The organism is Paenibacillus sp. FSL R5-0912, assembly GCF_000758605.1.
Taxonomy (GTDB): Bacteria; Bacillota; Bacilli; order Paenibacillales; family Paenibacillaceae; genus Paenibacillus_AQ.
In genome coordinates, this window is the sequence record NZ_CP009282.1 from 3,286,691 (window position 1) to 3,343,437 (window position 56,747).

Annotated in this window: 64 protein-coding genes, 1 tRNA gene, 1 pseudogene and 1 other annotated feature (2 of these 67 running past the window's edge); of the genes and pseudogenes, 31 read left to right on the forward strand and 35 right to left on the reverse strand. The window is 45.0% G+C overall.

The window, feature by feature from the left end; all coding sequences use genetic code 11:
- Positions 1-234: the 3' portion of a GNAT family N-acetyltransferase gene (locus R50912_RS13710; RefSeq protein WP_231637852.1), read on the forward strand. Its footprint begins 282 nt before the window's first position; only the last 234 of its 516 coding nucleotides appear in the window; its start codon lies beyond the left edge, outside the window; the stop codon is at positions 232-234.
- Between the two features lie 365 nt (positions 235-599).
- On the opposite strand, the gene R50912_RS13715 is transcribed toward R50912_RS13710, so the two are convergent.
- From R50912_RS13715 to R50912_RS13730, 4 genes are all read right to left on the reverse strand, one after another.
- Positions 600-1,028 (reverse strand): threonine/serine exporter family protein, encoded by a 429-nt coding sequence (locus R50912_RS13715; protein ID WP_042235551.1) that lies wholly within the window; start codon positions 1,026-1,028, stop codon positions 600-602.
- Between the two features lie 26 nt (positions 1,029-1,054).
- Complete coding sequence (locus R50912_RS13720; protein ID WP_042235553.1) at positions 1,055-1,822, reverse strand: threonine/serine exporter family protein; 768 nt, start codon at positions 1,820-1,822, stop codon at positions 1,055-1,057.
- A gap of 144 nt (positions 1,823-1,966) precedes the next feature.
- Positions 1,967-2,548 (reverse strand): YitT family protein, encoded by a 582-nt coding sequence (locus tag R50912_RS13725; protein ID WP_042235555.1) that lies wholly within the window; start codon positions 2,546-2,548, stop codon positions 1,967-1,969.
- 108 nt (positions 2,549-2,656) lie between these two features.
- Positions 2,657-3,175: a DUF3231 family protein gene (locus tag R50912_RS13730; protein WP_042235558.1), complete on the reverse strand. Its 519-nt coding sequence runs from the start codon at positions 3,173-3,175 to the stop codon at positions 2,657-2,659.
- 110 nt (positions 3,176-3,285) lie between these two features.
- On the opposite strand from R50912_RS13730, the gene R50912_RS13735 reads away from it, so the two are divergent.
- Positions 3,286-3,504: a hypothetical protein gene (locus tag R50912_RS13735; protein WP_042235561.1), complete on the forward strand. Its 219-nt coding sequence runs from the start codon at positions 3,286-3,288 to the stop codon at positions 3,502-3,504.
- 39 nt (positions 3,505-3,543) lie between these two features.
- On the opposite strand, the gene R50912_RS13740 is transcribed toward R50912_RS13735, so the two are convergent.
- Positions 3,544-4,416 carry a helix-turn-helix transcriptional regulator gene (locus R50912_RS13740; protein WP_042235563.1) on the reverse strand — a complete coding sequence of 291 codons (873 nt, stop codon included), beginning with the start codon at positions 4,414-4,416 and terminating at the stop codon, positions 3,544-3,546.
- A gap of 147 nt (positions 4,417-4,563) precedes the next feature.
- Here R50912_RS13740 and R50912_RS13745 point away from each other — a divergent pair, with 147 nt between their 5' ends.
- Positions 4,564-6,546, forward strand: a complete 1,983-nt coding sequence (locus R50912_RS13745) for a beta-L-arabinofuranosidase domain-containing protein (protein WP_081956490.1) — start codon at positions 4,564-4,566, stop codon at positions 6,544-6,546.
- A 171-nt stretch (positions 6,547-6,717) separates the two neighbouring features.
- On the opposite strand, the gene R50912_RS13750 is transcribed toward R50912_RS13745, so the two are convergent.
- Both R50912_RS13750 and R50912_RS13755 read right to left on the reverse strand, forming a co-directional pair.
- A complete protein-coding gene (locus tag R50912_RS13750) occupies positions 6,718-9,153 on the reverse strand; it encodes a glycoside hydrolase family 94 protein (protein ID WP_042235569.1) in 2,436 nt (811 codons plus the stop codon).
- A gap of 92 nt (positions 9,154-9,245) precedes the next feature.
- Entirely contained in the window at positions 9,246-10,301 is a 1,056-nt protein-coding gene (locus R50912_RS13755; protein ID WP_042235573.1) for a LacI family DNA-binding transcriptional regulator, read from the reverse strand.
- A 585-nt stretch (positions 10,302-10,886) separates the two neighbouring features.
- Here R50912_RS13755 and R50912_RS13760 point away from each other — a divergent pair.
- The 4 genes from R50912_RS13760 (at position 10,887) to R50912_RS13775 (ending at position 12,943) form a co-directional block, all read left to right on the forward strand.
- Positions 10,887-11,342: a VOC family protein gene (locus R50912_RS13760; RefSeq protein ID WP_042235576.1), complete on the forward strand. Its 456-nt coding sequence runs from the start codon at positions 10,887-10,889 to the stop codon at positions 11,340-11,342.
- A gap of 197 nt (positions 11,343-11,539) precedes the next feature.
- Positions 11,540-11,806 (forward strand): hypothetical protein, encoded by a 267-nt coding sequence (locus R50912_RS13765; RefSeq protein ID WP_042235578.1) that lies wholly within the window; start codon positions 11,540-11,542, stop codon positions 11,804-11,806.
- A gap of 82 nt (positions 11,807-11,888) precedes the next feature.
- Positions 11,889-12,104 (forward strand): hypothetical protein, encoded by a 216-nt coding sequence (locus R50912_RS13770; RefSeq protein ID WP_042235579.1) that lies wholly within the window; start codon positions 11,889-11,891, stop codon positions 12,102-12,104.
- Between the two features lie 167 nt (positions 12,105-12,271).
- Positions 12,272-12,943, forward strand: coding sequence for a stalk domain-containing protein (locus tag R50912_RS13775; RefSeq protein WP_042136296.1), 672 nt, complete (start codon positions 12,272-12,274; stop codon positions 12,941-12,943).
- 36 nt (positions 12,944-12,979) lie between these two features.
- Here R50912_RS13775 and R50912_RS13780 read toward each other — a convergent pair whose 3' ends face one another.
- Together R50912_RS13780 and R50912_RS13785 are read right to left on the reverse strand one after the other, a co-directional pair.
- The gene (locus tag R50912_RS13780) at positions 12,980-13,585 is read right to left on the reverse strand and encodes a thermonuclease family protein (RefSeq protein WP_052416310.1); all 606 of its coding nucleotides are present in this window, start codon (positions 13,583-13,585) and stop codon (positions 12,980-12,982) included.
- 39 nt (positions 13,586-13,624) lie between these two features.
- Complete coding sequence (locus tag R50912_RS13785; protein WP_042235580.1) at positions 13,625-13,804, reverse strand: glycine zipper domain-containing protein; 180 nt, start codon at positions 13,802-13,804, stop codon at positions 13,625-13,627.
- Positions 13,805-13,935: 131 nt separating this feature from the next.
- On the opposite strand from R50912_RS13785, the gene R50912_RS13790 reads away from it, so the two are divergent.
- Positions 13,936-14,427 carry a hypothetical protein gene (locus R50912_RS13790; protein WP_052416312.1) on the forward strand — a complete coding sequence of 164 codons (492 nt, stop codon included), beginning with the start codon at positions 13,936-13,938 and terminating at the stop codon, positions 14,425-14,427.
- A gap of 237 nt (positions 14,428-14,664) precedes the next feature.
- On the opposite strand, the gene R50912_RS35585 is transcribed toward R50912_RS13790, so the two are convergent.
- A complete protein-coding gene (locus R50912_RS35585) occupies positions 14,665-14,913 on the reverse strand; it encodes a hypothetical protein (RefSeq protein ID WP_076245358.1) in 249 nt (82 codons plus the stop codon).
- Between the two features lie 207 nt (positions 14,914-15,120).
- Between R50912_RS35585 and R50912_RS13800 the strand changes: the two genes are divergently transcribed.
- The 4 genes from R50912_RS13800 to R50912_RS13810 are packed head-to-tail and all read left to right on the forward strand — an operon-like array spanning position 15,121 to position 16,797.
- Positions 15,121-15,747, forward strand: a complete 627-nt coding sequence (locus R50912_RS13800; protein ID WP_052416314.1) for a hypothetical protein — start codon at positions 15,121-15,123, stop codon at positions 15,745-15,747.
- Positions 15,740-16,276, forward strand: a complete 537-nt coding sequence (locus R50912_RS13805) for an accessory gene regulator ArgB-like protein (protein WP_042235585.1) — start codon at positions 15,740-15,742, stop codon at positions 16,274-16,276. Before R50912_RS13800 ends, R50912_RS13805 begins: the two co-directional genes overlap by 8 nt.
- Before the next feature lie 13 nt (positions 16,277-16,289).
- The gene (locus R50912_RS34170) at positions 16,290-16,412 is read left to right on the forward strand and encodes a cyclic lactone autoinducer peptide (protein WP_156123117.1); all 123 of its coding nucleotides are present in this window, start codon (positions 16,290-16,292) and stop codon (positions 16,410-16,412) included.
- A gap of 13 nt (positions 16,413-16,425) precedes the next feature.
- Positions 16,426-16,797, forward strand: coding sequence for a LytTR family DNA-binding domain-containing protein (locus tag R50912_RS13810; RefSeq protein WP_042212764.1), 372 nt, complete (start codon positions 16,426-16,428; stop codon positions 16,795-16,797).
- Positions 16,798-16,845: 48 nt separating this feature from the next.
- On the opposite strand, the gene R50912_RS13815 is transcribed toward R50912_RS13810, so the two are convergent.
- Positions 16,846-17,172 carry a DUF1801 domain-containing protein gene (locus R50912_RS13815; protein WP_081956493.1) on the reverse strand — a complete coding sequence of 109 codons (327 nt, stop codon included), beginning with the start codon at positions 17,170-17,172 and terminating at the stop codon, positions 16,846-16,848.
- A gap of 394 nt (positions 17,173-17,566) precedes the next feature.
- A complete protein-coding gene (locus tag R50912_RS13820) occupies positions 17,567-17,992 on the reverse strand; it encodes a hypothetical protein (RefSeq protein WP_042235587.1) in 426 nt (141 codons plus the stop codon).
- Between the two features lie 190 nt (positions 17,993-18,182).
- On the opposite strand from R50912_RS13820, the gene R50912_RS13825 reads away from it, so the two are divergent.
- Positions 18,183-19,148 carry a helix-turn-helix transcriptional regulator gene (locus R50912_RS13825; RefSeq protein WP_042235589.1) on the forward strand — a complete coding sequence of 322 codons (966 nt, stop codon included), beginning with the start codon at positions 18,183-18,185 and terminating at the stop codon, positions 19,146-19,148.
- A 514-nt stretch (positions 19,149-19,662) separates the two neighbouring features.
- Here R50912_RS13825 and R50912_RS13830 read toward each other — a convergent pair.
- Positions 19,663-19,893: a YuzF family protein gene (locus tag R50912_RS13830; RefSeq protein WP_063840107.1), complete on the reverse strand. Its 231-nt coding sequence runs from the start codon at positions 19,891-19,893 to the stop codon at positions 19,663-19,665.
- Between the two features lie 567 nt (positions 19,894-20,460).
- Here R50912_RS13830 and R50912_RS35885 point away from each other — a divergent pair.
- Positions 20,461-20,607 (forward strand): SDR family NAD(P)-dependent oxidoreductase, encoded by a 147-nt coding sequence (locus R50912_RS35885; protein ID WP_231637853.1) that lies wholly within the window; start codon positions 20,461-20,463, stop codon positions 20,605-20,607.
- A gap of 397 nt (positions 20,608-21,004) precedes the next feature.
- Here R50912_RS35885 and R50912_RS13840 read toward each other — a convergent pair whose 3' ends face one another.
- Positions 21,005-21,679, reverse strand: a complete 675-nt coding sequence (locus R50912_RS13840) for a TetR/AcrR family transcriptional regulator (protein WP_042235596.1) — start codon at positions 21,677-21,679, stop codon at positions 21,005-21,007.
- A gap of 145 nt (positions 21,680-21,824) precedes the next feature.
- On the opposite strand from R50912_RS13840, the gene R50912_RS13845 reads away from it, so the two are divergent.
- Together R50912_RS13845 and R50912_RS13850 are read left to right on the forward strand one after the other, a co-directional pair.
- Positions 21,825-22,574 carry an SDR family oxidoreductase gene (locus R50912_RS13845; protein ID WP_042235598.1) on the forward strand — a complete coding sequence of 250 codons (750 nt, stop codon included), beginning with the start codon at positions 21,825-21,827 and terminating at the stop codon, positions 22,572-22,574.
- A 46-nt stretch (positions 22,575-22,620) separates the two neighbouring features.
- Entirely contained in the window at positions 22,621-23,451 is an 831-nt protein-coding gene (locus R50912_RS13850; protein ID WP_042235600.1) for an SDR family oxidoreductase, read from the forward strand.
- 1,040 nt (positions 23,452-24,491) lie between these two features.
- Here the strand turns inward: R50912_RS13850 and R50912_RS33290 are convergent.
- The 19 genes from R50912_RS33290 to R50912_RS13940 form a co-directional block, all read right to left on the reverse strand.
- Complete coding sequence (locus tag R50912_RS33290) at positions 24,492-25,643, reverse strand: Ig-like domain-containing protein (RefSeq protein ID WP_052416316.1); 1,152 nt, start codon at positions 25,641-25,643, stop codon at positions 24,492-24,494.
- 16 nt (positions 25,644-25,659) lie between these two features.
- On the reverse strand, positions 25,660-26,007 hold the full coding sequence (locus R50912_RS13860; RefSeq protein ID WP_042235602.1) for a hypothetical protein: 348 nt from the start codon (positions 26,005-26,007) through the stop codon (positions 25,660-25,662).
- Between the two features lie 73 nt (positions 26,008-26,080).
- Entirely contained in the window at positions 26,081-26,584 is a 504-nt protein-coding gene (locus R50912_RS13865) for a hypothetical protein (RefSeq protein ID WP_042235604.1), read from the reverse strand.
- Positions 26,577-27,365, reverse strand: coding sequence for a hypothetical protein (locus tag R50912_RS33295; RefSeq protein WP_052416319.1), 789 nt, complete (start codon positions 27,363-27,365; stop codon positions 26,577-26,579). The genes R50912_RS13865 and R50912_RS33295 overlap by 8 nt, the downstream gene beginning before the upstream one ends.
- A gap of 153 nt (positions 27,366-27,518) precedes the next feature.
- Positions 27,519-27,932 (reverse strand): hypothetical protein, encoded by a 414-nt coding sequence (locus tag R50912_RS13875; protein WP_042235607.1) that lies wholly within the window; start codon positions 27,930-27,932, stop codon positions 27,519-27,521.
- An 861-nt stretch (positions 27,933-28,793) separates the two neighbouring features.
- Positions 28,794-30,119: a phage portal protein gene (locus tag R50912_RS13880; RefSeq protein ID WP_042235610.1), complete on the reverse strand. Its 1,326-nt coding sequence runs from the start codon at positions 30,117-30,119 to the stop codon at positions 28,794-28,796.
- Positions 30,120-30,137: 18 nt separating this feature from the next.
- The gene (locus R50912_RS13885; RefSeq protein ID WP_042235613.1) at positions 30,138-31,715 is read right to left on the reverse strand and encodes a terminase large subunit; all 1,578 of its coding nucleotides are present in this window, start codon (positions 31,713-31,715) and stop codon (positions 30,138-30,140) included.
- 74 nt (positions 31,716-31,789) lie between these two features.
- Entirely contained in the window at positions 31,790-32,197 is a 408-nt protein-coding gene (locus R50912_RS13890; protein ID WP_042235616.1) for a phage holin family protein, read from the reverse strand.
- 52 nt (positions 32,198-32,249) lie between these two features.
- On the reverse strand, positions 32,250-32,645 hold the full coding sequence (locus tag R50912_RS13895; protein WP_042235619.1) for a hypothetical protein: 396 nt from the start codon (positions 32,643-32,645) through the stop codon (positions 32,250-32,252).
- A 3-nt stretch (positions 32,646-32,648) separates the two neighbouring features.
- Positions 32,649-32,789 (reverse strand): hypothetical protein, encoded by a 141-nt coding sequence (locus tag R50912_RS34950; RefSeq protein WP_156123121.1) that lies wholly within the window; start codon positions 32,787-32,789, stop codon positions 32,649-32,651.
- Positions 32,790-32,936: 147 nt separating this feature from the next.
- Positions 32,937-34,451, reverse strand: coding sequence for a hypothetical protein (locus R50912_RS13900; protein ID WP_042235622.1), 1,515 nt, complete (start codon positions 34,449-34,451; stop codon positions 32,937-32,939).
- 270 nt (positions 34,452-34,721) lie between these two features.
- Entirely contained in the window at positions 34,722-34,949 is a 228-nt protein-coding gene (locus R50912_RS13905) for a hypothetical protein (RefSeq protein WP_042235625.1), read from the reverse strand.
- 70 nt (positions 34,950-35,019) lie between these two features.
- Positions 35,020-35,832, reverse strand: coding sequence for a hypothetical protein (locus R50912_RS13910; protein WP_052416320.1), 813 nt, complete (start codon positions 35,830-35,832; stop codon positions 35,020-35,022).
- 119 nt (positions 35,833-35,951) lie between these two features.
- Positions 35,952-36,137: a hypothetical protein gene (locus R50912_RS13915; protein ID WP_042235628.1), complete on the reverse strand. Its 186-nt coding sequence runs from the start codon at positions 36,135-36,137 to the stop codon at positions 35,952-35,954.
- A gap of 77 nt (positions 36,138-36,214) precedes the next feature.
- Complete coding sequence (locus R50912_RS13920) at positions 36,215-37,105, reverse strand: SU10 major capsid protein (protein ID WP_042235631.1); 891 nt, start codon at positions 37,103-37,105, stop codon at positions 36,215-36,217.
- A gap of 35 nt (positions 37,106-37,140) precedes the next feature.
- Positions 37,141-37,566 (reverse strand): hypothetical protein, encoded by a 426-nt coding sequence (locus tag R50912_RS13925; protein WP_042235634.1) that lies wholly within the window; start codon positions 37,564-37,566, stop codon positions 37,141-37,143.
- A 1,528-nt stretch (positions 37,567-39,094) separates the two neighbouring features.
- On the reverse strand, positions 39,095-39,700 hold the full coding sequence (locus tag R50912_RS13930; RefSeq protein WP_042235636.1) for a hypothetical protein: 606 nt from the start codon (positions 39,698-39,700) through the stop codon (positions 39,095-39,097).
- Positions 39,701-39,824: 124 nt separating this feature from the next.
- Positions 39,825-40,745 carry a tyrosine-type recombinase/integrase gene (locus R50912_RS13935; RefSeq protein ID WP_042235639.1) on the reverse strand — a complete coding sequence of 307 codons (921 nt, stop codon included), beginning with the start codon at positions 40,743-40,745 and terminating at the stop codon, positions 39,825-39,827.
- Between the two features lie 134 nt (positions 40,746-40,879).
- Positions 40,880-40,951 (reverse strand) — tRNA-Val (locus R50912_RS13940).
- 281 nt (positions 40,952-41,232) lie between these two features.
- Here R50912_RS13940 and R50912_RS13945 point away from each other — a divergent pair.
- The 6 genes and pseudogenes from R50912_RS13945 to R50912_RS13965 all read left to right on the forward strand — a co-directional run bounded on the left by R50912_RS13945 (position 41,233) and on the right by R50912_RS13965 (position 45,195).
- Complete coding sequence (locus R50912_RS13945; protein WP_042235642.1) at positions 41,233-41,664, forward strand: NUDIX hydrolase; 432 nt, start codon at positions 41,233-41,235, stop codon at positions 41,662-41,664.
- Positions 41,665-41,741: 77 nt separating this feature from the next.
- Complete coding sequence (locus R50912_RS13950) at positions 41,742-42,224, forward strand: NUDIX hydrolase (protein ID WP_042235645.1); 483 nt, start codon at positions 41,742-41,744, stop codon at positions 42,222-42,224.
- Positions 42,225-42,250: 26 nt separating this feature from the next.
- Positions 42,251-43,018 (forward strand): creatininase family protein, encoded by a 768-nt coding sequence (locus tag R50912_RS13955; protein WP_042235647.1) that lies wholly within the window; start codon positions 42,251-42,253, stop codon positions 43,016-43,018.
- A 366-nt stretch (positions 43,019-43,384) separates the two neighbouring features.
- Positions 43,385-43,525 (forward strand): annotated as a pseudogene (locus R50912_RS36200) (helix-turn-helix domain-containing protein); the annotation flags it as partial.
- Positions 43,526-43,558: 33 nt separating this feature from the next.
- Positions 43,559-44,092 (forward strand): MmyB family transcriptional regulator, encoded by a 534-nt coding sequence (locus R50912_RS13960; protein ID WP_269322112.1) that lies wholly within the window; start codon positions 43,559-43,561, stop codon positions 44,090-44,092.
- Positions 44,093-44,244: 152 nt separating this feature from the next.
- Positions 44,245-45,195 (forward strand): aldo/keto reductase, encoded by a 951-nt coding sequence (locus tag R50912_RS13965; protein WP_042235649.1) that lies wholly within the window; start codon positions 44,245-44,247, stop codon positions 45,193-45,195.
- A 957-nt stretch (positions 45,196-46,152) separates the two neighbouring features.
- Here the strand turns inward: R50912_RS13965 and metG are convergent.
- Positions 46,153-47,829, reverse strand: a complete 1,677-nt coding sequence (gene metG / locus R50912_RS13970; protein ID WP_042235652.1) for a methionine--tRNA ligase — start codon at positions 47,827-47,829, stop codon at positions 46,153-46,155.
- A gap of 115 nt (positions 47,830-47,944) precedes the next feature.
- Positions 47,945-48,214, reverse strand: a binding site (T-box leader).
- A 74-nt stretch (positions 48,215-48,288) separates the two neighbouring features.
- On the opposite strand from metG, the gene R50912_RS13975 reads away from it, so the two are divergent.
- The 6 genes from R50912_RS13975 (at position 48,289) to R50912_RS14000 (ending at position 51,760) form a co-directional block, all read left to right on the forward strand.
- Complete coding sequence (locus R50912_RS13975) at positions 48,289-49,374, forward strand: site-2 protease family protein (protein ID WP_042235655.1); 1,086 nt, start codon at positions 48,289-48,291, stop codon at positions 49,372-49,374.
- Positions 49,375-49,442: 68 nt separating this feature from the next.
- Positions 49,443-49,658, forward strand: a complete 216-nt coding sequence (locus R50912_RS13980) for a hypothetical protein (protein ID WP_042235658.1) — start codon at positions 49,443-49,445, stop codon at positions 49,656-49,658.
- A gap of 122 nt (positions 49,659-49,780) precedes the next feature.
- Positions 49,781-50,224 (forward strand): GNAT family N-acetyltransferase, encoded by a 444-nt coding sequence (locus R50912_RS13985; protein ID WP_042235661.1) that lies wholly within the window; start codon positions 49,781-49,783, stop codon positions 50,222-50,224.
- A gap of 92 nt (positions 50,225-50,316) precedes the next feature.
- Entirely contained in the window at positions 50,317-50,553 is a 237-nt protein-coding gene (locus R50912_RS13990) for a DUF3892 domain-containing protein (protein ID WP_039297904.1), read from the forward strand.
- Between the two features lie 244 nt (positions 50,554-50,797).
- Positions 50,798-51,352: a hypothetical protein gene (locus R50912_RS13995; protein WP_039297906.1), complete on the forward strand. Its 555-nt coding sequence runs from the start codon at positions 50,798-50,800 to the stop codon at positions 51,350-51,352.
- An 84-nt stretch (positions 51,353-51,436) separates the two neighbouring features.
- The gene (locus R50912_RS14000; protein WP_019911532.1) at positions 51,437-51,760 is read left to right on the forward strand and encodes a DUF1292 domain-containing protein; all 324 of its coding nucleotides are present in this window, start codon (positions 51,437-51,439) and stop codon (positions 51,758-51,760) included.
- A gap of 116 nt (positions 51,761-51,876) precedes the next feature.
- Here R50912_RS14000 and R50912_RS14005 read toward each other — a convergent pair whose 3' ends face one another.
- Positions 51,877-53,352, reverse strand: coding sequence for an aminotransferase class I/II-fold pyridoxal phosphate-dependent enzyme (locus R50912_RS14005; protein ID WP_039297911.1), 1,476 nt, complete (start codon positions 53,350-53,352; stop codon positions 51,877-51,879).
- Between the two features lie 189 nt (positions 53,353-53,541).
- Between R50912_RS14005 and R50912_RS14010 the strand changes: the two genes are divergently transcribed.
- The 3 genes from R50912_RS14010 to gndA all read left to right on the forward strand — a co-directional run.
- Positions 53,542-54,831 (forward strand): MFS transporter, encoded by a 1,290-nt coding sequence (locus tag R50912_RS14010; protein WP_042235665.1) that lies wholly within the window; start codon positions 53,542-53,544, stop codon positions 54,829-54,831.
- 322 nt (positions 54,832-55,153) lie between these two features.
- Positions 55,154-55,750: a hypothetical protein gene (locus R50912_RS14015; protein WP_039297913.1), complete on the forward strand. Its 597-nt coding sequence runs from the start codon at positions 55,154-55,156 to the stop codon at positions 55,748-55,750.
- 266 nt (positions 55,751-56,016) lie between these two features.
- Positions 56,017-56,747, forward strand: partial view of an NADP-dependent phosphogluconate dehydrogenase gene (gene gndA / locus R50912_RS14020; RefSeq protein ID WP_039297916.1) — the 5' portion only. The gene runs 682 nt beyond the window's last position; the window shows 731 of its 1,413 coding nt (coding positions 1-731); it begins with the start codon at positions 56,017-56,019; its stop codon lies off the right edge, out of view.

The following is a 56,747-nucleotide window of genomic DNA, read 5'->3' on the forward strand; positions in this document are numbered from 1 at the left end:
CTGAAGCCCGGCAGCGGAGGACAAGGTCTGGGCGGGCAATCGCTGCGGTTCATTGAAGAGCGGGCTAACGAGCTTGGGTTCCATGTACTGGTAGCTACCGTATGTGCAGACAATGAGCCCAGCCGCCGCCTGTTCGCGAAGCACGGCTACGAGCAGAGCGCCTTATTCAAAGAGATCGGCCGCAAATTCGGCCGGTGGCTGGATATTGTCAGCTATGAGAAAATCATCGGCTAATCGCTACCCGTTGCCAGAAGCCACTAACTAAATTCCTGCACGAAATATAACATTCTTTTCGTGATATCGAGAGTAATCAAGAATTGTTGTAGGAAATGCAGCATTGCTCCTTATCCGAGCGGTTACGCGGGGCAATTATTGTATTACATACAACAATCCTTAAGAATCACCCAGTTTCTGTAGTTCAAAGTTGCAATACGTACAACAATTAGGCATGTGTATGTAATCTAATAGGGAAGCAGGCACCGGTGGATGCCACCGTACAACGCAATAAGCCCGCTTGCCTTGCAAGGACCAGGTCCATGCAGGCAAACGGGCTTTATGTACGGTTAGGGCGTGCCGGCCGGCGGAACCCTGGGGAACAGCTATCCGGATACGTGCTTCCTCCGGAACATCTGTCCCAGTACCTCGCTCAGCACAAGGCCAGCGGCGATGGCCCCGGACAGCAGCAGCGCCTGTACGGCAAACTGAATTCCCTGGTTGTTGTCATTCTCCACGAACTGGCGCATGGCGTCATAAGCCAGGCCGCCCGGAACCAGCGGGATAATTCCGCCGACGCTGAATATAATCACCGGCATTTTGAAGGAACGCGCAAAAAATTGGCTGATCACTCCGACAATCACGGTGGCACCAAAGGTGGCAACAACGGTATCCCATCTGTCATCCAGCTGCAGATACAGCATCCAGCCGATCATTCCGGCGAAACCGCATTGAAGCAGTGCGCGCACCGGCGCATTAAACAGAACGCAGAAGGCTGAGGCAGCGATGAAACTGGTTATGAGTTGCAAAATCATGTAGGACTACCTCTTTCAAGTGGTAATTAGAAAAGGGACAGCACGAGTCCGATGCCGGTTCCAATGGCAAAGGCGGTCAGGAAGGCATCGGCTCCCTTAGACAGGCCGGACACCAGATGGCCGGCCATAAGGTCACGGACGGCATTCGTGATGAGCAGCCCCGGTACAAGCGGCATTACGCAGCCGATGATGATCTTGTCCATCTCTTGTCCGATGCCAAGCCTTACGGAGAAGAAAGCCAGCAGGCCGATGATAAAGGAGGCGATGAACTCCGCGAAGAAACGGATCTGAACCAGGCGGTGCAGATAGGTGACGGCGGCGAAGCCGACCCCGGAGATCAGCAGCGACGGAAGGGCATCCCACAGGCTGCCCTTGAACATTACGGTGAAGCAGGCGCCGGTCAGGGCGGCAGCTACAGTCTGCAGCCAGACCGGATAAGCATGCGCCGCGTCGTCGACAATACCCAGACGCTCGCGGGCTTCGGCGGCGGTAAGCTGGCGTTCGCTCAGCCGCCGCGAGATGTCATTGACCTCTGACACTTTTTGCAGATCGGTCGTCCGTTCAGCTATCCGGAACAGCTTCACCGGTTCGGTTCGGCTGGTGGTGAACATAATGACTGTCGGCGTAACGTAGCTATGCGCTCCAGGGAATCCGAGCGATGCGGCCATACGACTCATGGTATCCTCCACGCGGTAGGTTTCGGCGCCGCTTTGCAGCATGATTTTGCCGGCCAGCAGGCACAGGTCTATAATATCATGCGCGGTAGTATTGCTATTGTTGCTTGTGCTATCCAACTTCGTCGATCCTCCCCGGGAATGTTATCTATTCGATTGTCGCCGGAATGTGTGAAAATTTCAACCTTTATTCCATATATTCTGACGAATAATATATTTGTCTGGCAACCGGACAGCCTAAGGACGCGTTCTTTGCAGTCCAGTCTAGTCTTCCAGCGTACATAGACCGGTGGCAACACCGCCGGAGACAATAGTCAATATGGAATGGAAAAAAGTCTCTTTGGAGATCAGTGCACCGCCGGCGCCGATAATTACGAAATCCGTCAGGAAAATAATCACTCCGACATTGAGCGGAATGTAACGTTTCATAAACTTTGCCAGCAGATCTGTTCCACCCGTACTGGCTTTGAACCGCAGCATCAGGCCGAGCCCGCTGCCCATCAGGAAGCCCCCTATAATAGCGCTGGAGATGGAACCGAGTTCGATATAATACAGAAAGTAATATTGCAGCGGCCCGAGCAGTTCGATCAGAAAGGATGAAGTCATCAGCCCCAGAATGCTGTTATAGAAAATATCCCGCTCCCGGAACCAGGCCAGCAGGAAGATTGGAAGACTGCAAACAATGATGGCCAGTCCGATTTTGATGCCGGAGATGTAATTAATGATGAGGGCAATGCCGATAATTCCCCCATCGAGTATTTTATAGGGCACCAGAAAAAAGTTGGTTCCCGCTGCAATCAGCAGGCTGGCCAGCAGAATAATGACATACTTGGGATATGAACGCATCTTCAGCATCTCCAGACTTAAGGCATGTCTTAATAAATATGCGCCCGTCTGGAAAAAAATAGCTATTAAACAAAAAATCCTGCTTGCGCAGGATTAGAAGTGAGTTGCTCAGGCATGAACCGGCTCTGGTTTCTTTAGCTGCAGCGGAGGCGGGATCAGCCAGCCTTTCTGCTTGTTCATTTTGAGCAGTGCCATGCCGAAGGCGGCCATTTGCGCGTGGATCTTCATGAACATTGCGCCGATATCCTCGCGGATCGACATGCCCATGACCTGGCTGCAGACCACAAGACTGAGCGATACTGCACCGGAGAGGGCCGCAGCAATCTCGGGGTCGGAGAACCTTGCACCTGCCGGGATATCCTCGACCTTGACGGAGGGACGGTCCGGCAGTGCAGGCGGAGGCACGAAGCCGTTCAGCTTGAGGATTTTGTCACAGTCCTTAATTTCCTGCTGTGCCTGATCCATAAGATCATCGATAATCTTCTTCAGATCCTGGTCCCCGGCATGAAAGTGAAACGCCTGGTAGGTAGATAAGGACAATTTGGCTGTTGCCGAGACCTGCCACAGATTGAAGATCTCACCATAGTGAAGCGGTTCATCTTTGGGGCTGCCGTTTAGAACTCCCATAATTACATAACTCCTCTACAAATAGGTTATGAACGTAGTTTAGGTTGTCCAGTGCAATCAGCGTTATTCAAGTGCACTAAATAAAGTCACAGTAAAGCAGGTGTAGCCCGATGGATTATATCTATAAAGTGCTGGAGAGCGACATGGAGCTTCTGGCTGCGGCACTATCGGAGGTTCAGGTATCAGTTGTGCTGAAGGAGGGTACAGAGGAGGTGCTGGAACCGGGGGGACAGATCAGAGCATACACAGCGAAATCTGTCCGGATCCGTGGATTATCGTATTGCCGGGATGCACATGAATTCCGAATGCTTCCAGCTGAGCCTAGGTAGACTCCCCGCTCCCTGCCTAGAAGCGCTTGTGCTGCTGATTCAGCGGGAGTAACGCTTGCGGAAGCGCAGCGGAGAGATGCCAACCTTCCGGCTGAAGCGCCGGGAGAAGTAGGCGGTGCTCTCGAAGCCGGTGCGTTCTGCAATCCCGGAAATAGGGATTTCTGTCTTGAGGAGCAGCAGCTTGGCCTGCTCCAGCCGGTAATCCGTCAAGTATTCCATGGGGGTTAGCCCATAGACACGTTTCATGCAGCGGGCCAGATAATTGTAGTGAAAATGCAGCGCATCCGCCAGGGATGCATTCGTGAGATCCTCCGTAAAATGATTGCGCAGGTAGGCCTCCGTCTGCTCAGCGATCTCTGCCGCCTGGCTGCCCGCAGTATCCTGCTGGGCCAGATCCATCATCCGCAGCATCTCCTCAAAGATGCGCTGCTGTTGCCATACAGAGCTGGAGCGCCGTCCCTGACTAAGCTGCAGCAATTGCTCTGCCTGTCCGCTCCGCGCGAAGGGGTCCGGGAGTGGTCCGTACTGGGGGATGCGGATCGTATAAGGATGAATCAGGAATTGCCGGAAATGCTTCTCCCGCTCAGCATATACAGGATCGCCTTCCGCTTCCATCCACTCACCGACCGTGTGAAAATGAACCCACGTGAAGGAGGTGACCTCCTCGCAGGGTTTAACTGAATAATGATAGCGGTCCGGCAGCAGAAGGAGGGTGTGCCCGGAGGTTACCGCCCACTCCTTATCATCCTCACCGATGAACAGGCAGCCTTGTTCTACAATGATAAGATCGAATTTCCCCATGCGGCTGCGGTTTGGATGCTGCTCGCCGGGCAAATATACGGTATGGCCGCATTCCAGGAAATAGGGGAACGGCGGCGCCGACAGATGAATATAGGCAGGACTGGCTGGCATATCTGCTCCTTTCGCAAGCTCTTTTCAATTAGCCGGATTTCCGTGGAAGGTTAGAAATCTGAGTGTGAAATAGTACAAAAACAGAGTTGCTTATGATTCTGTTTTTTATTCATTTTACCGTCTATAATTGCAAATAGCGAGGATGAAATGAAAAGGGGAGATAACACATTGAGTAAATATGCAGATATTCAGCAAGCTACTGACACAAGCCGGCAGGTAGCTATTCAGGATGAATTCTGGGGGCGTTATATCCGGCTGGTTCAGGATACCGTTATTCCTTACCAGTATGAGGCGCTGCATGACCGGGTAGCCGGTGCGGAGCCAAGCCATGCCATCGCCAACTTTGAAATTGCCGCCGGCAGGAGAGAAGGCGAATTCAAAGGCTGGGTCTTTCAGGACAGTGATGTAGCTAAATGGCTCGAGGCTGTAGGCTATTCGCTCAGCATCAAGCGTGATCCTGAGCTGGAGCGCCAGGCGGATGAGATGATAGAGCTGGTCGGCGAAGCACAGCACGAAGACGGATACCTGAATACTTATTTTACACTCAAAGAGCCGGGCAAACGCTGGACGAACCTGCTGGACTGCCATGAGCTATATTGTGCGGGGCATTTCATTGAAGCGGCAGTGGCCTATTATGAAGCGACCGGCAAAGACAAACTGCTGGGCATTGTACGGCGGTTCGTTGACCATATTGAAACCGTCTTCGGACCGGAAGAGGGGAAGCTGAAGGGCTACGATGGTCACCAGGAAATTGAGCTGGCCCTTGTGAAGCTGTACCGGCTGACCGGTGAAGAGAAATATCTGAAGCTCAGCAGCTTTTTCATTGATCAGCGTGGACAGGAACCGAACTTCCTGCATCAGGAGTGGGAACAAAGAGGACGGGTAACGCACTGGACAGGTACGGCTACAAGCAGTGTGGATATCAGTTATAATCAGGCCCATATCCCGGTCCGTGAGCAGAGCGTGGCTCTGGGACATTCGGTCCGTGCGGTCTATATGTACACAGCCATGGCCGATCTGGCCCGGCTTACCGGAGATGAGGGCCTGCGCGAAGCATGCGTGCGCCTGTGGAACAATATGACGGAGAAACAGATGTATATCACCGGCGGAATCGGTTCTACACATCATGGTGAAGCGTTCACCTTTGATTATGATCTGCCGAATGATACGGTCTATGCGGAGACCTGCGCTTCGATCGGGCTGATCTTTTTTGCCAAGCGGATGCTGGAATTGACCCCGGACGCCCGGTATGCCGAAGTGATGGAGCGTGCGCTCTATAATAATGTGCTCGGCTCCATGGCACAGGACGGCAAACACTATTTCTACGTGAATCCGCTTGAAGTATGGCCGCAGGCCTGCAGCTGTAACCCCGGCAAACATCATGTCAAATCGGAGCGCCAGGGCTGGTTCGGCTGTGCCTGCTGTCCGCCGAACGTGGCGCGCCTGCTGACCTCGCTAAACCAGTATATCTACACTGAGCACGGCGATACACTATACACTAACCTGTATATCGGCAGTGAGCTGAAGACCACGCTGGGCGGCACAGAGGTAGCAATCAGCCAGCAGAGCCGTTTCCCTTGGGATGGAACCGTCACCCTGAAGGTTGATCCTGCGGAAGCCGGAGAGTTCGGAATGGCGCTGCGTATTCCTTCCTGGAGCGGCAACGTGGAGATCAGAGTGAACGGAGAGGCGTTAGTCGATTCTGCTGCAAGCTTGCAGCAGGGCTATGCCGTGATCCGCAGGGAATGGAAGGCCGGCGACGTGATTGAGCTGACTCTGCCGATGGAAGCGCACCGCGTTTACGCCCATCCGAATCTGCGTGCCGACGCCGGGAAGACTGCCATCCAGCGCGGACCGCTGGTCTACTGCCTGGAAGCGGCAGATAACAGTGAACCGCTAAGCTCGGTTTCCTTGAGTGAAGCAGCGCCATTCACCGAGACGTATGATGAATTGCTGCTTGGCGGTGCTGTAGTGGTAGAAGGCGACGGCTTCCGTGTAGCTCAGGCGGCCTGGACCGGAGGGCTGTACAGCAGAGAGAAGGCGCCGCTGGAAGAAGTGAAGGTAACCGCAGTCCCTTACTATCTGTGGGGTAACCGCGGTAGCGGCGAGATGAAGGTCTGGATTCCGTAGTTTACTCTTACGATCGGTAGCTACCGTATATAATGCTGAAACCAACCTGCCCATTTGGGCAGTAAGTGGACAAATGTATCTTAATTTCGCTATTTTGTTTCTCTGCAACAAGATAGCCCCCGGCTGAACCGCTTAGGCGGAACAACCGGGGGCTATTTTCAGTAATGCGAATTAACCCAATGTAACTACAACCTGGTGAACCGCACCGTCGCCCACAGGAGCGATGATGTTACCTTCAACAGCAGTGCCGTCGAGAGTCAGGCTGGCTACGCCTTTGGACACATGGTTCGGGTTCTGGATCGAGATGACATAAGTGTCTCCACGGAAGACGCGGGTGATTTCGAAGCTGTCCCACTCCGTCGGGATACAAGGGTCAACCTTCAGACCGGCAAAGTCAGCCTGGATACCGAGAATGGACTGTGTAATCGCTACATAGTTCCATGCAGCTGTACCTGTCAGCCAGGAGTTTTTCGCTTCCCCGTGACGTACAGCATCTTTACCGGCGATCATCTGCGAGTACACGTAAGGTTCCATGCGGTGAACTTCGCTGATATCTTCCAGGTAAGCCGGAGCAATTTTTTTGTAGATATCGAAGGCTCTGTCGCCGTGTCCAAGGACTGTTTCAGCGATCATGATCCATGGGTTGTTGTGGCAGAAAATACCGGCATTTTCTTTGTAGCCCGGAGGGTACGTAGAAATTTCACCCAGGTTCACGTAGTACTTGGAGTAAGGAGGCTGCTGCAATACGATACCGTAGTCTGTATCCAGACGTTCCTGAACGGAAGTCAGCGCACGGGCTGCTTCGCCGTTCTCCACACCGATACCCGCCATTACACACATCCCTTGCGGCTCGATGAAGATCTGGCCTTCTTCGTTCTCCTTGCTGCCGATCTTGTCGCCGTAGTGGTCATAAGCGCGCAGGAACCAGTCGCCGTCGAAGCCGTGGGACAGGGTGATGGCACTCATGTTCTCGATCTTGGCAACCGCATCTGCAGCGACATCATCCAGTCCGCGCATGCGGCAGATTTCAGCATAGTCCGGTCCAACGAAGACGAACAGACCTGCGATGAACACGGATTCCGCTACGCCGCCTGCGATATTCTCAGTAGTCTGGAACGATTCGCCCGGCTCAGTGGAGAAGCAGTTCAGGTTCAGACAGTCATTCCAGTCCGCGCGGCCGATCAGCGGCAGGCCGTGAGGTCCGAGGTTATTCGTTACATGCTCGAAGCTCAGCTTCAAGTGCTCGAACAGGGTAGCGGTGTGATCCGGATTGCTGTCAAAAGGAACCTGCTCATCGAGAATCGAATAGTCGCCGGTTTCCTTGATATAGGCAGCAGTACCCGAGATCAGCCATAGCGGATCATCGTTGAAGCCGGAGCCGACTTCGTTATTGCCCTTCTTGGTAAGCGGCTGATACTGGTGATACGCACTGCCGTCAGGGAACTGGGTAGCGGCGATATCAAGAATACGTTCTCTGGCACGCTCTGGAATCTGGTGGACAAAGCCAAGCAAGTCCTGGTTGGAGTCGCGGAAGCCCATACCGCGGCCGATTCCGGATTCGAAGTAAGAAGCGGAACGGGACATGTTGAAGGTAACCATACACTGGTACGGGTTCCAGATGTTAACCATCCGGTTCAGCTTGTCGTCACCGCTCTGGATCTGATATTTGGACAGCAGGTTATCCCAGTGTGCAGCCAGGGTAGCCAAGGCAGCATCTACCTGGGCATCTGTAGCGAACTGATCGATTACAGCCTGCGCCGGTTTTTTGTTGATAACGTTCAGGGATTCCCATTTCTCATCTTCCGGGTTCTCGATATAGCCGAGTACGAAGATGAAGCTTTGCTCTTCGCCTGGTTCCAGCGTGATGTTGAGGGCATGGGAGCCGATTGGCGACCAGCCGCTGGCCACGGAGTTGGTTGCTTCACCTGCAGCAACTGCCTGCGGAGCGTCCAGACCATTGTACATCCCCACGAAGGATTCGCGGTCGGTATCGAAGCCGGCGATTTCTTTATTTACAGAATAGAAAGCGTAGTGGTTTCTGCGCTCACGGTATTCAGTTTTGTGATAGATCACGGAATCCTTCACTTCAACTTCACCGGTGCTGAGGTTACGCTGGAAGTTCGTCATATCATCGTTGGCATTCCACAGGCAGAACTCGGCAAAAGAGAACAGCTTAACAGTCTTCTTCGCGTTGCCCGTGTTCTTAACGATCAGGCGGTGTACTTCAGCATTGTGGCCCATCGGTACAAAAGCAAGCTGGTTCACGGAAATTCCGTTACGCTCGCCTGTGATGGAAGTGTAGCCCAGACCGTGGCGGCATTCGTAGAAGTCCAGATCGCGTTTTACCGGCATCCAGCCCGGGGTCCAGAAATCACCGTCATCGTACAGATAGTAGTAGCGTCCGCCTGTATCGAGCGGAATATTGTTATACCGGTAACGGGTAAGTCTTCTCATGCGCGCATCGCGGTAGAAGGTGTAACCTCCGGCAGTATTAGAGATGAGGCCGAAAAATTGCTCGTTGCCGAGGTAGTTGATCCATGGGTAAGGTGTTTTTGGGGTGTTGATTACATACTCTTTGCGAGTGTCGTCAAAAGTTCCGAATTTCATTAGAGACAAGTCTCCTTTCAATTGTGAACGCGCGTTTACAAAGCTGAGAAAAAATCCCCTCGGGGTAAGGGGTTTTTCTGTATCCTGAAACATTACTGCTTCGGCGGCTGGCAGGAATCTCTTACCACCAAACGCGCCGGGAAACTGATAGTGCTGAAGGTCGGCTGCTGTGAATCGCACAGCTCGATGACCTTCTCGACAGCGGCCTTGGACATTTCGTAAATCGGCAGACGGACGGAGGTCAGCTTGGGATGAATCCGGGAAGCGAGCTGCACATCATCAAACCCCGCGATAGACATATCCTCCGGCACGGAAATGCCATGCTCGGAGAACGCTTCCATGGCCGAAATAGCCATATCATCATTGGAGGAGAAGAACGCAGTCGGCAGCGGGCCGCCGGAATTCAGCAGCTTCTTCACCTCTTCATAGGCGGTTTCCTTAAGGAAATCACCCTGTAGGATGAAATTCTCATTCAGCGTAAGCCCATGGCGCTTCAGCGTATCCTCGTAAGCCGTGTAGCGTTCCCGTCCGGAGTATGTGTTCATCCGTCCGCAGATCATGCCAATTTCCTCATGGCCGAGACCGATCAGGTACTCGATGGCTTCAGCCGTACCCTCATAATCCTTAGAATTCACTATAGCCAGATGATTGCGGTCCAGATGCTCCGACATAATCTCCGAAATGTCATAATCAATCAGCACAAGCGGCGAGTCGAGACCGACCATTTCCCGTACAATTCCGATATCCTTCTGGGTACCGACGATAATACCGCCGTCAATCCGTTTCTGCAGGAAAGCCTGCTTCACCTTCAGGAAGTCGTCGGGAGAATATACGGTGTGAATCAGAACATAACAGCCGCGGGCATTCGCCGTGTCAACAACGGCATCGACGAACGGGGCGAAGTAGTTATTCTGATAGATCCGCGTCGCGTTCTCTTTCTCATTCATGCTGATTGCAAAAAGCCCGATCGTATCGGTCTTCTTGCCGGCCAGAGCCCGGGCGAAGCTGTTAGGCTCGTACTGATGCTGTTCAATGACCTTCAGCACCTTGGCCCGGGTCTCCTCAGGGACATTGGAATAGTTGTTGATTACACGGGATACTGTGCTTCGCGAAACCCCGGCTAGCTTGGCAATATCTTCGCTTCGCATGGTGTACCCCCTCTATTGTAAACGCGCGTTTATGAACTCATTGTAAAATAAACCGGCGCGAAAATCAATCGTCCGCCCAAACAATTTTGCCTTGAAATATAAGAAAGATTAGTTTCACGCCAAACTTTATCCTTCAATTTCTCGCTGAAACGAATTCCATCCCTTGAGGATGGAATAGCCGTTTCCACTTGCCGGATTCTCCGATCTGCGTTACAAATAAATGCATCAGGAAAAAAGATTGTTATCTTTTATTCGTTAAAAAACCGTCTGATCGCGTACTTCGAGACGCTCGCTTCATGTTTAACTGTATTTTGTACAACTAAAGCGGGCGATTTATGACTCGGGGGAGTTATAACTGCACTTCATACAACTAAAATAACAGCTACGCCGCAAACGAACACTTTTCTCGATTTTAGTTGTACAGAGTGCACTTATCCTAAATCAACCGGGTTTTCGCCGTCTTATAACTGCACGAAATACAACTATTCCTTATGCAGTAAGTATAAAACCTCGTTGCAAAGAGATCGTATGTTCGCTATAGTGGTCTCGTAATTAATATTTTCACTATAGAGGAGATAGATTCCAATGCAGCTGGGTTGTACGTATCTAATCGTCCGTGATATGAAGGGTTCCATTGCCTTTTATGAAGCTTTGCTGAATATGAAAGCAGATTCCCGGAAGCTGGAGCGCTGGGCACAATTCCACTGCGGGAACACGATCGCTCTTTGGAATCCGGAATTCGATAAGGAATTGATCCGCACGAATAGCGATGTGTCGGAGCATTTTAATGAGGCGTATTTGAATTATAAGCAAGAAAGTGAGGTTCGATACGGGAATAATGTGATTCTTAACTTCAACGTTTCTGATTTGAATGCTGAGTATGAGCGGGTGAAGTCACTGGAGATCGGAGCCGTATCTGAGATTTTCTATATCCATGTTGTGCGCCCTTATCACTGCTTCATGCTCGAAGATCCGGATGGTAATTTAATTGAGATCACAGGAGAATATCATACAGAATCAATTTCTCGATGGAGTCAGTGATTGCCTTGGATGCTTCTGTATTCCAGCGGCGAAGGAGTAGCAGTTACGGATTGATTAACCGTTAATTGAACTTTTAATTGAACCTTTGATCACCATCATCTCGCCCGGCAGCTTTGTCACATGACTCATTTACAAATAGTTCCACAAGAAATATGCTAACCTTACTAAATACTGAGCAATCACAAGGAGGACAACTGATGAAAGGGGCTTACCTGAAGTATTTTGGCGTGGCGATCATCGTGCTGGGGGTATTTGCTTGTATTCCAGTGGGATTCCATTTGGGCGGTGTGCTTGCAGTTGTTATATTCCTCGCCGTTTCCTGCATAGCCGGTATGTTTTTTATTGGCTTCGGTGAACTTGTCTATTCCTTGCAGCGCATTGAGCTAGAGATAGCCGGGGAACGTCCGCAGTATGATCCATTGACCGGACAATATCAGGTACCGCCCAAAGACAACGGTCGCTGATCATGGCAGAGTTCCACAGCTATTATGATTTACTTAAACATTCTGAACTCTAATACGATTACGAGGAGAGGGGCTGTGAGAAATGATGGCAACAGGTTTTGGGTCATGGCTTGCCGGCGGATTCAGCATATTTTTCTTTTTAATCTGGCTGGCATGTCTGGGGCTCGGTATTTATTTATTCGTTCTGGTAGTGAAGCTCGCGCGCAGAGGAATTGTTGCATTAGATCTGTACAATCATGCCAAGAATCTGGAAATCCGCAACCATTACGAATCCGTTCACAAAAATGATGAGTTCTAATTGATACATAGCCAATTAGAATTGGATGTGTGGATTCCCTGCCGGAAGGCGGGGTGTTTTTTTTGTATTACGACAGATTCTAAGTCATTTGCATATTATGGTAAGATTTATTATACTCCCAGTATGTAAGTTTTAAATTTGAAATACATGGAGAGGAGTTTGATCGGGTGAAAAAGAAATTAACCGCTGCGCTGACTGTTTTTGCTGTACTTGGAGGAATGGGAACGGGGGTATACGCCGGAGCCAATCTGCAGGAGATCAAAGCTTTTCTGAACCCGGGAATTAAATTCAAGGTAGATGGCCAGCCTGTGCAGCTGAAGAATAGCAGCGGTGCAGTGATCGCTCCGATTTCTTATAAGGATACTACGTATCTGCCAGTCCGTTCTGTGTCGGATCTGCTCGGAGTTACCGTTAAATTCGATGCCGCCTCCAATACCATTTCATTAGGCGAGCAGACGGAAGGAGTCTCCATTGCAGCCGGTTTTGACTCGTCGTACCATACCAAAGATCCTGACAAAACCGTCTATAAAGATAAGGACTACAAAGATGTCCATTTCGATAATGGCAGCGGCACTCGCGGCAGCTCGTTCATGCTCTACCCGAACAAAAAATATCAGAAGCTGTACATTCAGGTAGCGGCGATCGGCACTGATATTAAAGACTTTACCGTGCAAGACAGCGATACGGATACGGTGCTTAAGAAGCTGAACATTACCCCTGAAGAAGGGCTCGTAACCGTAGAGGTGGACATTGCCGGAGTAAGCTCTATCTATGTAACCGGGGACGTACAAGACGGCTCATCCATGTTCGTTCCATTGACTACTTCCTATTATAAATAACTATAGAAGAACCCGGGAGACTTTTGTCTCTCGGGTCTATTTTTTGTTGGCGGGGGTAGCTGTGACAGAGGTGTCGTATCCCCGGTTGGTCACATAATTCTCTATGCTCCAAATCCCCAGCTTCGCAGCCTTAGCCTTTTTCTCAGTGGCTCTGAGCTGATCCACATATTTCACATCCGGCGGATACATGGCAACCCTGGCCAGACCTTCTGCGATCAGCATTTCATTCACCATCTCATCACCGAGATAGACATAAGCCAGAATCCGGCCGTATGGATCACGTTCAGACACATCCATTTCGACCCTAACCGTTTGCCCGTTCAGAAGCTCCGTTAAGTATTCGCTGGCCTCAGGGCCAAAGGGCTGAACCGGTGTATTGGCGCGCTTGGTTTCAGGAGTATCAATGAGCAGGAGCCGGATTTTGTCCACCGTACCATCTTCGAACTTAACTTTGAAAGTATCTCCGTCGGTCACAGATAGAACTTCAGCCTGAGAAGAATATGTAAGAACAATCGTGTCCAGTGTTTCAAAGGTATTGTCCGGTTCATCTTTCGACAGGACAGCTGTCACCAACGAAATCGTAAGAGCTAATACAATCAAGCCGTACCTGGTAAGCTTCTTACCGTTATTAGATTTGAACATTTGCTAATGACTCCTTTGCCGCGAATATATCATTACGGTTCACTCAGCCGGAGGATCTTTTGGATCATTCATAGATTTGCCGGGTCTAGAGAAAACAACTCCAAAGGCAATACCCAAGGCTATGCCCAAAGGCAAATTATCAAAAGCCATCCAAAACACTATACCAAAGCATAAGCCCAGGGCGATGCCTTGCTGGGAGGAGTCTTTTTTCTTATCCATATCCATGTCTCCTTCTATAGATGTAATTAAAATCAAGCAGCTGATTGGCGGAATAGCATAAAGGGTATTATCCGGTAAGCCTGCATATCTTACTGGCAATGTTAGGCCTAGAACGCTTAAGGAGTGAAGATGTGTATACCAAAAAACTAATCTGGACCATATCGATGATGTTATCCATGCTGGCAGTGAATGCCTGCAGTAATCAGCCGGATGTGCCTGCAACTGATTCTATGCAGACCTCTGCACCGTCCGCCGGGAACAATAGAGTTACGGCTCAGCCGGATGCTTCTGCCGCTTCCCAAGAGCTGCCGGAGAATCTGCCGGAGGATTTCCCGCTGCCTGAGGATGTTCAAATCAAGCTATCCCATTCTGAAGAGAACGAAGGCAAAAAGACAGCTCTTCTGATCTTCACCACAACGCAAAGCATGGATACCGTATCGAAGATCTATCAGGATTATTTCTCTTCAAGACTCGGAAGCGATTCTGCACAGACCCTTGATGACAAGAACCTGATTATCCAGGGGACCACCAAAGACAATAAGCAGAGCTGGTCGATCATCGGCGGTTCTTTGGCTTCCCAGGAAGGTACTGTAGAGCTAAATGTAACATGGGCGGAATTATAAATTAAAAATCCTGTTAGTGATGAACATCCGTTGGTGTAGGGTCAGGAGAGACCGGCGGATGTTTTGTTTGTATTAGTGTATTTTACCATACAATCCCCCGATATTAATCCCGCATGGACCAGAGAAAGGCGGCAATACGCCTGAATTCCCTTCACTTGTTACGTTCGTCCTCTCAGAGAAGTTGCAAAATAAAAGAGCCTGGCAATTAGCCAGACCCTTGAAATCCCTGAAATCCTATCAATTACGCTGGAGTAACAAATATCCGCTGATGCTTGAGGTTTTTTTGCGGAACACGATTCTGAAACCGATGTCGTTATCCTGCAGGCAGGCTAAGGCCGTGCTAAGCAATCCGTTGGTTCTTAAGCTAGGCAAGCAGGGTTCGGCATTTCCGATAACCCGGCTGGCGGTAATTCTGCGTGCTGATCCGGGCACTAACGGGTTCCGGCTCCAGTTGATCAACACCAAATCCGGCTGACGAGTCGCCATGCTAATCTACCCCTTTCTATTAAGGTTCTCTATATAGAATGCAGGGTAGAATTATAATGCATCAGACTTATGCGGAGTCCCAGCTAGCTAAATACGGATACTCTGCAAATCTAGTGCTGAAGCCCAAAAATAAGTAGTATACTCAATATCGGAAGCAGTTATATAATTAAGCTGTTGAATGAAAATAATGTCAGGCGGTGTTTTATTTTGTCGTGGGAACCAGTCGGGTTCATGTTTTTCTCAGGTATAGAGGCATTTTCTTTATATTTTTTAATCATGTGTTTGTTCAGATTTAGATTTCAGGAGCATGTATGGCAGGCTTTATCGTTAACCCTATTGATCAATCTTCAAAGCTATGTACTCCGCAATGATTTTACCTTAGGAAATATAATGCCTTTGGTTACAATAGGTTTTTTCGTTCTTTTCTTTGCTGTTTTTGTGAGAATGTCGTTGATCCTTTCATTATTGTCAACCATATCGGGTTATGTCATATTTGGTGTGGTGCAGACGGGGGTTGCAATTCTTCTCTTTGGATCTATCGATGCTGCCAAGTCAGGTATTAGTAATGGGTACATACTGCAATCCGTAAGCGGGGTACTCATTATATCAGGGGCATGGTTAGTTTATCGCTTAGGTTATGGATTTAGTTTCGATTTGAATAAGCTGAAGTTTAAGTTTGAAGATATTTCGGTTATCCTGTTGATCATGCTTTTTCTGATCTCCATTTCATCAGTTCTATATTATAACGAGACTTACATTAATATTATTTACTTCGCGGTTACATCAGCTTACCTACTGTACTACGCCATCCGAAAGGATCAAAAAAGTGATTGAAAAACTATCTGCCCTCACAGCAAAAGCTATAAAAGAAGCGGTTCCGCATCATCCAACAAGTGAAGCTGTACTTAAATATGCGCTGGAAGGTATTTATAACGCTGTATTTATAATCGGCTTGACATTGCTTATCTCAATGATTACCGGTAATACCAAAGAAACGTTCATTATACTCCTAACCTTTGCGTTATTAAGGCAAACAAGCGGAGGAAAACATCTTCAATCTGGCGTTCTATGCGTAGTAGTTACTACCTCACTATTTACAGGAATGTCTTTTGTTAAGCCAGATGTACAAATGACGCAAATGCTAAACCTTATCAGTATTCTTCTTGTAGCCATGTACGCACCATCCAATATTGAGCATCAAAGCAGGATTCCTAGAAAGTATTACCCGCTGTTAAAGCTAATAGCAGCTGTAATGATTGCGGCTAACTTCATTATCATATCTCCAACAGTATCGGTCAGTTTCTTTGTACAAGCGCTTACTCTGATTAAAACTTCACGAAGGGAGGTGAAATCCATTGACTAAAATTCTACAGAAGATGAATAAGAGCATCGTTTACGGATTGGCATCTTGTCTGTCGGTAGTGGCTTTGACGTTTGTCAGTACTGCAAGTATTTTGTATATTCATCAACCGAAAACTCCTTCAGAGTTATTGAAATAAGGAGCGGACAATTATGATTACATTATCAGTGACAAAAGATGTGAATGGCCAATCCGGTGTGGTTTCTCTGCCGATTGATGAAATCTTGTATATGCAGCACAGCAGCGGTTTGCGAAAGGTCGTTGTATACACAGAAGATGGAACCTATTATACGACAGGTCCCCTTAGCTATTGGTGTACAGCACTGAATAATAGCGGGTTCGAATTTTCGGTGGGAGACCGTACAGCGGCCATTAATGTGAGGAAGATCGTACGGATGAATGATTTTTTTAAAACAGCGTACTTTAATCTGAACAGCAAAAACGGCTGCATGCTGTCAAAAATAGGTTATGAGGATTTAAAGAAACAATTGGGAAGTGCAATTGAAAACATAGTATTTAACTAGCCACCCTTTGGGTGGTTTTTTTAAGTATCAACCTAATCACTCAATTCCTTACTTTTCCGAATATGCGGCGTATATTTCTAAACCCGTGCTGTACGGGTATCGGACTGTTTGGGGTCCGTGAAATAACTGAATCAGAATGCCCTGGGGATCAGGCAGTAAGGAGCCTTTGACGAACATAATCGCACAATATTCTTTAAATCCGTGGATTAGAGCTATATTCGCGCCTTGAAACGTATAACAAGGCCCCCCCCACTTCAATTCCTCTGTCAGCTGACATCTAAGCAGGATCGTCTGGAGTTTCCCGTATTCTTCCTTCCATTGACTTGCTTTATTAAAGAAAAAATCCACTTTAGGATTCAATTCACTACTTGTCATTCAGTAACATCTCTTCTTTTGATGTTCAATAGATAGGTCCTCTCGGAGTAAACTGCTGTATATTGCTTATTGCTGTATATTAGAGTTTGTAGCAGGGCGACTGGTATAATATAACAAATATGAATACATGCTATTCATACTACTGGCGGCGATTGGTATAAAAAACAATTCCGGGTTTTTGAGTTTGCCTGGCATTCAAGCAAGAAGCTGGCTGAAATGGCTGGGGCGAAGTAACTGCTTTTTGAGATCAGGTCGCTTGATCCAGGGAAGAGCGGGTAGACTACTATGAAGGCGAGGATAATGTGGCGGAGAAGTGGAAGTGAGCTAGCGTGCAGTCCGGGGCATTGTTAAAAGCCCTACCGCCAGTAATGGTTCGCAGGGCTTTTTTACTTTTTTAGATTACGCCTTCTCCTCCAATAGCATTTGCTGTGAATGCTATGGGTCCAAATAGATTTATAGGCAAGATGCTATCATTTTGAATTATCAATTCATAGTTGTGGATTCCAAGATAAGGACCATCAACCCACAGAACATTTAATTGAATATCAGTATTTGTAGTAAACGAATAAAAGGATCTATAAATATCGACCCCGGCACGCCGGATAATAACAATAAATTGACTATTAGCAAGTGCAGTAAGACTAAAACTGCCATTTAACTCGACTCTACTGGAGAAAGAGGCAGGATTAGCTGGACTAATATTTACTTGCGCTGTGGCTAGAGCCGCGCCTGCTCCAGGAATCCCCGCAACCGTTATAGCTGTAGTGAACGGGTCTAACGGGATTTTTGCCTCTGAACCATAACTAATAATTGTCGCCATTAATCATCACTCCATTTCATAGGTATACGTTAATATATTGTTAATCCGAAAGTATATATTGGACTTAATTCCTGATGATTATATCCATTTTAAAAAGAGAGAAATGAAATAACAGCAAGTAAAATCAAGCAAGGATCTTCCATTATCTTTAAAATAAATGTAGGGTGATTGAAACGGGGTGAATTAACGAATGTACGAGTGGCAGAAACAAATACAAATCATCATTGATGAAATTGACATAAGCATTAAAAATTACAATGATGAAGCTTTGACACTACGCAATCTTTCCTGCAGGCTGGGTTATTCCGAATTTTATACTACGAGAAAATTCAAGGAAATATCGGGGCTGCAATTTAGGGATTATCTGCGGCATAGAAAATTAGCTTTTGCACTAAAAGAAGTTCGGGATAGTGAAAAAAGCCTTTTAGATATTGCCTTTAATTATGGCTTTTCATCACATGAAGCGTTTACCAGAGCCTTTAAGGGAACCTATGCTGTAACTCCAAGTGATTTCCGGAAAAATCCTAAGCCAGTCGTTCTTCGTACAAAATTAAACCCTTTTGACCGCTACTTTTTAGGATTGGGAGAGATTGGGATGATTAAATCTACAGATGATGTGAAAATTTATTTTGTTACCATTCCCGCTCACAAATTTTTACACATTAAAAACTATGAGAGTAACGGGTATTGGGATTTTTGGCAAAAGCAAAATCTTATTCAGGGACAGGACTACGAGACCATCTGCGGCTTACTCGATAGTATCAAAGGCAAATTGGATGACGATGGCGGGAGTGAAACTAATGGGGGCAGCGGTCAGATTATGGCGTACATTAATGACCCGGACGGCAGACTCTGCGATTGGGGGATACCGCGTACAGAGTGTCATGGTGTACGGCTTCCTATGGAATTCGAAGGCCAAGTCCCCCCGCAGATGCTTATGATTGATGTTCCCGAAGACGAATATATTGTATTTGAACATGGGCCATTCGATTATGAGCAGGAGAATCGTAGTGTAGAGGAAAAGATTGAACGGGTAATGGCAACCTTTGATTTTGCAGACACGGGTTACTTCTTTGATACTACCCCCGGCCGAATCATTTACTTTTATTTTAATCCGGAACGGCATTTTAAGTACATTAGACCTGTGCGGAAGTAGAAGCAAAAAAGCCTTGAATATCTGGGCTTCCTGCGTAAAGGATGATGGGGTTCGGGCCCCATCCCCCTACCTTGTCAAGTTGTTATAGCCCCTATAGATTACTTCCGTTTCTTCCGGCCAATTAAGCCGCCTACTATCCCAAAGATCAAAATACCAACAAAGGCAAATACAATCCAAAAAGCTATACGCACAACTATCACTCCTTTTAAATATACAATACGAGAATAGGTGGATTTCCGCAATGAAAGGTGTCAGGGGCGATTGATCCTACAAGGATATGTAACGAGTACTTGTCTGGATGGCACCAGTAGGAGCGGTAGCAGATCATTTATTTAAACCGGACAGAGCCGGACAGAGGTGTATTGGATCAACCTAGTAGCATCCGGGCTGATTGGATAGATGTAGTAAGCTTTTGGGCTGCAGCAAGAAAGTTACTCGGGGCTCAGGTAGAAATGGCATAATAAAAGAGCTGCTTTCGCAACTCTCTCATGCACAGTCATTTTGGGATTAGAATTTACTCCGGCATGATCCAAACGATCTCACAGATGCGTACAAAGAATTTTCTGCCTCTGATATCCAATACAACATGGTCTGGCTTTACATCCATCACACAGCCGCTAATCCCGCCGCGAGTGGTTTCAAGTACCACCTGCTTACCTTTTACAGACATTAAGGTTTCAACGACATAGGGATCAATTGGATAGACCATGATTGCTTGTGGCATCTGTTGATGCATTGGATACATTTGATTATTCAGCACTTTGTTACCTCCCAGATGGTTATACCTCATGCTATGCAAACGCCTAATTAATGAGCTGGGTGAGAGCCCATTTTTGATAGGTACTAAGCGTTATGACATAAATACGTAAAAATAATAATTCAACGTAGGGAACTGACATGCAGCCAAACCAAAGACCAACCCGCATCCCTCGAAGCAGAAACCTCACGATAATTTCCCGGTCTCCAGCTGCTTTCGTGCATCGTTCCTTGTGTGTAGGCGTTCAGTGATCCGAAAAGCATACAGAAGTCCGTTAGTCGCGACTTTTCCACCAATTGTGCCCTAGCCCAAACCCATGTCGCTCAACACGCTTTAATAGGCCCTTGCACGTTTCACCTCAAAAAACTTGCCCCTACTTAGGATAGGGTTCTCCGGGTTGTCTGTAACGGCAAGTTTTAAGGCCATCCTTCGCGGGATGGTCTTTTCTTTGAAAGATTGAGTTGACGTTTTCGTTCACACTTAAGCATTTCTATTAGGCTCTCATTATTCCGAGCCAGCACATTTCGCCTAGAGGAAGAAAGACGCCAATTTGAAGTGAATCTTTTTCGATTAAGTCGTCTGACGCAATTGGTTCTTCCAATGAGAAAGCAAAAATCAGGGAAGATCATCAACACTTCATCGGCTGGCGGAAAAGTTTATACATTGCTCGGTGCCTGTTACCATGCTGCGTCTGGAAGTTAATCCGTTCGGTATTGACGTCATTATTATTGAACCAGGAGATACAGAGAGTGAATGGTCAAGATTGTATCCCAACATGTCCAGAAAACTTCCGGGGATACTGCTTACAGTATAATAGCTAACACTTTTATAAATACCTTTGAAAATCGAGTACTGTTTATCCTCCTGATCGTATCGCACATTGGTATTAGAAGCTATCCGATCAAAAAAACAAAAACAAGAATGTGGCAGGTAATGCTCGACCCGTAATATTCATGCGGAAAGTCTTGTCGGATAAAATGTTTGATCGTGTTCGCAATCAAACTAGCGAAGGGCTCCATGTTACAAGTCGCAGTATTGAACGACAACAACTAACCTACACAGGCCGGAGCGTAGGAAGAGGAGGTGGACCTGGTCATCATCAATTCATAATATTTGGGGCTGCTTGCGGGTTTTTGAGTGCAGGCAGCAGAATGCCATCGATTAGCGCTGTAAAAAAAAGCTTGTCGAACGGTTTTCGCTGGATAAGTCCGCGAAAGGAAGCCATTGAAGTAATGACCTGGCAAGCCATCTCAATGTCCGCGTGAGCGGGAATTTCACCACGAACGACGGCACGGTTCATAAGCTCGCGGTTCATAGCCACCCATGGTTCGAAAATCCCCGCTGTTCCTGCTTCGGCAAATTCCGGCTGCTGCAAAAAGGAGCCCAGACCGGCTAGGACTCGGAATTTTCGCTCTTCTTCCGCAATCGATTGCGGCTTCAAAAGCACGAGGAAATCTTCGCGCAAGGTTCCTGTATCTGGTAAGCTTTCGAGCTCAAGTTGACTTCGGTTCATCCATGCTAAAGCGTCTCTGACTAATTCTGCCTTGGAAGACCAGCGGCGATACACTGTCGCCTTCCCAGCCTTTGCCCGAGCCGCGACCATGTCCATTGTCATCCCCTCAAAACTCGTATCAGCGAGGATGTCTATTGCCGCCTCGAGGATTTTATCATCCCGCGTGTGATCTCGCTTGCGGCCCAATGTTTGAGCAGGCTTGTCTGCCATGGCCTCTGGACTTTCGCCCCTCTCTGAAATTTCCTTTTTTATTTTACTCATAGAATTAGCTCCTTTTAAAATATATAATTAAAACTCTTCAGTTCCGGAACTTTACAGTTTCGTAATTATGTGATTTAATATCATTATCCCACATCGAACGGGAAATATATAGATGGTATCCCATACCAAGAAGGAGAACATAACCATGCAGATCAAACCCGTAGCCTTGATCACCGGGGCAAATAAAGGAATAGGTTTACAAATTGCGAAGGATCTTGCGGGACATGGCTTCACCGTACTCGTTGGATCACGCAGTTTTGAGAATGGGGAAACTGCAGCCAACAGCATCGGAGCAGATGCGCACGCTCTTCAGCTTGACGTTACAGATCAAAATTCTATCGTTGCAGCAGCAGCGCGAATTCGGAACGAATTCGGTCGTCTCGATGTACTCGTGAACAATGCAGGCATCTCACATGCAGGCAAACCGGGTGAGTTTCCAAGCAGCGGTGCGGCGAGCGGTCTTATGACTGTTGCTTCGCTCGAAGAGATTCGAGCGGTTTATGAAACTAATGTTTTTGGTGTAATTGCTGTCACCCAGGCCATGCTACCACTTTTGCGTGAGGCCCCCGCAGCTCGTATCGTCAACATGGGCAGCAGCGGCGGATCCCTTAGCTGGAACTCTATTCCGGGTAACTCACATCGTGCAATGTTCGGGGCCTATTCGGCGTCAAAATCGGCAGTTCATGCTGTGACACTTGCCTTTGCCTTTGCGCTTGAATCGACAAATATTAAGGTCAATGCGGCATGTCCAGGTTTTACATCGACTGCACTTAATAATTTTGCCGGCACTCGTAGCGTGGAACAAGGGGCGCATGAAGCTGTCCGGCTTGCGATGATTGGCGCGGACGGTCCAACAGGCACGTTTTCAGATGAGGCTGGACCCGTTGCGTGGTAATTATAGTTTATACATTAGTGGTTAACATCTTAAGGGGGATTTCATAATGCGTGTTTTTGTCACTGGAGCAACAGGTTACATCGGTTCCGCTGTCGTTCGTGAACTTATTGATGTGGGTCATCAGGTCGTCGGTCTGGTGCGTTCAGACAATAGCGCTGCGAAACTAAAAGATGTCGGGGCCGAAGTACACCGTGGCGACATCGACGATCTCGACAGCCTTCGTAGAGGCGCGGCAGCTGCGGACGGGGTCATTCATCTGGCATTCAATCACGACTTCTCGAACTTCGCCGGGGCACTCACAGCAGATCTGCTTGCGGTCGAAGCGATGGGGGCCGCGCTAGAGGGTTCTGGTAAGCCGTTCGTAATCACCACGCACAATAATGGAGCGGCAGTGGAAAACGTAGTATTATCTCTGGCTGAGCGTGGAGTGCGGACTTCGATCGTAGAGCTTTGTCCTTCGGTACACGGTGAGGGTGACACAGGGTTTGTGCCGAGACTGATAAACATTGCCAAAACGAAGGGCATATCAGCCTATGTCGAAGAGGGGACCAACCGCTGGCCCGCTGTCCACCGTCTTGACGCCGCGCATTTATACCGCCTTGCGTTAGAAAAGGCACCCGCCGGTTCAAGACTAGACGGGACTGCAGATGAAGGAGTTCCATTTCGCGACATCGCAAGTGTTATCGGTAAACATCTGAACGTGCCTGTCGTCAGCATTTCACGTGAAGAGGCAGACGCCCACTTTGGTTTCCTCAGCACGCTTGCAGCACTCGATATCCCGAGATCAAGCGTTGCAACTCAGGAGCTTCTGGAATGGCAGCCAATGCAACCTGCCCTGATTCCCGACCTCGAACAGTCTCACTACTTCAACAACTGATTGGAATGTTCCCGTAATTTTAGCCAAAGGTACGGGAGCGTTTTTTTTCTCTTAAACCTCAAGAACCTATTCGGTACGTCGAAGGATGAGTAGCATTGAACTTGAGTTCAACACCATTTTTTAATGATCTCCTCTTGCCCAAACGGCGGAGGGATCTTTTGCTGTGAGTCGGCAAAAGATCCCTTATAGGTACATTACAATCTTTAGCACAAATAAATTCGTAGAAGCGCATTATCGTATCCTTCTAACCGGAATGTGGCAAACACTGCTCCTATAGTCGGCATAATACAAAACTTGCCCCTACTTATGATAGGGTTCTCCGCGTTTAATCTTAAACTATTCTGCCAGTTAGCTTATTGAAGCTTTTTCATCGATAGTCATAGTGATTGATGCACAGTACGAAGAGATGATGCAATGGGCTGATAGGCCATCATCCGACAGCGTACGCTTAGCCGTCAGGCTGGAGCCGCACCAAATCATTAAGGGACAGAGAGGACTATCCCTCCTCTCCCGCTAAGGGAGGATACAACAAACGTGTATATTCGCAATTATCACTATTATCTCTCACACAACAGCTTTGAAATTAATAAAAAAGATGGTACTGATGTAGTATTGAAGATTTTGAGGAGAACACTAGAAGACATACCGCGAAGGACTTAAGGGTAAAAACGACCAGGACGGGGGAATAGGCCGAATGAAAAGGTGTCTAAGGATGTCTTTCTCAAAGGGTTGGAAAGATAAAAAATAAGTGGTGCCATAATCGGCACCAATTCACAATTTGAGTCATTGAGGCAATAGGCTGACAAAAAGAAAAAACCCTTATAAAATAAGGGTTTTTTCAGGTGATGCAGTATAGGACGGATGGGGTTCGAACCCATGACCCCTACCCTGTCAAGATGAAAGGATAGGAAATGTGATTCAACCTTACTCCGACAACGTTTATAATTAATCGACCATCAAATTTAAGAACTCGATAGTGTTATTATATTGTGGTCTATTGTGAAAGTAAAGTGGTTTGTCCAAAAAAGGAAGATAGTGGTCTAGTAAAGTGATTTTATTGCAATACGCTGCCATATGAATATTGAAGGGTCACTATTCAGTGTACACTTTAATTGTACGTAGTATAAACGTGCATACTTCACACACTTCAAAGTTATTGTTGATGCTGTAGTGGCAGTAATTTGCATATTTACAGTATTATATGGACTAACCTGGTCATCTTCATACAGCCCCCATGTGACAGGTTCTGAACCGTTTGTAATTAATGTGGTTCCATCGTAGACATTAGCCGTTAAAGTTTTTGACTGAGTTTCTTTTATTTCTGAGATTATTGTACTATTTGAAGTCATTACAATTGTCTTAGACACTGGGGCATCTTCAACCGCCAGAATAACAGTATCTGTGATACGCCCATTTGTAGCATTGGCAATTGTAACAGTAACACTACCCACTGAATGGCTTGTCACAAGCCCTGTAGCGTTCACGGTGGCGATTGCAGTATTAGAGGATGTAAATGTTACAGGTGCATTGCTTGTGCTTGTATAGACTAACTGTAGCGTAGAACCGAGAACTACAGAAGTTGGTTCTGTCGTAATATCAACTGGACATGCAAGGCCGCCAGCAATTCCATTAGCAACATCATCTGTACTGCTGTTAATCAGATCCTTCTCACAGGACAAATTTGCAATTCCTTTTTGAGAAAATGTATCTATTCCTGTAATCTTAAACATCTGACCATCAACAAAGAATCTATTACCGATTTCTAGCCCCAAATCCTTATAGTATTCATTAGTAAAAACATTGATACTGCCATCTGCTACAGTTATTACCTTCCCCGATGTTACCCCTAAATCTCCAACAGTAATATAACAATCCACATGAATAAAACGACATGAAGAGTTGACGATTATAGTTTGCGGCAATCTTCGGATGATCCCTTTGTATTTGTTATAACGCTCACTATTTATCTCACTGATAAGCATGTATTTATTGCCTTCAAAAACAATAATATCGCCACGATGGATAGGAGACAGAGAAGTAATCTTCTTATCATCATAACCACTATTAAGGTTCGTATTAGTAATGACTACTCGTGTAGGTGTAGCAGATTGGTTTATATTAACATCCGTACCAATTTGACTCTGGATAAATTCAAAATCGGCTGTATCGTTGACATTGAATAAATCAAACATTGGATCACTCCTTTCATTAAGAGTTGAACAACATAAACGTTGAACTATTACTGTTCGTATCGTCTGTAACTGCCATCATGCGGATTTTCCGTTCTAACTGGTCAATACGATTCTGAAGAGAATCAGCAAAATCAGTGATAGTGATATCATCAGATTTGTATGACTTCATCAACGATGGATTATTAGCAATACTGTTCAAGACAGATAGCGCTGCTGAATAGATATTGCGTTTATCCGTGTTAGAGGAAGGAGAGTATTCCGCTTCAGGATCAGTTACTCCTTCTTCAGCAAGATAAACAGATTGTTCAGCAGAGGATAAAGTGATTCCTTGCGTTTCAAGTTGAAGGCGTTCTGTGAATTTCATATGATTGCTCCTTTGTATAGGGATTTTTGGGCATACAAAAAGACATCACTGGGATGTCTTCTTTAAATACTTTTTATTCGAAATACTTATTTAAATTATTAGTTAATTTGTCCTTAATTAACAAGATGTCTTCTTGGCTGATATGTGCTCCATCTTCGATTATGTATTCACCGTTTTCGTTTTTGTCTAATAGTGGTTCCTCATATTTTGTTCCATCAACGATAACAGTAAATATACTTGCCAAATCCAAAAGCGAATTAAATTTGTTGTCATCATCCATAGAGAGTTGAGCACTGGTTTGTATAATATTCAGTGCTTCTAATAAATCATCGTCCATTTCTATTAGATTAGTATCTTCATCTCTATTGTTATATTTATTCACGATTGAAGTATACACCGTACTAATTGCATCCTCAACAATTGTATCGTCAATAATAGATGCGTATTCTTGTTTCAGTTTTAGTTCATTGGAAATATTAATCATATCCTTATCTCCACGCCCTGAACATCCGCTAATCCCTAGAATAACCATCAAACCAACAATGCACATTATAAATTTATTCCTCATCTTATTCACCCAATGATCCGCCTAACATTTCTTCTAATTCGGCTTGAATTTCTTCTTGTGTCATTTCATCAACGGGTTTATAATCGCCATCAAAATTATAATCTTCAGGGTTGTCACTAATTCCGTTTTCAGGAACATACTGACCATCGCTAATATAATCGTTAGGATTAGTCGATGGCGCTCTAGGATCAGTTACAAGTTCCTGCTCGGTAATTTTGTTGTATGTACTCGATGTTTCGCTAGACTCATTATAAGTGGCTTTAGCATCTGAATTAATTGCTACTTCCTTTGTAGTTAAAATGGTATTCCCCCAGGTAGGGTCAGAAATCACTATATTTCCTTCTAAATTTACACCGTTCTCACCAATGAGTTCTTTTACATGGTAAGGTTGAACATTGGCAGTTGGTGAAGTTACTTCTAATGAATATGCTCCCTTTTCTAGGCCATTGCCATTATAAGAAAAAGAACTACTTGTAAATGATCCATTAAGAACTATGGCTTTCTCTTGAGCAGAATAGTTATTCGAAGTATTCTTTAGAGTTAGCATTAACTCCATTCCACTTGGCAGGTTGGTTTTTCCACTAACAGTTACGGTATTTTCTGGGCTAATATCTGTTGAGATATCTAATTTAACATCAATTGTAGATGCTTTAGTACTCATATCATTTGTTACCAAAACATTTTCAGACTTATTAGTTAATGCAACTTCTGATGTCTGATTTGAATTTGAACAGCCAGCCAGTAAACAAAACACTATTGATGAAATTAATATTATTCCACACTTATTCATTTGCCCATCCCCCAATATATTTTACCTAAATTCTACCATCAGATAAGTTGATAGGTCTATAGGATTAGGAAATTATATGGATAGTGGTCTGAAAGTAGGTAGGAGGGCAAAATAAAAAGCACTCAGGGGAGAGTGCTTTAAATATGATGAAATCTAGAAAATCCCAAGTAAATCGACATTGTAATATGCATTGTATAAATACAAGATAAAAACACATGAAGCAGAATTTTCAATTAATAAAATTATAACGCCTAGAAATGCAGGGAATTCTTTGTTGATTTTAACTGGTTTCCTTTGGAATATATAAACAACATTCCCTACTATGCTTATGATCTGTAATAATACATCTACTAATACGAACTTAACGACGCCAATTGCGAGAATTAAAGAGTAGGGAATGGCTAAAATAAAACCAAAAGTTCTCCAGTTTAAACCATTAATTATATACGCAATAACTAAAGCGGCGATCCCATAGAAAATAATATTTCTTATGGCATCTTTCAATACCTTTGACAATACTGATTTTGGATTATTCAAATCAACATTTTTGAATATTACTGGTTCCATATCCATTCTCCTTAATCAAATATTTCGTTTAGTCTTTGGAATGTTTTCTTGAAATGAAATTGATAATGAACACCAGATAGACTATAAGAAAAATAAAGTAGGAGTAAATTGCAAATGATCCTTCTGTCTTATTTAAGTAACTTAATATCTCATGAATAACTAGAATAAAAGAGGACATAGTTATAACGAACAAAAAAACACTTAGAATTTTAATATTAAATGGCGTTGTATCTTTTTCAAAACCTGTACGTATTATGTAGGTATTTTTGATGGCAATTCTTTTCAATAAGTATAATGACATAACAGATATGCATAAATAGAGGACAATCAATCTATCCACCCTTTCGTTAGTTGTAAATACACTATTCGACAGGAGGGGATATTTCCCTTTTTTTATTTTTTTATTCCAATGTGTAAATCCATACGATGCAGGACTCATTTCCAGTTTTGAGGTATCTGAACCAATTTTAAAGCCGATTCAGCACCGTGTCATATGCACAATAGTACAAATCAGCGTCCAAAATCATCGAATTGGATAAATTTAGTCGATAAATAGACCACTAACTAGACCAGTTAGCGGTTTGAATAGCATACAACTATACTTATATGCTATCTAGGGCTGATTTCATCATATATCACTCATAATTGGTAATTAATAGTAAAATTTGATTAAAAATTGAACGAAAATTTGATTAAAAAATTAGCCAAATGACACCATATATATAATAATAGTAGGGAGTTGCAGATTCGCAACTCCTTTAATTGATATATAACGTGTGCGCGAATCACTATTGTTCCACGGGAAATGTTCCACGCTATATCTACTCTTTTATATGATTGCCACCACATCTTTACTAACTATTAGTTGGTCACTGTTTTATTATCACCATTATTACTCATATCATTATTAACACGCTCAGTACTTAATCTTTCTAATTCGCTGTTTATATCCGTGGTGTACGGTGAATGTCCCAATACAGATTCCACACTGATAGCACTCATCTCTCTCAACTTACTGAGATTATCAATGATATCCTTCTCAGATTGTGGCATAGCATATTGGAATACAATATCCAATGTATCCCATTCTTCATCTGTAAATACAATCCCTTGCAACTCAAGCAAGCGTCTAACCTTGTTATAGCGCATCTTCATACTGTCCTTTATGTACTTCTCACTAATCATGGCTTTAAGGTTACTCAATGAGAACAGAAGTTTGATACTTACTTCTGAAAGATTGGAAATGTCTGTCTTACCCAATACGATACCAGGCGTTGAACTGACATCAAGTAAACTGGTCATAAGATGTTTATACAATGTCTCAAACGCTTGATGATCAAACTTATTCTGGACAAATTGGAACTCTGCATCTGAATCCAACACAAGACCAGCGCCAACTATTGATGTAGGGAGTTTATCTCCTGTAAGTTGTTGCCCTTTTAGTACCGGGATACCTGTAATGTATTTGTAGAAAGCATCTACACTTCGACTTATCAGATCCTCAAGTGAATCTAATATAGTCTTGTAATCTTCCAAATCACTCCGACCATATACATCATCAATAGGATTATCATTTCTATATAGAACAGGCAATCCAGTCAAATTGTCAAATGTTCCACGACTTTGTAATGTTCCACCACTATTACTATACTTTTCAACACGGTCAGGATAGTAGACATTGTAAAATGTAACATTGTTAATCGTATAGGCTTCAACAAATGCCACATAATCATTATCTGCTGTTACAACTGGATAGGAATCTGCTACATCTATCAATTTACTTGTAATCTTACCATCCTTAACATAAACATATTCATAAGCATTACCGTAACGATTTACACTATGTACTAAATCAAAATCTAGTTTATCATAACCATTTTTATAAACAGTTTTAATCGCTTCTACAACCTTCTCATTGCCCGTTAGAGTGACTTTGTTACCAATAAGATATGCAGTCCCAAACTCAAGCAGCCGTCTTCCCATCTGAAGCACAATGCGTCTAGGAACAAACTCTTTCCCGTTAAACATCTCACTTGGTCTAGTGTTAATTAAATGTTTGCCAGATATGTACTCTTTAATATCGAGTAGATTCATAATTCTCATTTGGTTGTTAACTTCTTCTACATATTCAACAAACCAATTGTTACTGTAACCAAAATCATTTATAAAGTCATTGATTGTACCCATGTGTACACGCTCCTTATATTATACGTACCATTTGTTATTTTTCATTGCTTGAACACAGAGAGAATGGCTGATAATGAGATCATCATGTAAACCAGCACCTTTTTTGTTGCCCATTTTACCGTTATTCTCAACAAATATTGTCATCTGCTGCAATGTATCCTTGTCTTCAATAAGAATTATTCCCTTTTCGAAATTTTCTTTAAAATCTGAAATTAGTATACTTTTGCTCGATTCAGAGGTGAGCCAACCTAGAGCAAACTTTTTATTACCCTTTTGATCGAATGTTTTGTGTTTATATAGATTCATATAATGATAATCTTCACGAAGCCGTTGCAAACAAGGAAGACCATAGGAATTTTTCTCCACAGCAAGGAACGAATAATTATAGAACCGACCACATATATTCAGAAATTCTGCAAACTCATATACGCTAATTTTATTACTGGCAAATGCTAATACTTGCTTTCCCTCGGAATCCATAAGTGAGAGCGAAGATGAGTCCCCAAGCGCCCCGCTCGCGACATCTGAACCTCCATAATATTTAACATTGCTACGAGGAAGGTGATAAATATTCAATCCTTTACCGATATATTTAAGTAGTTGTTCAGGTAATTCAGTTTTCAATTCATCCTTAGACATAGGAGGGAGGACGTTTTCTAAACGCTCTAAAATCTTGCCTTGATCAAAAACATTCCTGCCGCTCGTACGGAATGACTCTTCGGGCGTACTAGGGAACTCTGTCATAAAATCAACCGCTGACATACTAGATAGTTTCCATTTTTTCCACATTATCATTCGGAGATTTCCACCTGCATCATATATCCGCTTTTCATCCTCAGTTAAATCTTTTGCTGTTAAACGTTGACCTTTATTATTTAATTTGTACCATTCCTCAGCAATATTATGTTCATAGCGGAATTGTTCGATATAGGCTTTACTTGTCCATGAAAAAAAGAATGCTTTATAGTTAGTTTGACCTTTCCATGAACGCATGAAGAGGTCATAATAGAAATTCATTCCGTTCGAAGTGGATTCAATCACGATCTTACTGTCCGGATTCTTCGCTAGACTCTGGGTAACACTTGTCAACAGTTTAGATTGATTAACATCATAAAACGCCAGTTCTGAACACAAAACAAATTGGTATGTTGACCCTCGTCCCAGATTGACACTTGGAGGGCTGACCTGAATACGACTCCCATTAGACAACACTAATTCATCTCGATTATCTCTAACCGTATCAGGGAATTTGTATTTTGGCCGAGGTAAATTGTCGTTCATTAATTTTAGTCTTCCAAATAGTACGCTAACTTGTTTATTGTCTTGAGACACAATCATATAACTGGAGTTGGGTCTTAATAATGCCTGATGCAAACAGATCGCTAGACTGGTTGTTGATAGCCCGATTTGACGTGCCTTGCTTACGATATTAAATTTGCCCATGTTATCCACGAAATCATTTTGTTCATTATTCAAAATGAATGGAATCAAATTACCTTCATTGTCTACAATTTTAACGAAGTTCTTAGCGAATAATTTGAAATCTTCCATAACCAAATCAAACTTACTTTTCTTCTTTACTGTTTCAACAGCCATATATTTTCCTTTCCAGAACGCAAAAAAGGACTCAGTAAAATTACCGAGTCCGCTTCATACATTCTTATGTATTTTTATTCTTCTTTCTCTTTATTCTTCAGCACAAGGATAATATCTTTCACCTTCTGAGGTAGTGGGATACCTAATTTACCGCCATTTTCGGTAATCGAAGTAAACTCAATCAAACAAAATGCTCCTGAAACACCATCAGTCACAATACCATTACCTTTGAGTACAGCAACTTCAATTAGATAAACGGCTCCGATCAAGAGAACAACATATACTTTCCTGATTAGCCCTAACGTTCCTATTCGACTATTAATATTCTTTTGATAAACTCCAACCATGAATCCAGTTATGAAATCCAACATCATGAGTCCCAGGAGTACAGTAAAAACTAAACCAAATCCTCCAACCATCCATGACACGATTCCTGTCACGGCTCCAATTGCCAATTTAACTACAACATCAACACGTTCCAATTTGACACCTCCTTTCAGATTGCTTGATTAACATTATGTTCATCAAGCAACTCTACATTTCCAAATCGTCTTCTTCATCATCTTTGCCGCTTGCTGAAAAGAATTTCTCTGCTTCCTTATTGTGCAAATTAATCTCCTTCATCAGTTTCAACATCATTTCAATATCTTTAGGATTAGGATCAGACTCAACTTTCTTCTTCAGATTCTCGTAGATAGTCAACAAATCGTTTGCCTGTTTAGCCGCTAACACAATTGAAACGATATGTTTATACTCTGGGCTTCGCTCCCAACGGTAATATGTTCCCATGCCTTTCAAATCAACCTGTTTCAAGAATTCTTCCTCAGTCATATTCCGCTCATTTTGCATCCAGATATTGAATTTGTACTTTATGTATAGTTGCTTTTTGTATGGCAACTTCTTTAACACATCATAAATGGTCATAGCCATGTCTTAACCTCCCACGCAAATATGATAAATACCTTTAATAACGTCACAGACAGCAAAAACAAATGTGCTAATCAAATAACCAACACAAACGTAAACAACTACTTTGACCAATTTATTACCAATTTTCTTCATTACATTTTTCATTTAAATTATCTCCTTCGATTTCCTTATAATTGAATAACAAAAAGAAGGGTCAACCGCTCACCCTTCCAATCACCCTACCTATATAGTTGATGTTCAAAATCATACAATAACTCTTATGGATTTTTGCTTAAAATTGATATGAACGACTCAATCAAACAGACTTGCTATGTCAATTTCATTTTCTTGTTTTTTGATTCTATTCATTTCATCTTCTTGGCGCTTCTTTTCTAATTTGATCATGCGTCTACGTTCTGTAAGTGATTCATTTGTTTCACTGTATCCGTCATAACTAACAAAGATATCTCCTTCATGTTCAACATCAGGTGCAAGACCATGATTATTTTCAATTAACATTGCATCCCTGAACTGTGACACTTTATATAAAATATCTTTACTCATTTTGCTGTCTGATAGTAAGTCTTTAGCATAATCAAACACTTTATTAAATGTATCAGTTGACAGTCTTGGAGTTCCTGCGTTCGTTATTCCACATACCAATGACTTAATACTAATCTTTTTAATTTTATCCTTAATCTTTCCATACTCCGCATTTTGTTGAACCACATATATTAGAACATCGTTAATATTTAAATCATCAGTTAATAATACTGATCCTTCACGTTCAATGACATGCGTGTCTGATTCGTAATATTGTTTAATGCTTTCTTGTTCTGTGTTAAACGCTTCCTCTTGTTTAATTTTTCGTTCCTTTACCTTCCCATATTGATCAATCCAAGAGTTGATGTCATTCATATCAAATGTTCTTGCCATAGAAGTAATAACGTTTCTAGATCTCTTAGTAAACGCTGGTTCAATTCCCAACTCTTCGCAAGTCATCATAATATTAATATCATCTTCAACAAGAGCAGCATTAACAGTTTTACCTTGTTTATTTATAGTCTTTCTGCCCCAATTACTATGTTGAATTTTACGTTGTAAATATTCAAGTGTTACCTCACCATACATAGTCATAAACAATTCCGAATCAGTAGGGGTGTCGGTTGAAACTACATCCTCAGTAACAGTTGTTTCAGGTTCAGTATCAACTTCAAATACACCACGAATAAAATAAGTGTTAGGTTTTTTGCTATATTGACCGTTCTTACCTTGGAAGACTTCTCCTTGAACATATTTGATTAACTTTTTCTCTTTCATAGTTGCAATAGTTCGTTCTGCTGTTTTGATATTACAATCAAATAAAGTTGCGATTTGCTCCATACTATGATTGAATCCTTTTGAATTAAAACGTTGCAAAACACACATAAAATACAATTCATTTGGATCAGTTGTTCTACTATAAACATCGTTATAGATTGATTCTGATTGAATGTAATCAGTAAACGAAATCAATAATGTTCTATCATAGTTTGTTTTACCATTAAAAGTTAATTCGTCATAGTTGCTAATTGTAATTACACCTTTAGATTGTAAATTTGCAATTTGCTTTAGAGTATTAACCTTGTCATTGGTTGGTCTTTTCTTATCCTTGTAAACAGTTTGAACTTCAGATATTCTAGAAATAGTTGTTTCAGCCATATTCAAAAATGGATTCCATCTTGCTGCTAGAAGAGAATAGAAGTACCATTCTTTAGGTGTCAACTTAAACTCTCCGTTTTCCATAAAACAATTATAAAATTTAATAAAACCCTTCTCGTAACTCATTAGACATTTCTCCTTGTTATAGATGCTTTTCATTTTTTCATGTTTTGACCTTGAACTTGATCTTTCCAATAGCGTAGCGAAAAACAAACAAACTTTCTTCTTTATGTTGGTAGGTTTTATGTTAATAGGTTTTATGTTGATATCGCCCCAGTAAACACTCATTGCAATGTATAATAATTGGGGTATAGGAATACTCACTTCAATGTATATTTAGTGGGGTATCGGTATACTCATTGTAATGTATATTTAGTGGGGTGTCGGTGACGTTAATCACTCACTTACATGTATATTCATTGGGGTAATGGTTTTCTTTGCAATAATATATTCATTAATGCACTCAAACAGATATTCGGATTTGGTAAACTGCCAAAACTGATCCTTCGTTTTTACATTAAGACCGGAACAATTCCACTCGATATTCTTATCAAATCTCAAAAACTTTCTCAATCCATTGTCATACACATAAAAGAAACCTTTGTCGCTTACTTGATATTCCATTATTATTATCTCCTTTGAGTTGAATAATAGGAGAGGTAAGCGAATTTTCACGTTCACCTCACCAATTAAGTTAATCTACTTTATGTCCTGCTGTCGTGTATTTGAATTCATTTTTACCTGTCAAAGCAAAACTGAATACGCTAGGCTTTGAAATCCCTATAGCAGAATGTCTACCACGATTTTCAAACGCATAACTTTTTTTAAAACTCTCTTCTGACAGTTTCAGGTCAACGTCAAATAAGCCTTGCATGGCTGCAAGGTCAATTGTTGTTTCTAGATGTCCGTTGTTGACAAGAATCTTGCCGTTTAGATTAAACTTGCGCTTAACATCATAGTACGCCTGTGTAGACGTTTCATGCTCCAGCGTGTCTATTAAATCATATAATTCTAACTGCTCCATATAGCGGCTGTGAGTGTCTTTAAAATCCTTGCTGTAATGTCCCATGTAACTAGAATCAATGGTTAGGAGGATTAAACGGGCTTCTCTACTCTTAGGAATGGGGATATTGTAATAGGATATGATTTGTAGGAGGGTAGAACCTGCATATTTAGTGAAATAGTTCCTGCGGTTGATACCATTGATTGCGTTAATGTTGGCTGATTCAGTATTCACTTTGTCATTTGGCATTATTTTAACTACATGATTATCCCATGTCATTCCTTGTTCAACGGCAATATCAACGCATACTGTAGGTTTATGTATATGTTCCGTGGAATAAATTGAATTGAAATCATAAAAGTATTTGACTTCGTAACCAAATAATTGATTTAGGATAGCGCAAGAGAAGAGGGAATCCAAATCATCAGACATACATAGATTAAATTTGCCATGTTCTTTATTATTACACCATTGTGGAAATTGTGCTATAAGTTCATTTTTCATAATTAGATGAAATGAAAATCATCTAACTCATACTTTTGATACTCCCTATCAAAATGACTGGTTTGAATTTACTTGCTACAGTACCCAATCGTTTCAACAAAAGGAGTTAAATTGAAAATTCATTCATTTTTTACACCTGCCTCAATAAAGTTTTTATATTGCTTGACTCTGTATTCTGACATTTCACCTTTGTTGTTCTCGTAAAGTGATATGAGAGTGCTGGAACATCCTAAGTGTGCTGCAACGATGTTTTGCTTAATTTGCTGCTGAATCCGTTTGATTTTCCACTCCATTCGATCATTCATTATAGTTATCTCCCTAAAATTTTTTATGAAATAAAGAGGACAGCGGAATTATCCGCCATCCCCGTTTGGATTATGTATTAGGCTTTCAGAGTGTACTGGGCAACGGCTTTCTTGGAACCTACACGAAGAGTTGCTTCAGCAGTAACCAAACCACGGATACTATCTCCGGTTTTAGCAAGTGCTTCAAACTCAGGTTGACGCAAGTAGTCAAGGGCAAGAGCACTCGCATCAAAGATTGTCATCTTGTTAGCGGCTGCATGACGGGACAGAACAAAGTTAACCGAACCGTAATTGGTTCTCACAATGTCTACAATCAAACCGAAGACATTTTGCTGTGCAATGTAACTGTATTTATCTTTGTACAGAGCATCTACTTGTTCTTTCAGATCAGCGTTAACCAGTGCGAAGTATTGACCGGATTGATTACCCTGATCCCACAACTTTTTAACTGTTGCTTTGATTTCATCTTCGGTAATTACACCGCTTGCTGCACCTGTTAAAACGTTAGAAGTATGCGCCCACTTCTCAATACCATCCATCTTACGAATGAAAGGAGTCAGGGAACCATCATTACGAGCACCAGAAGTGATTGCTTTCTCCATTGCTACTTTAACTTCAAGCAAACGGTCAGCCACTTCACCAGAGAATAGATTACCCTGACCAGAAACATTGATTGCGTTTGCTGTTCCGCTAATGGAAGCCCCTTTCTGGAAGATTTGCAGAATGTTATTGAGTTCAGCACGACCCGATTCATAGAAAACAGGGGATTCATTACCTTCAACAACACTGATATCATCAGTAGTATCGAGTGACTTTTCTCTCCATGTCTGAACAGTACCGTTTGCTTTGCCTACAAGTCCTTTAGCCATCAATAGGGAAGTCAGTGGAGTGTCCTGGATACCGATTTTTGTAATTTCATTGACCAAACTAATTTTCTCGCCAGCAGTTAGATTCGAAGTTTTAAGCATAATTTTAATCATCCTTTTCTAATTTTAGTTTTGTTTTAGTTGAACAGTTTTGCTAATTTTGCACCGATCATGCCATTTACATCATTCTTAGCGGCTGCTTGATCATAAGCCGTTGTTTGTTTGTGAGTATCAGGGACATAACCGTTATTGATTTTACGAGCATCAAGAATCTTGGATAGTTGTGTAATCTTGGCTTTCAATTCCTCAGCATTACTAACATTCAGAAATTCAGCAAAGTCATCGAGTTTATTTGCTTTCAACTCAATGCTGATTTCCTTTTTAAACAATTCCTGTTCACGTTGTTCCAGTGCTTTTTCAGCATCTGTCTTATCAACGGGTTTAAATTGCAGCAACTCATCACGTTCAGCATTTAGTGGAGTAAGTACCTCAGTTTCCCAAGTTGTCTTCGTGTCTGCTAACATCTGGTCGATGTGTGCTTGTTGTTCCGGCGTAAATTCCATTTTTTTCATCCTCTCATTAATGTTTTGTCGATTCTCTCATGTAAATTTTTTTATACAAAAAAGACGCACCAATTAAGGAGCGCCTTTGAGAGAACAAGAAGGTAACGTTAAGTCCTTCATTCACACCACATCAAATGATATGAGGTCAATGAAGGAATTACTGTTTCTTTCACTAATATAAAATTTATTGGAGTGCTAAAAAAGTCAGGTTTTATAAGGTTATATTGCATTGTTTCATTTATGGACAGTTTCCCCTCCCTAAAACACCATTAAGCAAATGTTGATTTTTAGGGTTATTTGCTGATTTAAGGTCTCCTTCACATGCAGGAGAGACTATAAAACGTTGATTTCTAGCCATAACGGAAAAAGTCAGAATCAAACATTGTATCCCCCTAAAACACATATCTAATTTTTTTGATGAATTAATAAAAACTCTTATTCTATAAGGGTTTATGCTGGTTTAAACTGTTTCTCGTTTCCGTTGTTTTGATTACATGGTTACTCATGTCTCCCATACTGATAAATAAGGTTCTGCTTTCCTTCCCTATTAGCGTTTTTGGGTGTTTTCTAAAAGCACCCGTTTTTTATCATGACCCCTATCATATGGGAACCTTTGACCTATTCAAATTATCCAATGATACCAAGGGTTTTTTGATGTTTAAAAAATAAAAGTGTGCTGTTTTTTGATGAAAATGGCTAAATACGACTTGATAAAACTATTGTTTTATATGAATATTAAAACTTAAATGAGGATAGCGGGGGAGTGTCCACTGTTTAATGCAAACCATAAATATTATCTCTTTATATCTCATATTAGCGTTTTTGAGATTTGTTTAATTTTGCAGCATAAACATTAGAGTTTAAGCGTGTTTCTAAAGCGGTAGCATTCAATTTCTGAATGGTAAAGTTTCTTTTTACCTTATTATCATATATATAAAAAATTTGAGTTGGTGAAATGGAGTAGGAAATACATAGTTAAATTGTGAGTTTCTAAAGCGCTAGTATTCGATTTCTAAACCCTTAACATTTTGCGTCCGTCATACTGGCGGTCACACTGAACTTAGGTTAAGTTCTGGTAGGACTTGATCTCACTATCACTATATAAAAATTCTGCCGCAACTATATTAGTCAGCATTTACATAGGTTAATGGTATGTGTTGGCTGGTGGTTATTTTGCTTACCGCATTTTGCGGTATGCATGTTTTGTCTCCCTAAAAGACCATTAACCATTATTTTACATAATGTTGAAATACGTTGATTTATCAATGTTTAAAGATGATTATTTTATATGCTGCGTGTATATTCAGGATTTTTCCATTATGACATTTACAAAAATACGTTGATATTGCTGGAGAAATACAAAAATCCTAAAACCTTAACATTTTTTTCAATTATCAATGAGCGTAAATCAAATGCTATATCAAATGTGGTCATAGATCATTGCCACATGTTTGCGGGATATCCGCGACAGCCACGCAATCACTGCGTTACTGTTTCGGCCTACTCCCTATAGGCCATCGTCAGGCGGTTAGATGTACATAGTTACATTGCACAGTGTATCAATGCAATAGAGTTTGACTCCAGCATCATCATAAATGAAATTCTCACCATTATGATCTAGTTCACAATGATATGACTTGCCAATCGTAATATCTGGAACATCAAATTTATTGTCAGCAATTTTTAACGTATTGGCTAAAGTAATATCATCAGTGATTTTTTTAGGTGTAATGAATGAGAGCGCATGTACAATGTTCATTGATGGATCTTCTTGTTTGGCTCTGTACAAATCATGTAGCGTGATATTATCACGTTCAATTGCGTTTAATACAAACCCTTCAACAGGTTGTTTAAACAATCGTTGCAGAGTATCCTTTACTGGCAATTTTACAAGTTCCTCATAAGTGGAATATTCATAGTGATAAGCGCCGATTTCTTTTGCTAAGGCAATTGAAAGGAGCGGCTTGTTATCATTGTTAAACAACATACGAGATTCAAATTCATTGATGAATTTAATGCGATCTTCATTAGTTTGAAGGAAGAATCTGAAGTTTTGAGCCATAGCAGTTTTCTGACCAACTTCACAGTTTACCAGTACATCCTCGATTGATACATTTTTAATTGTCATTGTCATTTTGAATCTCTCCCTAAAAGTTATTTGATTAAAAAAGCATATTACTAAAAAAAGTAAATTTACAGACTTGATATAAAAATGGAGATATGTTGATGTGTCGAAAGTTGTCGTTATTTTCAACTATTTATATATCAATCGAGTTTAATGGATTGTATTTCTCATTTTGTTCAGCCAGAGCCGTTCCCCAAAGAGCAAAATAGCGTAACGTCATGGAGACGTTGGTATGCCTGAGGATTTTCTGCACAGTTCCGATATCACAACCTGAAACAATCATGCGGTGGGCTGCTGTATGTCTGAATGTATGGGCAGATAATCTCACATTTTTGAAGTTCATGATTGCTTTTAGATGTTTGAATACCATTTTTAAAGCATTATCAGTAAGTTGCTTTCCGTCTCTGTCTGTAAAAACATACTCAGGGAGAGAAGGGAAGTACTTTTCCGCAAACATTCGGTATTCAACAAATTCACGCTTTAATTTGTCCGTCATTGGAATGCTGCTGGCTACTTTCTTTTTTCCATTAACAGTGATGATTTGATTTGTAAGATCAACATCTGACCACCTCAAATTTACAGTTTCGCCTAAACGACAGGCAGAACCGATTAGGAAGATGATTAGAAAGTAGTCACGATAGGAGTAGAGGGATTTATCACGGAATTTCAATTTCTGATAAAACCGAAGCATCTGCTTAAGTTGTTCATCTGTAAACACTTCAATTTTCACGTTCTCTTTGGCGAAGGTAATTCGTTTTGTAGGATTAGTTTTAGGGGTGAAGAGTTCCATTTCAGATTCAAAGTAATTAAAGAATATTTTGAGGATATGCAACTTGGTGTTTATAGTCGTGGGATTATTACCTTTTTCCTTAGCAGCAAGGAGATACTGCTTAACTAGGGATGCTGTACAGTCTTCAACATTAATAATTTCATTATTGATACAGTACTCATGGAATTTACTCATTTCGGCCATATAAGCGGCAAGGGTACGATCAGATACATTGCGATATTCGCGATCCTGGCGAAACTCAACCAATCCAAACTTCATAAGCATAGAAAAAGCCACCACCTTAAAGGAATTGTGTCCTTAAAGATGATGGCTTCTTCAATTATAAACGTGTCACAGTGTGACCACTAATTATAGATAAGGGAAGAATATGCTTCAAACCCTTGCTACAATTGAAAGTATAGGACGGATGGGGTTCGAACCCATGACCCCTACCCTGTCAAGATAGTGCTCTCCCGCTGAGCTACCGTCCTGCAACGAAATTTATAATACCATACGATGTGAGGGAATGGCAAGATTTTTTTATAACGTTGAAATAGCTTAGGGCCAGCCGTGATTTGACAGGTGAGATTAATCCCTTTACTGGCGGCAGATGATAACTTAAGGCTCAGGTCCCGCTGAATGTGAGCGGGGCTTTTTTTGCAGCGAAAAAGTTGAGCGACACGGAAAAGATTATATATTATAATGATGGCGTTGCCTGGGAATATCTCTCAATCATTCCATTATACATAATGAAGCCGAAGGAGTTCTTCTAATGATCGTAACTTTGCATGAATCCGGGTGGCCTGAGCCCGGGATGGGTCTGAAATATGTTGTGATTGTCATGAAGCAGGGGGAGGACTGGATTCTGGTGCGGCACCGCGAGCGGTCTACATGGGAATTTGCCGGAGGACATATTGAAGCAGGAGAGAGTCCTGATGAAGCTGCCGCCAGGGAACTGTATGAGGAAACAGGCGTTGAGGCGTACAAGTTATACCCTCTAGGCGTATATTCGGTCAGAAGTGAAGAAGTACCTGCGAGCTACGGGATGCTGTACTTTGCAGCTGTAGATAAGTTCGGCCCCCTGCCCCCATATGAAATGGAGGAGATTCGCAGATTCAGAGAAATTCCGGAAGCGGTTACGTATCCCGGGATATATCCCACGCTTATCGCGAGAGTAACTGAATATACCAAGCAGCTGAGCTAGAATGCCAATGAAACCAGATATATTGAGCAATTGTACTTTGGTGCGCAATAATCATACCCTTGAACGGAGCGATTGCCATGTCTATGCCTACTCATATTGTCGCGGTCGGAGGGATTGTAAAGAATGAACTGGGAGAAATTTTGCTGGTCCGAACGTTTAAGGGCGGCTGGGTGTTCCCCGGCGGGCAGGTGGAGGCAGGTGAGAATCTTATGGAAGCGCTAACCCGTGAAATACAGGAGGAAAGTGGCATCCTCACTGTTGTTGACCGGCTGATCGGCGTGTATTCCAATACGGGGATGTACAAAGGGCATGACGGTGTAACCGATGTTCCGACCAAAGTGATGTTGGACTATGTGTGCCGGCCAATCGGCGGGGCATTAGCAACATCGGATGAAACATCGGAGAGCTGCTGGATCAGCCGGGATAAAGTGCTTGAGATGATTACTAGTCCCGCTATCCGCACCCGTTATGAAGCTTATCTGGCGTTTGACGGTACAGTTGCTTATATGGCCTATCAGACCAAGCCTGAATTTATAGTTAGTCTAAGCAGGAAGATATAATGCAGTATCATATAAGGAGATTCTAGATGAACGTAGAATATGGGAAGTTAACTTTTCTGGAGATTAAGCAAAAAGTAGCCGAAGGCTATATGGCTATTATTCCAACCGGCTGCACGGAGCAGCAGGGGCCGCATTCGACGGTGGATTTTGATATCTGGTTGGCCACCGAGCTGTCTATTGAGGCAGCAACTATGGCAAATCTGAGCTACGGTGTGAAGTCGCTGGTAATTCCGACGATTCCGTTTGGTCCTACTCCCGAGCACCGTAATTACGGATATGGCTACATCGACATCCCGCAGAAGGTATATGAGGATGTGATTTATGCGGTTCTGGTTTCACTGGCCGGCCAGGGGTTCAGGCAGCTCGTGATTATGCGCGGCTGCGGTGGACATATGCTGAACCAGGTCGCTGTGAAATTCAATCAGGAGTATGCAGGAAAAGCCATAGTTCATATTCCGCATCATCCGTTCCATGAGGTCTGGTGCACACATGCCGATCCACATATTCCGGGTGGTCATGCCGACAGCTTCACCACATCACTGGGGCTCTACAAACATCCCGAGTGCATCCGTGAGGAGCTGATTGAGAATCCCGACAGCAGTGAACCGGATTGGGATGATCCCGGACTCGACTTCACCAACTACTCGGCAACGGGTGTCATTGGTGATCCAACTCATGCCAGCGAAGAATTAGGACGCAAGCTGTGGAAGGGCTCTGTAGAAGCTATAGCAGCCGAACTGCAGAAAATTGCTGGACAGGCTGCTGAGATTCGTGAGGCTGTAATGGAAACGTAGGCAAGCAGCAGAAAGATAAAAGCGAGATAGTTAAGCCCCATAGCTTCGTCCATGTTAACCGCGACGGCGGCTTGGAGAAGCCAGTGGGGCTATTACTATAGCTGGCGTTGCGAATGCGAAGGTGGTTTGCAGCTTTTTTATGCGAGAGATCATGTTATTGCTTCTCAAGTCCGAGTTCCGTGTAAGTTTGTGAACGGCAGAGAATAAGGTAGAATAGGGACACCAATTGCTGTGAGAAGAGGTTAGTTTATGAGCGATGAGAATTCGAAGTTCAAGCGGCTTGGAGAGTATCTGAAATCTCGCCGGAACCGGCTGCAGCCTGAAGCTGCTGGGCTTAAGGAAACTAACAGCTAGCGCAGAACACCCGGACTACGGCGGGAGGAAGTGGCGATTCTGGCTGGTGTCAGCAGCACCTATTACACGTGGCTGGAGCAAGGCAGAGAAGTTACCGCTTCCAGAGAGATTATGGAGAGTCTCAGCCAGGCCCTGCGCTTGACCCCTGATGAGCGGATGCATCTGTTCGAGCTGTGGAATCCAGGTATGCCGGATACAGTTCCTTCTATTAATACGGTGAGTCCCGATCTGAATCCGCAGTGGCGGGATATTATCAGCCAGCTGTCTTATCCGTCTTTTATTACGAATGAGCGGTCCGAGGTTCTGGCCTGGAATGATAAGGCGGGTGAAGTCCTTAGTGATTTCGGGAAGCAGCCCGCTTCCGAGCGTATTATGCTCCGTCTATTGTTTCTCGATCAGGGGCTGCGCCGCCGGATGCTGAATTGGGAGGAGTTCGCGCTCTACTCAGTAGCTGTGTTCAGAACCTATTATGACATGCATCTGCACGACCCCTGGTACAAAGACATGGTAGTGAAGCTTTGTGAGGACAGTATGGATTTCGCTGACATGTGGAAACTGCACAACATTCAAGGCAAAAAAGTAAATCGTGTAGTCATACAAAGTCTCGGCACGAATCAGTCTGTGACTTATGACATCAACTCTGTGGCAAGTCTGGCCGACCACCCGTGTCTGCATATCTGTATTTATACACCTGTGGCAGAGAGCCTAGAATCGAATTAAGTCATTTGAACGGCCGGTCTGCTGCTATTTCTGTGCTGTTCCCTGGTAATGATCTTACTAGCATAAACGTACTGTGGCTGCTCCATGGCAGGAAGGCTACAATAGGGACATATCCGAAGAATCTTTCACCGGGAAAAGAGGGAGACAACCGAATGCAGACAAGAACACTGGGAAACGAAGGACTGACAGTATCGGCTCTGGGACTAGGAACGATGATGATGCCGGACAATGAAGAGTCGGTAAAAGTGATCCATGGGGCACTCGACCTAGGAGTAACCCTGATGGACACAGCGGATATCTATGGAGATTTCGCGTTTCAGCGTTTTGGCAGCAATGAGAGGCTCGTGGGTCGCGCGCTTAAAGGCAGACGGGATAAAGCGGTCGTTGCGACCAAATTTGGCATTACGCATACTCAGGGCCCCAAGGGTGATCCGGCTTATATCAAAAAATCCATAGATGCCAGCTTATATCATCTGGGTATGGATTATATTGATCTGTATTATCAGCACCGTCCTGATCCGAACACACCTATCGAGGAGACTATAGGCACGCTGGCTGAACTGGTCAAGGAAGGAAAGATCCGCTACATTGGCTTATCGGAAGCTTCACCTGAGCTGATACGCCGGGCACATGCGGTACATCCCATCACGGCACTGCAGACAGAATATTCGCTCTGGAGCCGGGAGGTGGAGGATGAAATACTGCCGCTGGTCAAAGAGCTGGGCATCGGATTCGTGCCTTACAGTCCGCTGGGCCGCGGATTTCTGACCGGTCAGATTAAAAGCTTTGACGACCTGCCGCTGGACGATTACCGCCGTCACTACCCGCGGTTCCAGGGAGAGAATTTCGCCAGAAATCTCGAAGTGGTCTCTCTGATCGTGCAGATGGCAGCCGAGAAGGACTGCGCTCCTTCGCAGCTTGCGTTGGCCTGGCTGCTTGCGCAGGGGGATCAACTTGTGCCAATCCCGGGAACCAAGCGGCTGGAGCGGCTACAAGAGAATCTCGGCGCGTTGCAGGTGGTGTTGTCAGCGGATGATCTGGCCCGGATCGAGCGGATCTCCCCGCAGGGTGTTGCAGCCGGAGGGCGCTTTCCCGGCCATTAAAGGCAGAAGGTTTGAGAACTGCAGCAGCATCGGTTATGCATCGAAATCCAAAAGCGTTCTTATCTGCACCGCTTGTTTTTGTGAGCGGTAAGATAAGGCCGCTTTTTAAAGTTGCGCCGGCATACCGCCAATGTTCGGATTCTTGCGAAAACGAAAACGAAAACGAAAACGAAAACGAAAACGAAAACGAAAACGTAAACGAAAACGAAGACGGAAGCAAGTAACAAGTAACAGGTAGCAGGTTAAAGGTAGGAGGTAGCAGGTAATAAGTAGTAGGTAGCAGGTGACGAGTAGTAGGTAGCAGGTGACGAGTGACAGGCGACAGATGACAGGTAACAAGTAACAGATGACAGGTGTACTGGAGCAAGTGTTCATCGCAATGTTAAGCGGACTGAGAGGACCCTATTTCCCGGAAAAGGCGCTTTTTGGGGCTGAATCGGACTGAGATTCCGTTATTTTGTTCATCCGGCCCCAAAGTGAGGGGCCGCCGGGCATATAAGAGATTCTGAGTCCGATTGACCGGCGTATCTGCCTGATTTGCAGGAATAACGGAATCTCAGTCCGCCTCTTCAGCCAGTTGACGAGGGCAGATGAAGTACCCGTTCATACCTCGTCAAAATGGGGAAACTCCGCATGATCATGCAAGATCCCGCGAGTTCCCGCCAAGTTCCCGCTCATACCTCGTCAAACTGGGGAAACTCTGCCAGTTTCCGCCAACCACAAAGGATGTTTTCGCTGCTATACAGCAGCCATTCTCCTATTAGAGACTAATTAGTGCATGTCCCGCGGAGCAGTGCTTAGAGCTCGGCACTGCTAACTCTCGCCGCCACGGCACTGCTAACTCTCGCCGCCACGGAGCTACTAACTCTAGCTGCCACGGAGCTACTAACTCTAGCTGCCACGGAGCTACTAACTCTAGCTGCCACGGAGCTACTAACTCTAGCTGCCACGGAGCTGCTAGCCCTCGCCGCCACGGCGTTGCAAGCTCTTGAGGCGCTCGGTCTCCTCCCCAATCCGCGCGATATCAATCCGTTCGAACAATAATTCCAGCTCCAGCACCGGCTGATGTGCCGGAACGGACACTGGCTGCCATAAAGGCTGTTCTAAGGCAAAGAAATGCCTGATCTTGCCGCAGGAGAATGGAATGAACGGGTTCAACAGATTAGACAGATTAGCGGTGATCTGCACACAGGTATACAGCGTGTTGCCGCAGGCGGCGGGGTCATTCCTAATCTGCAGCCACGGCTGCTGCTGATCGAAATATTTGTTGGCCTGGCGGATATGGGTGAAGACATGCTCCAGCGCTTCTTTGAAGCTGCCCCCCTCAATAAGTCTCCCGGTCTCGCTGTACAGAGTATTAATGCTGCTGGCCCAAACGGCATCCATTGTACCCTCAGGAACCTCGCCATTCCAGAACTTATTCACGAATACCAGACTGCGGTTAACGAAATTACCGAAGGCGCCCAGCAGCTCGCTGTTATGGCTGTAGATGAATTCTCTCCACGAGAAGTCGGCATCCCGTTTCTCAGGACCGTTCGCCGTCAGGAAATACCGGATGGAATCCGGGTCGTAGCGGCTGAGAATATCCGGCACCCAGACGGCCCAGTTACGGCTTGTGGAGAATTTCTCCCCTTCCAGCGTCATGTATTCACAGGAGAAGATGCGGTCCGGCAGATGCAGGTCTCCAGCACCCAGCAGCAGAGCCGGCCAGATCAGGCTGTGAAAAGGCACATTATCCTTGCCATGCACATAATAGGCCGTAATGGGAGGGTACGCGGCGTCTTTGCTCTCAGTGGATTCCAGCCAGAAATCCTCCCAGCGGTTGCCGGTCCCGGCAGCCCACTGCTTGCTGGCGGACAGATAGCCGCTGACCGCTTCGATCCACACATAGATTTTCTTGTCCGTGAAGCCGTCCACCGGAACATCCACCCCCCAGTCCAGATCCCGCGTTGCAGCGCGGTCCTGCAGTCCTTCCTGCAGATATCTGCGGGTTAAACGCACAGCATTGTCTCTCCAGCCTTGCGCAGAATCTACGTATTCTGAAAGTGCGCCCTGGAAGCTGGACAGTGACAAATAATAATGCAGGGTGGAACGCAGCACCGGAGGGGTTCCGCAGATTTTGCAGGTACGCTCCAGCAGGTCAACCGGGTCGAGTATCGTAGAACAGTAATCACATTGGTCACCCCTGGCCTGCTGTCCGCAGACCGGGCAGATTCCCTCTACATAGCGGTCCGGCAAGTAGCGCTGATCCTGCTCACAGTAGCATTGGAGCGTAGACTTCTGGTACAGATGGCCGTTATCCAGCAGCTTAAGGAACAGCTCCTGCACCACACTGTGGTGATGCTCCTGATCGGTCCGGGTGTATAAGTCATAGGTGAATCCAAGCGAACGGAAGCAATCGGCGAACTCCTGATGATATCTGCTGGCGAATTCACCAGGGGATACACCTTCCTGCGCTGCCTGTACAGCAACTGGAGTGCCGTGGCAGTCACTGCCGGAGACATACAGCACAGCGTCGCCTTTGGCACGGTGATAGCGGGCCAGGATATCTCCCGGCAGAATACTCGCAAGCCTGCCCAGGTGCAGGGAGCCATTGGCATACGGCCAAGCCCCTCCGATAAAAATGTTTGTCATGTCATTGTCCTCCTATAAGTTTTGTTGACAGATTTTCCTTGAAACGGCTTCGGACAAAACCCGTTTCGGAAAACATGTTTAGGTTTCTAAGCGCACAAAAAAGACTCTCATCCCCAAAAGGGACGAGAGCCTGCGCTCACGTGTTACCACCCAAATTCATCAATGCCTTGCGGCATCCACCTCTTCAGGTACGTCCGCATAAGCCTGCGGGTATACCCTAGCATGGTAACGGATGCGGGTTCCGGCGCAGCCTACGTCCCGTTTATGCGGGCTTCGATGCGCAGCTCTGAGACCATATTCCCGTGGGTTTTCTTTGCTCCTTTTCAGCGGCTGGAGCTCTCTGTGAAAGAATGGCCAAGGTACTCTTTCTCTTCATAGCTATTGTGGTTATCCTAATTACTGGATATCATATATGCAGGTGATGGCTTATGTCAACACCAGATACAGAAATAAAGGAGAATGAGACTTTTGCCGGAAAACAAGCAGGTAAAGAAAAGCTCAGGCATAATGGGATGGCTTGGTAGCGCGGGAGTACTGCTGCTGCTGAAGGGCAAAACTATTCTGTCTCTGCTCAAGCTGGGGAAGATTGCGGGACCGCTGATTTCGATGATGGTGTCTATCTGGGCCTATGCTCTGATCTCACCATGGCAATTTGCAGTGGGCTTCGTTGCCTTATTATTCGTTCATGAGATCGGCCATGTTATCGCCGCTAAGCGGATCGGGCTGCCGGTGAGCGCACCGCTGTTTGTTCCTTTTATGGGTGCATTAATTACGATGAAGAAACAACCGCTGGATGCCAGAGAGGAAGCCTACGTTGCTTTTGGAGGCCCTATTCTGGGGGGCATTGGCGCGGCCGCCGTCTTCGGAGCAGCTTATTATTATCAGAGCCCGCTACTCTTTTCACTGGCTTATGTCGGATTCTTTCTTAACCTGATCAACCTGCTGCCGATTCATCCGCTGGATGGGGGAAGAATTGCAACTGCGGTTACCCGCTGGTTATGGCTGGTAGGTCTGGTTGGAGGTCTGGCAGTGATCATCTATCTGAAATCTATTCTGTTCAGTATTATCTGGCTGTTATTTGCTTATGACATGTACAAGAAATATATCAGCCGGCGCACGAAGAAGCAGATGCATGCGGTTATGAAAAGCTTCCTGATACCGATTGAGGATTTGCAGGATCAAGGGTATCTGATTCCCGGACCTGAGCACAAAAGAGAACTACCTTTTACCACCTACAGTGATTTGAACCGCCAGCAATATCTTGGTGTCCGCTGGGATAATCTGGACTATTACGGTACAACGACTATGCCTGTACAGTCTATTATCAGTAAAGTCCGGATCGTGCAGCTGGACCAGCTGTATGTGGATGCTAAGCTGCAGCTGAAGATGCAGTGTGAGATCAGCTTTACGGTGTTTGATAATGATAAATATTATGATGTGCCGGCCGCGTCACGCTGGAGATATGGTATTGCTTATTTTGTACTCGCTGGCTTTCTCGGCGGCATGATGTACCTTGTGCATATCGTTGGCAATGTAAATCTGTAAGGATTCGTTTATGAAGCCCCTGATTCGTCAAAGCTGTATAGAGCCAAGAAGAACAGGGGGGTACAACTATGCGCAAGTCATTGGTGTGGAGCGGGGTCATTGGAGTGTGTGTGATGCTGGGGACGGCCGGATGTGCGGCTGGCAGTGAGGCTCCCGGATATACGGGGGTTCATAAGATGACTGGACTGGACGGGAGACTTGATACACCGGATGGTCTTATATCACCGGTTATGCAGGATGTGTACGACCGTTCGATTCCGGAAGAGGTGTATTCCATTCAATAGTCTGCCGGACGCGGCTTATCCGTCCTCCCTATCCCTGGAGCCCTCAGGCTCTATACAGGATATTAATAATTCTGTATAATGGCTCAATGTTGATAGGACCTACAGAGAGGGGTTAGAGGAGAATGGCAGTGGAAATCGTACATGTCACTACAGAGGAGCAGCTCCAGATGGCGCTTGCGATCCGCCATAAGGTATTTGTGGAGGAACAGAAGGTGCCGGCCGAAGAGGAAATTGATGAATACGATGTGATCGGAGACAATGCGCATCATTTCCTGCTTAAGGACAACGGTGAGCCGGCAGCTACAGGAAGACTGATTTATTACAAGGCAGAGATTGCTAAAATGCAGCGGATTGCTGTTCACGAGCAATACCGTTCCAAGGGTTTCGGACGGATCCTGCTGCTCGCTATGGAGGGGCACGCCCGTGAACTCGGCCTGGTAGCCTCAATTCTCGATGCACAGTGTCATGCAGAAGCCTTTTACAGCAAACTGGGCTATGAAGTGATTTCCCCGGAGCCCTTCTATGATGCCGGTATTCTTCACGTGAGAATGCAGAAAACGCTGTAATCAGGCCGGGTACATACTCTTTCGATTCTATGGACAAGCTATCTGGGAGCCAGATTGTTGGCTAATCCTAGGCGCGAAGGAGAAGATCCTAAGTGATGAACAACGAACGTGAACGCTTTATTGCAGCCCAAAGAAACGGTGATGGTGATCTGACCAAGTTCCAGACCTCTTCCGGCCGTGTGCTGGATTACCAGCAGGCACTTCAGGAGGTTCAGTCCGGGAGTATTGCCGGAGTCAACGCATTCAAAGGAAAAGATGGAGAAATGTATATTCGCGGCGATGCAGATGGAGATCCTACCAACAATCTGGATCAGCTTCCGCAATTTTAACTAGGTATAGATATTAGGATGAAACGGCCGGACAAGCGTCTATTCGATGCTAATGTCCGGCTTTTTTGTGTTGCGGGGAGGGGATGTCTCCCAGATATTTCTTATATTGCACGCCGAAACCGGTTTTATAATCGTGCGTTTTTCTTTTCTACTGCAAAAAGAAATAATTCCCTGAATTCTGCGCAACTTGTCGAATGGTTGGTAGTATACATTAACAGCATGAATTATTTGGAGGGGCTTTACAATGAGATGGAGAAAAATTGCTCTATGCGTGGTTGTGTTTTCCATGATGGGAAGCTCATATTTGTTCGCTGACGCTGTAAACCAGAAAATCAAAGTGTGGAGCAATGGAAAGGAAATAGCCGATGGCGGCTATTTGATTGACGGCAAGGCCTATATCCCTGCGAGAGAAGCGGGAGGTGTCGTCAGCTGGGACGGTTCAGGTAAAGTGACGATTCTCAAGCCTAATGTGCATATTGTGCTGTTCAAGGGCGATACGGTATTCGGCAATGTAAACACAGGCAAACTGAAGATGAAGATCCTTACCCAGGTTGACAGCCTGAAGGACAGCGTCTCAGCTGTGAAGGTGGCAATCACCGATCCGTCAGGGAATGTGAAGGATATTCTGGAGGATGCCGGCGGCTCGAAGAATGAGGACTTCTGGTTCTCCACCCCGGAATTCACCTATGATTTCAAAGAATCCGGTAAATACAGTGTAGGGTTCTTCATCAAGTCATCCAAGAGCGGAGATTACGTTCTTGTGTCAGAAAAGGTGGTTACGGCTTCGGCCAAGAATTAACCGCGGTCTGCAAATTGACCTGAACTTATCTTACGTGTTACGATACCAAATGTAGGATAATTCAATTTAAAGTGAGGTATTTCAATGAGCGATCACAAACATGAGCATGGCCATGAACATGGTGAAGCATGCGGTTGCGGACATGATCACGACCATGAGCACGAGGAGTTTGTGCTGACCTTGACGAACGAGCAGGGCGAAGATGTAGAGATGGTGCTGGTAGAAACGTTTGACGTAGGCGAGAAGTTATACGCACTGCTGCTCGAGCGCGAAAACCCTGAAGCAGACGGCATCATTCTGCGTATGGAAGAAGAAGACGAAGAAATGGTACTCTACAACATTGAAGATGAAGCTGAATGGAAAGCTGTTGAAGAAGCTTACAACGAGCTGCTGGCCCAGCAAGAATAGATTTCAGTGAATCAAGTACTTAGGCTTGCTGTCTTGGACAAGACAGCACCGCCTAATACAAAACCCCGATACTGTAATAGTATCGGGGTTTTGTATTGCTGCAGGGCCTGAGCCGATTAAGAAATAGGCTCAGCCTCAACAATTACTTTGATGTTGGTGATGCTGCGGTCCTCAGGGCCTTTGACCGGCAGGCCGATTTCCACATGGTCGATGATATAGTCAATGTTATCTTGGGTAATAACTTCACCAGGGAGAAGAATCGGGATGCCCGGCGGATAAACATAGATAAATTCTGCAATAATGTAGCCTGCAGACTCCCGGAAGGGAACCAGCTGTGTATCGGCGTAGAAGGCATCTCGGGGAATCAGGGCCAGCTGAGGGATATTCGGCACCTGTACCTTCATCTCATAGATCTCACCTTTGCTGTAATGAATCGCTGAGAGCACGCGCAGCGCGGCTAATAACTTATCTACCGATTCCTGGGTATCTCCAGGGGTAATCAGGCAAAGAATATTATACATGTCGCTGAGTTCTACTTCGATGTTATACTTCTGGCGCAGCCAGTTCTCGGTTTCGTATCCGGTAATGCCCAGATGGCGGACGTGAATGTTAAGCTTGGTCGGATCGAGATTGAAGGTAGCCTCTGTACCGAGAATTTCTTTGCCGAAGCTGTACAAGCCTTCAATGCTGTTAATGGCATCCCGGGCGTAGTTGGATAAGGCAATGGTTCTGGATGCCATCTCATGGCCGTTTAGCGCCAGATTACGTCTGGAGGTATCCAGAGAAGCAAGCAGAATATATGAAGTTGAAGTTGTGGTCAGCATGCTGAGAATGGTTTGTACCCGCTGAGGGTTAACAAGACCTGTCTTGGCATTGAGATTGAGTACCGAGCTCTGCGTCATGGAGCCACCCAGTTTATGCACGCTGGTTGCTGCCATATCCGCACCGGCCTGCATGGCCGATACCGGTAATTCCTCATGAAAATGAATCAATACTCCATGTGCCTCGTCCACAAGTACGGGAACCCCGTAACTGTGGGCCAGGTCGACAATCGAACGCAGGTCGGCGCACACGCCAAAATACGTCGGATTGATAACGAGGACACCTTTGGCATCCGGATGGCGCCTCAAAGCCCGTTCGAGCGAGCTTGTGGTTATGCCGTGGTCTATCCCAAGATTCTCATCCTGTACAGGAGAGACGAAAATAGGCTTGGCTCCGGAGAAAATAATGGCCGACATCACTGATTTGTGAATATTGCGCGGCACAATAATTTTATCTCCTTCTGAGCAGACAGAGAGGATCATAGTCATGATGGCATTGCTCGTGCCTTGTACACTGAAATACGTGTAATCGGCGCCGAAGGCCTCTGCAGCCAGCTTCTGAGCTTCAAGAATAACCCCGGTGGGCTGATGAAGATCATCAAGCGGTGCAATATTGATCAAATCTATGGATAGAGCGTTATCGCCGATAAACTCACGGAATTCGGCATCGGTCCCTAGCCCCTTCTTATGTCCCGGAATATGAAATTGAACTGGGTTTCCGGCGGCATGCTTTTTGAGAGCTGTGAAGAGGGGAGTTACATGTTGATCCATTTAATGCTGTCACAACCTTTCGCGAAGAGTCGATTTTTCAAAATATAAGGAAGTACTAGTTTATGCTATACTTGATCCTTATATTTCTCGTTGAAACGGATACCGCCCCTTAGAGGACTGACTAGCCATTTCTGCTTGAGCAAGCATCAGTATAACAAATCAATCACCATAATACTAGGATGTGATGAAATGTCTGGCAAAGTAGCGCAGCGTATGCATATCAATTTGGCCTCACCGTTCATTGTGGAGATGTGGGTTATTATTTTTCTGGTCGAATTCGTCAAAGGATCGCTGCTGGTAGCCTTGCTGCCAGTCTACATGGAGAATATTCTGGGCCTGTCGGTGACGGTGGTCGGCTTCGCCTTTGCCCTGCAGTATCTAGGGGATAATCTGTTCCGCAGCCCGTTCGGCTGGGTGATGGAGCGGATAGGCTACCGCTGGACGATGACAGGTGCGCTGCTGCTGATTCTGGTGGCTGTCGGAATGATCATCTATGCTAAAGATGCAACCACATTGTCCATTGCCTGTCTAGTCCTGGGCATCGGGACCTCGCCGCTATGGCCGTGTACCATGACCGGTATAACCGAACTTGCTGGTTCTACGGAAAGCGGCAGCAGCGGGGCGGCGATGGGCGCTGTGGAGATGGCGTCGCTGGCCGGTACCGGGATCGGTCCGATCATCGTCAATTTCATGATGGACCATGGCGGTCAGAGCTACCGTACGGTCTTTCTGGTGCTGATGGGCTTCGCCGCTGCTGTAGTGGCTGTAGCGCTGCTGCTGCCTTCTAGAATTGGCGGCCATGCGCCTCATGTCGTCCGTGAGATGAATCCCGAAGGGGCCGCAGTGCCGCACACGCCGCTGCGGCCGCTGCAGAGCCTGAAGCGGACCTGGCATCAGGTCAGAACTTCGCTGAAGGTAAGCCGGCTACTCTTCCCGGCGCTGTTCCTGCAGGCTTTTGCCATCGGACTCATGACCCCGGTGGTCACTTTGTTCGCCCGCTCCGAGCTGCATGTGACGCCTAACCAGTTCAGCCTGCTGCTGATTGCCGGCGGAGGCATCACGGTGCTGGCGCTGATTCCGGCGGGCAAGCTGGTTGATAAGATCGGGACATCGGTCTTCCTCAACATCGGCTTCCTGCTGGCAGCCTGTTCCCTGGCATTCTTCTCGCAGGTCCGCTGGCTGCCGCTCGCATTCGTTGCCGTGGCGCTGGTCGGAATAAGCTATGCGCTTATTCTGCCGGCATGGAATGCCTTCCTGGCCAAGCAGGTGCCCAAGGGAGAGCGGGGGACGGTCTGGGGCCTGTTCCTGACGCTGCAGGGCTCAGGAATGGTCGCAGGTCCCGTGTTGTCCGGCAAGCTGTGGGATTCCGTCAGCCATAGTGCGCCTTTTCTGGCCAGTGCAGGTGTAATGGTCCTGCTCTTCGGCCTGCATCTGCTGATTGTCCACCGGACGAAGCTGAAGCAAGGAAGCGCGCATTAAGTGCTGTTTTTCCTACAACAGCCGGTAATTGCAAAAGCCGCAGACAGACCGGTAAATCCGGCTGCCTGCGGCTTTTATATAGTTTATTTTGCCAATAGATCGGGGAATGACGTCAAAAGTAGGGTCTGGCGTTTGGAAAAGGCGGAAAGCGGGTAAAAATAGTCAATAAACCAAGTTACCGCTACATAAAATGAAGTATAAAATAAGTGTAAGACGAATGCAAAATGATGGTGCGTATGTGGAGGTCCGGCAGTCAGTTCTACTTCTTAAGTTAGGCCATGAAACTGGCTATGCTGTAACCAAGCAGTTAGGGGGGAGTGCCGTGAACAAAAATGACGAAGTGGAGTACTGCAATCTGGAGCTCCGGTTTGACAGACAACATATCCAGGACTTGATTAAGGATCTGATAAAGGAAGGCTATTCCCTTTACTGGAGTGAGAATGAGAATGTTTTTCTTATATCGGTGCGCACCGGACGCAAGCTGGTGAAGCTGCGCTTCCAGCGGATTAAGGATGGCTTCAAGCTGGTGGGAGATTATATGATCCGTGATGCGCGCCTGGCTGAATGGATGGAGAAGCTGATTGGTGATATGCGCGGTCATGCTGTAGTCAAACGTTTCCGCGACCGCCAGATTATTATTGAGAATATTCTATTCGGCGAAGTGATCCGCCTGGTGGAGATTTCCGGATATCAGCAGCGTGTCCTGTACCAGAAAGGTCCGCTGCTATCCGATCAGGAGCTGACGAAGCTGTTCTACTCTATTGAAGGCGAGGAGCGGATCCGTGACCGCCGGCTGGAGGTTGATGAGCAGCTGGACCGGCTGAGTGAAGCCATGCGCAATAAGGATTCTGCAGAGGTGGAGGCTTGCACGGCCAGGCTGAACATTCTAACGAGGGAGCTTGCCGCGCTTGAATGGTGAAATTGAATGAATTATCTTCAGTTCAAGGCATCCCGCTATGGGGTGCCTTGAACTTTGTAATGCAAGTTGCGTGCAGGGGTTCACTTCTGCGCCTAAAACCGTTAAAATAGTCATTGTGAGCAATTTCCCTGATTCTTAGGACTTTGTCAATGAAATTGATCTCTCTTTCGCAGGCAGAACTTTGCTGTCTCTGATAAAGGGTGGTATTCTTATACTGCGAGAAATGGATTTCACAAAAATACAGGGTGCAAAGGGTGGAGAACCAGATGTCAAAACAACAAATCGGCGTCATTGGCTTGGCGGTAATGGGCAAAAATTTGGCTCTTAACATCGAGAGCAAAGGCTTTAGCGTATCCGTGTTTAACCGTTCCCCGGAGAAGACACATGATCTGGTCGCAGAAGCAGCAGGCAAGAACCTGGTAGGTACTTTCTCAGTAGAAGAGTTTGTACAATCTTTGGAAGTGCCGCGCAAAATTCTGATCATGGTTCAGGCGGGTAAAGCAACCGATGCTACCATTGAACAGCTGCTGCCATTCTTGGATCAGGGCGATATCATTATCGATGGCGGTAACGCTTATTTCCCTGACACCGTTCGCCGCAGCAAATATCTTGAGGACAAAGGCTTCCGTTTCGTAGGTACTGGCGTATCCGGCGGAGAAGAAGGCGCACTCAAGGGCCCTTCCATTATGCCTGGCGGTCAGGAAAGCGCGTATAAGCTGGTTGAACCTATTCTTACGGCTATTTCTGCCAAAGTGGACGGAGAGCCTTGCTGTACATATATCGGACCGGACGGTGCCGGACACTATGTAAAAATGGTGCATAACGGCATTGAGTACGGCGACATGCAGCTGATCGGCGAAGCGTATCATTTGCTGAAAGATGTGCTGGGCCTGGATGCCAAGGAACTGCATAACACCTTCGCAGAGTGGAACAGCGGCGAGTTGGACAGCTACCTGATCGAGATTACTAAGGATATCTTCGCGCAGTATGACGAAGA

Bases quoted from the DNA above. Each gene is read 5' to 3' on its own strand.
- R50912_RS13715 (WP_042235551.1), bottom strand. From the start codon at position 1,028: ATGATTTTGCAACTCATAACCAGTTTCATCGCTGCCTCAGCCTTCTGC.
- R50912_RS13725 (WP_042235555.1), bottom strand. From the start codon at position 2,548: ATGCGTTCATATCCCAAGTATGTCATTATTCTGCTGGCCAGCCTGCTG.
- R50912_RS13730 (WP_042235558.1), bottom strand. From the start codon at position 3,175: ATGGGAGTTCTAAACGGCAGCCCCAAAGATGAACCGCTTCACTATGGT.
- R50912_RS13735 (WP_042235561.1), top strand. From the start codon at position 3,286: ATGGATTATATCTATAAAGTGCTGGAGAGCGACATGGAGCTTCTGGCT.
- R50912_RS13740 (WP_042235563.1), bottom strand. From the start codon at position 4,416: ATGCCAGCCAGTCCTGCCTATATTCATCTGTCGGCGCCGCCGTTCCCC.
- R50912_RS13745 (WP_081956490.1), top strand. From the start codon at position 4,564: ATGAAAAGGGGAGATAACACATTGAGTAAATATGCAGATATTCAGCAA.
- R50912_RS13750 (WP_042235569.1), bottom strand. From the start codon at position 9,153: ATGAAATTCGGAACTTTTGACGACACTCGCAAAGAGTATGTAATCAAC.
- R50912_RS13755 (WP_042235573.1), bottom strand. From the start codon at position 10,301: ATGCGAAGCGAAGATATTGCCAAGCTAGCCGGGGTTTCGCGAAGCACA.
- R50912_RS13760 (WP_042235576.1), top strand. From the start codon at position 10,887: ATGCAGCTGGGTTGTACGTATCTAATCGTCCGTGATATGAAGGGTTCC.
- R50912_RS13765 (WP_042235578.1), top strand. From the start codon at position 11,540: ATGAAAGGGGCTTACCTGAAGTATTTTGGCGTGGCGATCATCGTGCTG.
- R50912_RS13770 (WP_042235579.1), top strand. From the start codon at position 11,889: ATGATGGCAACAGGTTTTGGGTCATGGCTTGCCGGCGGATTCAGCATA.
- R50912_RS13780 (WP_052416310.1), bottom strand. From the start codon at position 13,585: ATGTTCAAATCTAATAACGGTAAGAAGCTTACCAGGTACGGCTTGATT.
- R50912_RS13785 (WP_042235580.1), bottom strand. From the start codon at position 13,804: ATGGATAAGAAAAAAGACTCCTCCCAGCAAGGCATCGCCCTGGGCTTA.
- R50912_RS35585 (WP_076245358.1), bottom strand. From the start codon at position 14,913: ATGGCGACTCGTCAGCCGGATTTGGTGTTGATCAACTGGAGCCGGAAC.
- R50912_RS34170 (WP_156123117.1), top strand. From the start codon at position 16,290: ATGAATAAGAGCATCGTTTACGGATTGGCATCTTGTCTGTCGGTAGTG.
- R50912_RS13810 (WP_042212764.1), top strand. From the start codon at position 16,426: ATGATTACATTATCAGTGACAAAAGATGTGAATGGCCAATCCGGTGTG.
- R50912_RS13815 (WP_081956493.1), bottom strand. From the start codon at position 17,172: ATGACAAGTAGTGAATTGAATCCTAAAGTGGATTTTTTCTTTAATAAA.
- R50912_RS13820 (WP_042235587.1), bottom strand. From the start codon at position 17,992: ATGGCGACAATTATTAGTTATGGTTCAGAGGCAAAAATCCCGTTAGAC.
- R50912_RS13825 (WP_042235589.1), top strand. From the start codon at position 18,183: ATGTACGAGTGGCAGAAACAAATACAAATCATCATTGATGAAATTGAC.
- R50912_RS13830 (WP_063840107.1), bottom strand. From the start codon at position 19,893: ATGTATCCAATGCATCAACAGATGCCACAAGCAATCATGGTCTATCCA.
- R50912_RS13840 (WP_042235596.1), bottom strand. From the start codon at position 21,679: ATGAGTAAAATAAAAAAGGAAATTTCAGAGAGGGGCGAAAGTCCAGAG.
- R50912_RS13845 (WP_042235598.1), top strand. From the start codon at position 21,825: ATGCAGATCAAACCCGTAGCCTTGATCACCGGGGCAAATAAAGGAATA.
- R50912_RS13850 (WP_042235600.1), top strand. From the start codon at position 22,621: ATGCGTGTTTTTGTCACTGGAGCAACAGGTTACATCGGTTCCGCTGTC.
- R50912_RS33290 (WP_052416316.1), bottom strand. From the start codon at position 25,643: ATGTTTGATTTATTCAATGTCAACGATACAGCCGATTTTGAATTTATC.
- R50912_RS13860 (WP_042235602.1), bottom strand. From the start codon at position 26,007: ATGAAATTCACAGAACGCCTTCAACTTGAAACGCAAGGAATCACTTTA.
- R50912_RS33295 (WP_052416319.1), bottom strand. From the start codon at position 27,365: ATGAATAAGTGTGGAATAATATTAATTTCATCAATAGTGTTTTGTTTA.
- R50912_RS13875 (WP_042235607.1), bottom strand. From the start codon at position 27,932: ATGGAACCAGTAATATTCAAAAATGTTGATTTGAATAATCCAAAATCA.
- R50912_RS13880 (WP_042235610.1), bottom strand. From the start codon at position 30,119: ATGGGTACAATCAATGACTTTATAAATGATTTTGGTTACAGTAACAAT.
- R50912_RS13885 (WP_042235613.1), bottom strand. From the start codon at position 31,715: ATGGCTGTTGAAACAGTAAAGAAGAAAAGTAAGTTTGATTTGGTTATG.
- R50912_RS13895 (WP_042235619.1), bottom strand. From the start codon at position 32,645: ATGGCTATGACCATTTATGATGTGTTAAAGAAGTTGCCATACAAAAAG.
- R50912_RS34950 (WP_156123121.1), bottom strand. From the start codon at position 32,789: ATGAAAAATGTAATGAAGAAAATTGGTAATAAATTGGTCAAAGTAGTT.
- R50912_RS13900 (WP_042235622.1), bottom strand. From the start codon at position 34,451: ATGAGTTACGAGAAGGGTTTTATTAAATTTTATAATTGTTTTATGGAA.
- R50912_RS13905 (WP_042235625.1), bottom strand. From the start codon at position 34,949: ATGGAATATCAAGTAAGCGACAAAGGTTTCTTTTATGTGTATGACAAT.
- R50912_RS13910 (WP_052416320.1), bottom strand. From the start codon at position 35,832: ATGAAAAATGAACTTATAGCACAATTTCCACAATGGTGTAATAATAAA.
- R50912_RS13915 (WP_042235628.1), bottom strand. From the start codon at position 36,137: ATGAATGATCGAATGGAGTGGAAAATCAAACGGATTCAGCAGCAAATT.
- R50912_RS13920 (WP_042235631.1), bottom strand. From the start codon at position 37,105: ATGCTTAAAACTTCGAATCTAACTGCTGGCGAGAAAATTAGTTTGGTC.
- R50912_RS13925 (WP_042235634.1), bottom strand. From the start codon at position 37,566: ATGGAATTTACGCCGGAACAACAAGCACACATCGACCAGATGTTAGCA.
- R50912_RS13930 (WP_042235636.1), bottom strand. From the start codon at position 39,700: ATGACAATGACAATTAAAAATGTATCAATCGAGGATGTACTGGTAAAC.
- R50912_RS13935 (WP_042235639.1), bottom strand. From the start codon at position 40,745: ATGCTTATGAAGTTTGGATTGGTTGAGTTTCGCCAGGATCGCGAATAT.
- R50912_RS13945 (WP_042235642.1), top strand. From the start codon at position 41,233: ATGATCGTAACTTTGCATGAATCCGGGTGGCCTGAGCCCGGGATGGGT.
- R50912_RS13950 (WP_042235645.1), top strand. From the start codon at position 41,742: ATGTCTATGCCTACTCATATTGTCGCGGTCGGAGGGATTGTAAAGAAT.
- R50912_RS13955 (WP_042235647.1), top strand. From the start codon at position 42,251: ATGAACGTAGAATATGGGAAGTTAACTTTTCTGGAGATTAAGCAAAAA.
- R50912_RS13960 (WP_269322112.1), top strand. From the start codon at position 43,559: ATGCCGGATACAGTTCCTTCTATTAATACGGTGAGTCCCGATCTGAAT.
- R50912_RS13965 (WP_042235649.1), top strand. From the start codon at position 44,245: ATGCAGACAAGAACACTGGGAAACGAAGGACTGACAGTATCGGCTCTG.
- metG (WP_042235652.1), bottom strand. From the start codon at position 47,829: ATGACAAACATTTTTATCGGAGGGGCTTGGCCGTATGCCAATGGCTCC.
- R50912_RS13975 (WP_042235655.1), top strand. From the start codon at position 48,289: ATGAGACTTTTGCCGGAAAACAAGCAGGTAAAGAAAAGCTCAGGCATA.
- R50912_RS13980 (WP_042235658.1), top strand. From the start codon at position 49,443: ATGCGCAAGTCATTGGTGTGGAGCGGGGTCATTGGAGTGTGTGTGATG.
- R50912_RS13985 (WP_042235661.1), top strand. From the start codon at position 49,781: ATGGCAGTGGAAATCGTACATGTCACTACAGAGGAGCAGCTCCAGATG.
- R50912_RS13995 (WP_039297906.1), top strand. From the start codon at position 50,798: ATGAGATGGAGAAAAATTGCTCTATGCGTGGTTGTGTTTTCCATGATG.
- R50912_RS14000 (WP_019911532.1), top strand. From the start codon at position 51,437: ATGAGCGATCACAAACATGAGCATGGCCATGAACATGGTGAAGCATGC.
- R50912_RS14005 (WP_039297911.1), bottom strand. From the start codon at position 53,352: ATGGATCAACATGTAACTCCCCTCTTCACAGCTCTCAAAAAGCATGCC.
- R50912_RS14010 (WP_042235665.1), top strand. From the start codon at position 53,542: ATGTCTGGCAAAGTAGCGCAGCGTATGCATATCAATTTGGCCTCACCG.